Here is a 57,671-nt window from a genome sequence, read left to right on the forward strand (position 1 = left end):
TACACCAATCGAGATCTTCTTACTTAATCTACGTCACTAAATTCGTTCAAGTTATTTCTTGCAATCTGCCATACTGTAAATTCTGTTTTTTAAATCATTTTTGGTTTTTCAATCACCGGCATCACGGGTGCTGGCGCCACCGTCGGCACTGCCCGGTTTGTATAATGATGTCGCTTCTCAACAAAACGGAAGACACGTTCTAACACGAAGCTTAATACCACAAAGACAATCATGGCACTGATATAAGCCTCAACGGTATGAAAAGTTGCCGTCCCCAATGCTTTAGCTTTACCAACCACATCTAACACGCCAATCGTAAAGGCCAGTGAGGTGTCTTGTAACAGTGAAATCACCATCGTCGCAAAGCTTGGGATCGCAATCACTGTTGCCTGTGGGAAAATAATTTTCATATACATTTGTCTTTTGGTGTAACCAGCTGTCATCGCTGCTTCCTTTTGCGTTTTTGGGACACTCAACAAAGCGGCACGGATAATTTCTGATAAGAAAGCAGCCATATTCAAGCCGTAAGTCAAAAACAAATAAATCAATGGGTTCACATTATCCGTGTTAATGCTGATATAGCTTAAAAATAGGGGTAAGCCATAATACACTAAGAACATTTGAATCAAAATTGGGGTGCCGCGGACAAATGAAGTAAAAACAACCGCAATTTGTTTTAAAATCTGGGTATTTTCGAGTCGCACATAGGCAATCCCCGCCCCAACAATCACACCAATGATTGTGGAGACAACAGTTAACAACAACGTTGTCGGCAACGCTGATAGCACATCAGCTAAAAACTCCCCGATGAATTGTGGTTGAAAATAATTATGCATAAAACGCCTCCTTTGACACTAATGCTGCCTCATCGCTCACGCCGTTTCCTTACGATCTTGATTTATAAAGCCATTAACCGGTTAAATGTTTTTATAATTAGATATATTAAACGTGGATTAAAAATATCATACCTTCTTAGGATAATATAAACAAGTTTTTTGTTATTTTTGTTAACATTGCACAAAAACATCTGGTACACAATGTTGCAGAACACAAAAAAAAACGCTAACTTATCGTTAGCGTTTTGTTATTTTTCCTGTTGGATGTGTCCATCCTCAATCGTGTAAATATGATCAGCAAATTGCTTTAAACGTAAATCATGCGTGACAACCACCACAGCTTTTTGTTGTTCGGCTGCAATTTGTTGGAAGAGAGCCCCGACTTTCTGTACCCGATCACTATCCAATGCCGCAGTTGGTTCGTCGGCTAAAATGAACGCCGGATCGGCATATAAAGCGCGCGCAATGGCGACACGTTGGGCTTGCCCACCAGATAATTCACCAGGATATTTATCTAATAGCGCATCAATGCCGAGAACCTTTAAATACTGCTGAAATTGTGCCGATGTTAGATTACCGTATTTCTTAACATGGTTAACCAGATCAAATTGTTGTTGCACGGTTAGAAATGGTACCAGGCTATGCGATTGCAAAACAAAGCCGACTTGATTCAAACGGAACGTATCGGAAGCTTGCTGATTTTGAATATCAATGGTTTGATCATTGACTTGTACAATGCCTGATGTCGGCGATTGTAAACCTCCAATAATGGTCAGCAACGTACTTTTACCCGAACCTGATGGCCCAAGAATTAAGGTTAGTTCGCCTTGTTTCGCTTCAAAACTAACATCATCCAACGCCAAAACACGGTTACTCTCTTGACCATATACCTTAGATACATGGCTTACTTTTAATGTCTGCATCATGTTATCCCCCAATGCCTTGTTGTGGTTCGATTTTGATAATCAATCGAATTGGGATGAAAGCGGCCAACATGCCAGCTGCAATTAAGCCCAAGCCAACACCCATAATTAAGGTCATATCAAAGTACATTGGTACCACACTAGGAATGACCAAGCTACTTAGAAAACAACCGGCTAAACCAATGGCGACTGCTAATGCCATAATGATGGCAGTCTCACTTAACGTGTTCAAAACAAGATAACGACTCGGAATACCTTGTGTCCGCAAGACGGCAAAATTAGGCAATTTTTGCATCGTTAAGATGTATAAAAAGATTGCCACGACAACGATTGAAATAACGACTAAGAAAGCAATCATAAATTCAAACGTTTTATTCTGTGCGCTATACCCCGGCATATGATTGAACAATTGTTGCGGTGTCACCACGCGAATGCCTTGCATGCCCGTAATCTGGTTATCCGCCATTAACCCGCTAGCATAATAACTGTTCGCCAGCCCTTTAATGGCTGACCAATGCTGTAAATCACCGTAAACCACCGGCGCCATATTATACGCGGCATTTGTCACAAAACCAACCACTGTGAGTTTCTGAGCCAATAAACCAATGGTGAGCTGATCACCAATTTTCAAGCCACTTTGTTGCCATTTATTAGACACCACAACTTCTTGCGCTGTCTTTGGTCGGTGTCCGGCTGTTAGGGTCAGACGTTGCCAGTAGCGATCTTGTGGCAACCAACCCACATAGGTCGCTGCGACACGTTGATTGTTATACTTGACAATCGCTTGTGCTACCCCGACTGGCGCACTGTCGTGCGTTTGCCGTTCTGCTAATTGTGTGACCTGTGCTTTGGATAACAAGGATTGGGCCAAATTCCCGTCTGCATCATTACTCATCGCAACACTTTTTACGCGCCACGTTGATACAGCAGCAGTATTTTCATGGGATAGTCCTAGTGCCAACGCGCTCAGAATAAAAATCAAAAAACTAATTAACGCGATGACTGCAATCACCAAACCGTAGCGTAACTTTTCTTTACGCATTTCTTGTAGTGCTAAAAACATGTTTAGTCTCTTTTCTGCCAATTGGCTAATGTCGTTAACGTCTTTAAAATGTCATCTTGCGCATCGGGATGTAAGAAGAAATCAGCGACCAAACCATGAACCGACTGTGTCACCAACCACTCATTTATTGTTTGGTCATCAGCATCTGGCTTGAGATGGCGTAGTCTTTTGCGCTGTTGATTTGGTAGCCGTTGTGCAATAATTGCCGCATTAACGGTATAGTGGTACTTTAAAAAATCATAGTCCTCACGCGTTCTCACATGATTCAAAAAAGCAATCGTCTGCGCAATTTGTTCCCCAGAACCTTGCAGTTGTTGATGAATATCGGCAAAAACGAGATCGGCTGCCCATTGATAGGCATCATAAATGTCATCAAAGTAAGTGTAGAAAGCACCACGAGAAATGCCGGCCTGTTTGACGATATTGGCCACTTTGGCATCTAACAAGGGCCGTTGGGAAAATTCTAAAAATACTGCTTGTCGTAACTTTTCTTGTTTAATTGGACTTAAGTTAGCCAGTGTGGGTTTAATCATAACTGGATCCTTTCTAAAATGACACAGTGTCAATATAATGACATTGTGTCATTATATGATAAAAAAGTCAATAAAAAAATACCTTTCGGTATTTTAATGTTTTAATCTGGCATTTTCGCCATGACATAATAATTGCCTTCAGGATCTGCAAAGTTAAAGGTGTCGTTCATTTTTTCGCGCCCCTCACCGAGTTTTTCATACAAGGCATCAAAATCCTCTGTAAAGAACATCAAAGATGGCACCGGTCCAAGCACTTCTGGTGAATACTTGGCAATAAAGGCCTTGGGGAAAAGACCAAGCTCTAGTTGCTCGCTCACCTTCAAGTTAATATTAAGGTAGTCATCCGGCAATGGATTCTCTGCCACAACTTCGGCCTGTAGTGTCGTGACAAAAAAATCACGGATAACCTTAACATCTTCAACATACAACATGACGCGTGTATTTTTGATACGCATATCTTATCTCCTTTTAACAGCGTGCTAACGCTGACTGCCACTTAAGCGTATTTCACTCATTATATCACAGTTCAATTTGGCGTTTAAAACGCCAATTAACTGGCACGATTTATTTTTGCGGTAAAATTTTAAGCAAAAAGGTATTAGCTTGCGTTCGTAATAACGTTTTGCGGAAAGCTATTGCCGTAGTGGCCCACCAAAAGAGGCCTAAGAAAACAGCAGCGATGGTATCGGTTGGGAAATGATCCCGTAAGTAGACACGAGACAACGCCACTAAGAAAATCCAAATGACCCCCAATACACTAGCGACCATAAACTTCTTAGTCTCTTTGGTTATAAATGAGAGCACTAACAACACGAGCAAAACGGCTGATAAGGTATGCACACTGGGAAATGACAGGCCGGTATCTGGTACGACTTGATGGGTTAGACGTTGACGTGCCGTGATAGTTTTAATAATTTCAGCTAAAAAGTCGCCACCAATCACGGTTACTAAGACCCAGACACTCTCAAAACGTTGTTGTTTGCGCCAAAAGTAACAGCCAATACGGCCATCACGACTAATACAATGGCAGGATTGCCAATAGTTGATACCAACTTCATCACACTGGTTAATAAAAACGGGCTTTGCAGCTGACCAATTGCCTGTTGCAAACTGTGATCGAGACCGTTAAATGGTTGCATGATGACATAACCTGTCATACCAAGCAAACCGACTAAAGCCGTTACGGCTACTGATTTTCGTGCTAAGATTGGATTCATTTTTTCCTCTTTCTATTGTTTCAAACTGACTAATCAAACCATTAGCCGATATTCAGCTGATCTTCTGGTCTGACCAACGTCGACTCTTTAACCACTTGCCCTTCTTTCATGAGCAAGTAAACAAACAGTCCAACAAAGCCAACCAACCAGATCAAACTCATGCCAGCACTTCCTAACATACCATGCTGCCAGTGATAACCAAAATAGTCAGCGAAGCTGGCGCCAATTGGTCGGGTCAGCACATAAGCTGCCCAAAATGTGAACGTGTCAAAGCGACCAAAATACTGACGGTTAGCAATAATGGCCAAAAAGACCAACCCGAGATAAACCCCAGTATCTAAGAAACCAAGACGCAGCGATTCTGCTAACCAATCACCGACTGCCGTCCCTAAAGTAAAACTCAACGTGACCGTTGCCCAATAAAACAGCTCACGATGATTGGTTGTAATGGTGTGCACAGACAGATTATGCGCATTGCGATACCACAACACAAAGGTAACTATTAAGGCTAAACCATAAATCACAAACGCAGCGACATACGATATGCCAATGCCATGGGTCGCATCCGCAATGAAAGTACCAAAAATTGCTAAGCTTAACAAAGTTAACCAATAAGTCCAAACACGGTAGCGCGGTTGCCTAAATTTTAAAAATAGAAATACCCCAAAGCTCAGTAAGCCAATGGCCAAATCCGCAACTGGTCCTAATGTCTGATTGAAAAAATCCGACCAAGATTCCCCTAACCCAGTGGTAATTAGTTTTGTGGCACAAAATGCTAGCCCTATGGCCGGCACCTTTGTCGCCAAATATGTCCGTTCTGTCATCAAAATAAAAAACCTGCCTTCATAAACTAACCTTAGTTTATGAAGGCAGGTTTTAATTTCATACTATGGTACCATTCTGATGGTTTTCTGATAATTTGTCAGGAAGTTTGTGGTGCTAGGAATGTCAAAGTGACAATCGTCCCGACTGGTTGATTATCGGATAAGGCAATACTGATGTTTTGACGCGCCGATAATTGTTGCGCCAAGGCCAGTCCCAACCCATTGCCTGGTGTTTCCGAACGCGAGTCATCCCCACGATAAAAACGATCAAAGACTCGCGTTTTATCCGCTGCCGAAATCCCTTGCCCAACGTCTTTAATGATGACTTGGTTCAACGCACTCGTCACGACGATTGGCGAATCGGCTGCAGAATATTTAGCGGCATTATCCAAAATGATCCGCACTAATTGTGCAAATTCGTTCACCCGTAAGTGAACCGAAAAGTCAGTTAACGTTGTGATCACGTGACGCTTGGTGTCGATTTCAAAAAACGTCACAATATCTTGCAACACAGGCACAATTTGAACAACTGTTGGTGGATTCACGTGATCATCAGTAGCCCGCGACATGTCGAGTAACGTATCCACCAAATTTTGCATCCGCCGCGATTCTTTATCTAACATGGCAATCGCCGTTGGGATAATTTCTGGATGTGTTGCCCCACGCCGTTTGATCAGGTCAATATTGCAACGAAAGCCCGCTAACGGCGTTTTCAATTCATGCGAAGCGTTGCTAATAAAGGCACGCTCTTTTTCAATTTGTGCTTGCAGTTGTTGTAACCAATCTTGTAAATGTTGATTCAACGTAACAATTTCTTCCGCCCCGTCAATATCAGGCAACGTCAACTGCTTAGTTCCGGCTTGATCTAATTGTTTCACTGCACGCGTTAAAGTCAATAACGGCGCATTCAAATCTTGCGCCAGTTGCCGCACAATAAATATCGCTAAGACAAAAATCACAGTTAGCGTCACAAATAAGGCGGTACTGACGGTCAGGACCATCCCAATCACTTCAGCTAAACCAATATAAATTTGATAGGTCATGTTACCAATATGGCCCGTTTGATAGTAATAAAAATAACGTTCGCGTGCTTTATAGACCATCCCAAACCATAAATGCCGCCCTTTAATTCGTTTGAGAAAAGCCTCACTCCCAGTAGAATAATACGTGGCCTGCTGGGACTTAATCACGACAAATGTATCACGAGTATCAATCGTCGAATTCCGACGCCAGTTCGCCCAGTCAAAACGAGAATCAATATCAGCACCACGTAAACTGGTCACAATGCGCTGGGCATCGGCCGTACGCGATTCGAGTAATTGATAACTGACTGTACTCAGCACCACCACTGTCGTGGCGATATAAATTAACGCAAATAATTTAACATAGGCTCGGGTCATCAAGACAACCGCTGTATTTTGACGTCGTCTCATACGCTTAATCTCCGACACGCATAACATAGCCTAAGCCACGTGCCGTTTCAATCAAGGACGGTTGCCCATCACGCGCAATTTTTTGACGTAAATGGCGAATATTAACATCAACTGTGTTATATTGCCCGCAAAATCAATGCCCCAAACATGATCAAGAATGGCATCACGTGACACCACCTGACCTTCATGCTGCATCAAAAAAGCCAACAAATCAAACTCACGCTGTGTGAGGGCAATCAGCTGATCACCTCGTTGCACCCGATGTGTCGTCGTATTTAAGGTTAAATCGGCCACTTCAAAAACAGTTTGCACCGGCGTAACTTGGCGGCGTAACACTACCCGCAACCGTGCTAATAATTCTTCAGTTTCAAAGGGTTTCGTCAAATAGTCATCTGCCCCATTATCAAGCCCCATGACCTTATCATCTAACTCACTTTTAGCCGTCATCAGAATCACTGGCAACGTCTGATTAGTTTGCCGAACATGACGTAAAACAGCCATCCCACTCTTTTTTGGCAACATCCAATCCAGTAATACAGCATCTACAGTTTCTGATGCCAATAAGGCAAGTCCTTGTTGGCCGTCAAAGGCCTGCAAAACCGTGTAACCTTCAAACGTCAATTCATTTTTAAGATAAAATTGCAGACTCATTTCGTCTTCAATGATTAAAACAGTCGCCATGCATCCTCCAAAGCGTTACAAAACGATTAGCCGTTATGACCTTACGCTTCGTCGTCAATATGTGCTAAATAGTCGCCATAGCCCGCCGCAGCCATCTCTGCTTTCGGAATAAAACGCAACGCTGCTGAATTAATGCAGTAGCGTTGCCCACCCGTTTCGGCTGGGCCATCAGGAAAAACATGTCCCAGGTGTGAATCTGCGTGCCGCGACTTCACTTCAACGCGTGACATGCCATAACTATCATCTGCTTGTTCAACGATATGATCCGTAATGGCAGCCGTAAATGACGGCCAACCACAGCCAGCATCATACTTCTCTTTTGAAGTGAATAGGGGTTCCCCACTGACAACATCAACATACAGGCCTGGCTCATAAAAATCATCATACTTGCCCGAAAACGGCCGTTCCGTTGCAGCGTTTTGCGTCACGTTATATGCTTCAGCATCTAATTTTGCTAAAATTTCTGACTTATCCATGGTGTCTCCTTTGCCGATTCGTACCATTTATACCAAAACAAGTATCTCTTGATATCTGTGGGCCCAACAACTCACATTTTGTAAGTCTATTGTACCTTATTTTGGCTTCACCGCGGCATAAAAACAATCAGATCCCAACGAGATCAATCGCAACCAGACCACGAACGGCATTTGTCATATAAAAAGCATCAAAATTAACTAACTCACTCACCGGAATCTCCGCATATATGACGTGATGCGTTTTGGCAAATTCTGCTAAATACGTCCCCGGCAAAGCTTGAGTACTTGGTGTCACATAAGTATCACCGCGTTTCGCTAGGAAATTCCCAATTGACAACTCGGTCACGACACCATCTGTATGGAACAACACATCTTGGTAGCCCTGTGTTTTTGCGCGCACTACTTCCGGATGAAACGCCTTTTGAAACATCGGCCCGGATAACTTGTATTGGGTCAGGACGGACGGGGCAATCGCTTCATCCGCTAACTTCGCGCGATACGGTCCCACTAAAGGCGGTAACGGCCGTGTGGTAGCGGATAATGTGTCGCCATCGGTACTAACCCGTAGTACCCCATCCGGACTTTGAGCAGCTAAAGCTTGTAGCTGTTGTGACAAGTCCGGTTGGTGATACTGTCGCGCAAGTCGCGTGACATGGGCCGATAAATTTAATAACTGACCATCTTTGACTTGTCCAGTGGTAAAAATTGGGGTCGGTAGCGTCTCAATCCCAAAAACAGTTAAAAATGGTTGCGCCTTGACCAGGATTTCATCAAATTCAGCGGCAGCATCACTTTCATAAGTGACGCCACCACCCACACCTAATCGGTAAGTCTGGCCATCAAAGGCCAATGTTCGAATCGCAATATTCATATCTAAATCTAGCCGACGATTCAACCAACCCTGCATCCCCGTATAAATACCACGTGGTCGTTTTTCAAGGCTGGCAATGACCGCTTGGGCACTTTTTTTCGGTGTCCCAGTAATGGACCCACCAGGAAACATCGCCGTCATAAACTCCGTAAAGGTCAGATCAGCTTTGACACGACTTTGAATAGTCGTCACAAGTTGATGAACATGCGCAAAGGTTTCCACGGCAGCAAATTTTTTCACGACCAAATGGCCAGGTTCACTAATGCGGGCCACATCATTACGCAATAAATCGGTTACCATCAATAGTTCTGCATGGTCTTTAGTATTATTTGCGAGTTTGGCCAGATTTTGCGCATCTTCTTCAGGCGTTTGACCGCGTGCAATCGTCCCTTTAATCGGTTTGGTGATTAACTCACGGTCATGAATGGCGACAAAGCGCTCGACCGAACTTGAAATTTGGGTCATTTCCCAATCAGGATAGTGTAAGAAACTGGCAAAAGGCGCTGGATTTTGCGTCACCAATGCTTGAAAAACACTGATCGGTTCAGCATCAGATAAAATATCAAATTGTTGGGTCAAATTACCGACATACAGATCACCAGCGGCCATATGCGCCCGCATTTTTTCAACACTGGCCATATATTCCTGACGCGTCTGGTCCATAAAAATCGCTGCGGGTTGCCGCACGGCTGGGACTTTTTTCGGTTTTGGTAATGGTGAAGTTGCCGACACCCAGTAAGTTTGATCAGTTTGATCAGTTTGTTCAAATTGCGCCACATATAGTTCCTGTGTTGCGTGGTCAAACAACATGAGCTCGTCATACAAACTAAACCGTGCTGGGTCTTCTTCGTAACTCACAAAACCTAAGATTTCAGGTTGGATCGGCCAGTTCGACAGTTCTGGTCGTTTGGTTGTGCGCAGCGCATCCACCGCTTCAGAAAAGGATAATGTCGTTTTTTCCTGATTAACTCGGACAACACCATCGCGTTGCGTGACCGTTGCAAACGGCGCATGGGCCAAAATACTGAAGTGTTCCGACGTCTCAGGCTGACTCGTATAAAGCAAAACGATTTCTTCATCTTGCCGATAATGCGCCAAGAAAATATCCCAAATATTGGCATTATCGCGCTTAAATTTTTTCAAAATCCTGTACCTGCTCTAAAAAATTGTTTAAAATATCGTAACCATGTGCCGTCATCCAGCTTTCCGGATGAAACTGCACCGACCAGATGGGCAATGTTTGATGATGCATGGCTTGAATAACGCCATCTTCACTACGCGCATCAACACAAAAAACCGCCGGTAATGCGGTTACAATTAGCGAGTGATACCGCGCGACTTGAAAATTTGGGGGTAACCCTGCCATGAGACCTTGGCCAATATGCGTCAAGGTTGACGTCACCCCGTGTTGTGGCCGATCTCCGCGAATCACTTGACCACCAAAAACATCCGCAATGACCTGATGCCCCAAACACACACCAAGGATTGGTAAGCGTCCTGCATAAGTCGTCACCACGTGGCGAGAAAATGCCGCTTCCTTTGGTGTTTTTGGCCCTGGTGAAATCACAATCGCCTGATAGTCAGTTTGCACAGCAGCCGGTGATTGCTTAACCTGTTCGGCTAAGGCATCTGCTTCAGTCACGACTGTCACATTTTGCCCCAATTCCTGAAAATAGGTTACTAACAGGTAAGTAAATGAATCATAATTGTCAATCAATAGAATACGCATGGTCACCTCATCACTTTTATTATACTAAAAAAACGCCTACAAAGCGGCGTTTTCTCGAGCTGATTTAATTTTTTGAACACGTGGTGATTGCGCAAAACGATCAATCATGGCTTGTAATTCTGGTAACGTCACATTGGCACCAAATACTTCACTGCCAGGTTCGAGCATGATCCCATTTGCCAATGGTCCAACATAGAGACTATCAAAACCTAAATCATCGATAAAGCTACGGACTGTCGCAATGGCGGCGTCATCATCACCAGCCAGTGCCAATGCCTTACGCTTTGGTGTCCCTGCTGGCGCTGACTCGTCAAACAAATCATGATAACCCATATGATTAAAAGCTTTTATCACTTGGCTATTGGATAAAAAGCGTTGGACTAATTCACTTGACGATTGCAAAGGATTGGTTAAATCAGTACGAATCCCATCAACTTCCCACCAATAATTCATCGCATCTAACACGAGTTTCCCATCTAAACCAGAGCGATCAATTGTTTCATACTTACTTAATGGCAAGGCTAGGATGACCAAATCGGCCTTAGCCTCCGCCTCTGCTGCTGTGACGGCTTTTGCGCCAGGTGCTAACACTTCAACTGTTAAAGCGATTTTTTCAACTGATCCAGAGCCAGCAATCAACACCTTGTACCCAGCTTTTAAGGCTAATTGCGCCAGTACGATCCCAACTTTTCCAGCCCCCAAAATACCGACTGTTTTAATCGCCATGGTTAATCCTCCGCTAATAATTCTCGTACACGTGGGATGACTTCAGTGGCGTACAATTCAATCATCCGTTCACGGGCTGCTGCTGGTTGCTCACCAGCACCATAAACCAAATCAAAACGGCCAACCCCAAGCGTCTTAATCGCTTTAGCCATGCGTTGGGCGACAACTTCTGGTGTACCGACATACATTGAACCAGATTGAATTTCGTGTTCAAAGTGTTCGCGAGACATTGGTGCCCAACCACGCGTCACCCCAATTTTATCAAAGGCGAGCTTAATATTTTCCCAAGCCATCTCAACAGCAGCTTCTTGCGTATCAGCAATGAAACCGTGAGAGTGCATTCCCAACGGGTGCGTTGGCATATCAAACTGCTTAGCCGCCCGTTCGTAAAGTTCAACATACGGCTTGAAACGAATCGGATCGCCACCAATAATGGCTAAAATCACTGGGAAACCAAAATGCGCTGCGCGGACAATCGATTCTGGTGAACCACCGACACCAACCCAGGTGTCCAAATGACCACTTTCCGTTTTTGGAAAGACATCGGCTTGTTTCAAGCTCTGGGTAAATTCACCTTGCCAATCAAATGGCTTTTCTTCGAGCAACTTTGAAAACATAGCGATTTTTTCTTCAAATAAAGCGTCGTAATCACCAAGATCGTAACCAAACAATGGGAATGATTCTGTGAACGAACCACGCCCTAAAATAATCTGGGCGCGACCGTTAGAAACGGCATCCAATGTTGAAAAACGTTCAAAGACACGGACTGGATCATCAGAACTCAAGACCGTCACACCAGAACCAAGGGTAATTTGCTTTGTTTGTGTCGCAATCGCGGCCAAAACTGTTTCAGGACTAGAAATGGCAAATTCTTCACGGTGGTGCTCACCTAGCGCAATGACATCAACGCCCAATTTATCCGCCAACACCGCTTCTTTGACAACTTGACGCAAAGCTTGCGCATACGTCATCAACTGCCCATCACTGTTTTTTGGGACATCCCCAAATGTATCTAATCCTAAAATTACTTTTTCTGGCGCCATGTTCTGCTCCTTGTTTTCACTTATTTTTTATAAGTAAATTTTATGTTGAAATGTGACATTTGTCAACCAATATGTTTAACAACAAAAAAGCAAGCGGTTAACCGCTTGCTCAAATGTTTTTGAACTTATTTCAAATGATGTAGCTGATGTCTTGTGCACCATGCTGTTTATTGCCGCGCAATGGGCACAATTTGGTCATAAAGACTGAGCACTTCGAGTAAACTGAGTGCGACTTCAGCGCCTTTATTGCCGGCTTTGGCGCCAGCACGATGTTGGGCTTGTTCTAATGTGTCCGTCGTGACCACACCAAAGACAATTGGGATTGACAACGTCTGACCGAGCGCTGCCACCCCATTCGCCGCAGCATTAATCACTAAGTCATAGTGCGCGGTATCGCCTTTAATCACAGCGCCCAGCGTCACAATCCCATCAAAGGCTTGCGTTTCGGCGACTTGCTTGGCCACCATTGGAATTTCAAATGCCCCTGGCACCCAAAATACACTGATATTTTCTGCTGCGACACCGTGCATGACTAGCGTCGTTTGCGCACCTTTTAAGAGTTGCTCAGTAATTAAATCATTAAATCGACTGACAACAATTGCAATTCGTCGCTGTTCATGTTGCGTGAAATGGCCTGAATAGATCATCATGGTCTCCTTTTAGAGTTGGTGCTGGAATTTTTCTTTTTTAGTTTGTAAATAGGTTTCGTTATAGGGGTTTTTGCCAACTAACAACGGCACACGCGCGACAACGTCAATCCCACACGCTTTTAAAGCGGTCACTTTATCTGGATTGTTGGTGATTAACCGAATCGTCGTCAAACCCGCCGCCCGCAGTATCTCAGCTGCTTGGTTATAATTTCGTTCATCAGGTTGATGATTGAGGTGTAGGTTAGCATCATAGGTATCGAATTGGTGCTCTTGTAAGACATAACTACGTAATTTTTCATGCAAACCAATTCCCCGCCCTTCTTGTCTCAGATACAAAACGGCCCCACCATCTTGGGCGACCATGGCCAATCCAGCTTGTAATTGCGGGCCACAATCACAACGATAGGACCCAAACGCATCCCCAGTTAAACATTCAGAATGTACCCGGACTAATGGCGGTTCTGATACTGATTGTTGACTGCGAAGTAGGAGCGCTGGTTCCGCTTGACCGGTTTGATATTCCGTTAACGTCAAATCACCGTACCGCGTTGGCAAATGAACGGTTACGCCTTCCTGAATACTTAACGTCGCTTCAAATTCACGATAGGCCACCAAGTCAGCCATACTTAATTGTTGTAAGCCATGCGTTGCGGCTAGATTGGCCAAACTTACTTCTCTGGCCATTGGCCATCATCAGCTAAAATTTCAATAATATAGGCGACTGGTGGCACACCGGCAATCTTGGCCAGTTCAACCGCCCCTTCCGTATGCCCTTGTCGTTGCAAGACGCCACCATCCTCAGCAACCAATGGGAAAATATGACCAGGTGTTTCAAACTGTTGGGCCCCAGCACTCAAATTCGCGAGTTGTTGAATTGTATGGGCCCGTTCAAAGGCTGACACCCCTGTTGTGCTATCAATATGATCGACGCTCACCGTAAATTTTGTCCCAAATTTTTCTGAATTCTGTTGCGTCATTTGCGCTAATCCGAGCGCAGCAGCCCGTTCAGCGGTCATCGGCACGGCCAGTACCCCACGGGCAATAGTGAGTGCTTGATTAATTTTTTCAGGCGTCACAAATGAGGCTAACCCGACTAAATCACCCTCATGTTCACGGTTTTGGTCATCCGTTAAAATGATCAGCTCGCCTTGCTTTAAGGCTGCCACCGCCTGCCGGACACGGGCTTGTACTGTATCACTCATGTGTCGCTCCCATCAAATATTTTGCTAAAATGTCAGTTTCAAGATTAACCTTGTCCCCGACGCGTAAGTCACTTAACGTTGTGTGGGTCAAGGTATGTGGAATTAACCCGATTGTGAAAGTATCTGTTGCACAAGTGACCACGGTCAAACTGACGCCTGACACGGTAATGGCGCCTTTTGGCACAATTTGTTGTCGTAATGTCGATTGCTCAGGTTTAAATGTCAATAACACAGTGTCCTCAATTTGAGCAACTTGCGTCACTTGTGCCATGCCGTCCACATGTCCTGACACAATATGCCCGTCAAACCGATCAGTTGCCAACATGGCTTTTTCCAGATTAACAGCTTGCCCAATCTGATACTGTTGCACAATGGTCGTGGCATAAGTTGGTTGCATAATGTCAAAGGTTGCTACGTCAGCCGTTTTCGTCACAATCGTTAAACAAACGCCATCAATCATGATACTATCCCCAATCTTACTGGTCTCAAAAAAATGATTAGGCGCGGTCACCTGGAGGTGCAATGTTTGTGATAATTGCTGCTGAATGCTGGTTACACGACCAATGGTTTGCGTGATGCCTGTAAACATGTGGCGACCTCCTGATTAATATAACGTTTCCGTTGCGTATGACCGATGCGTTGAATATCATCTGGCAACTGTGGCAACACAATCCCGCTAACGCCATCAGCTAAAAGACTATCTGCCGTGTAAATGAGACATTCATGCCAGAGTTGGGCTTGTAAGAAGCTCCTCATCAGAGTAGGACCGCCTTCGACCATCACAGATTGCATACCCTTGCGGCCAAGATCAGCAATGATCCCAGGTAGTCCCGCCGACATCAATACAACATTTTCCTGTTGGGCAAATCGCGCATTTTCTGTATACACCAACCAATCTTTTAAGCGGGCCGCAGGTTCATGCGCCAAGCGACCACGCCGATCAATCACCACCCGTTGCGGTTGTTGATGCGTCAACACCACATCACGTACGGTTAAGCGTGGCTGATCAATACGCCACGTCTCAGAGCCAACAATGATGGCACTATGTCGCGCACGCTGGCGATGCACATCTAAATCCGCCACGGCATCCGTGATTTTACTACGTTGCCCACGCACTGCACTCACATAACCATTGTGTGATTGAGCTAATTTAAGTTGAATATAGGGTTGGTGCTGTTCGTGATACTGATAAAACGCTGGATTAAGTTGACGACTATCATCAGTATCAAGCACGACCACTGAAATACCGGCAGCGCGTAATTTTTGGACACCTAAGCCATGTGTGGCTGGGTTAGGATCCAAGTCACCAATCACCACTCGTGCCAGCCCCCAGTCACGGATCGTTTCAGCACAGGCGGCTACTTTACCACGGACTGCACATGGTTCCAGCGTGACATACAGCGTTGCCCCCTGTGCATCACGGGCAGCGCCTAAGTGATGAAACGCATTCATTTCCGCATGCGCCCCACCAAACCGTTCATGCCAACCAACTGCCAAGACTTGATCGGCCTTCACGATTACCGCGCCAACCCGCGGGTTTTCAAAAGTTTGTTCTGGCTGTGCCTTGGCAGCCGCTATAGCTGCCAGACGAAGCCCTGTTAAATCATCCATCTTTACCTCCTGTATTTTCAGGACAAAAAAACCGATATGCTAATAACAGCACATCGGGTTTACAGTAATTTGATCGATTCAAAAAAGCCCAAGATAGCAATCAGCACTATCTTGTTCTATCTCTTCTCCCATCCAGACTTTAACTGTCGGTCACAGATTCTCACTGTGTCAACCGCATGAACAATCACGCGGGTCACGGACTTTGGGACACGTTGTCCCATCACCGTCGGTCGGGAATTTCACCCTGCCCCGAAGATTAATTATTTAACCCTTTCAGAGTAGCACCCAAAACCATTCCTGTCAATGAAAAAAGCACGTGTGCGCACACGTGTTTTTTTATGCGGCTTTAAACGCCACGAAAACGTTGAATTTTGAAAAAATCTAATAAGAACGTTAAAATTGGTAACCCAATCACAAGACCCCAAACACCAAAGAGCTTTTCCATGATAATCAAATTCAATAAGATCACCAAGATGGGCATATGCGTCCGATGTGACATAAAATGTGGGTGCAAGAAGTAAGATTCCAAAAAGTGAATCACTGCCACCGCAATGAGGATGACAATCACCGTATGCCAATTACCGATAATAAAGGCGGTAATCGTTAACGGTACTAACGACACCAACACACCGACAACTGGAATCAAACCTAAAATGAAAATCATGATGGTAAAGCCTAGTAAATATGGGAACTGTAAAAAGGCTAACACCGCCACCATTACGGCGGTATTAATCACACAAATCAACAGTTGAACTTCAAATAAACGGCCCAAAATGATAATAAAGCGGTGCAAAATAATATAAAATTCACCAAAAAACTTTTTGTATGGACTGTGCAAAAAATGGAGCGACCAATTTCTTAACTGCGGATAAGTAATACAGAAAATAAAACTAAATAGTAACGCTAAAATCAATTCATAGATAATATGACCCAATTGATTGATTTGCGACAGCGCCTTCGTTAAGATTTGTTCGGTACTAAATGAATTTGTATATTGATGAAAATTTTTATAAACTTCTTTTAAAATCCCATGGGATCGCCAACTGGGATCCGTTGCGAGGACAATCATGCTTTTGACTTGATGAATGAGCGTATTGGCCCCATGATCAATCGCCCAAATCAGGAAGCCAACAAAAACGATATAAACTAAACTAATGGCAATCCCACGGGAAAGCTTGAAAATGCGTTGGACACGCTTACCAGCATTTAAGGCTAAATACGAAAAAATTGTCGTCAATAACAGCAAAGACATAAACTGTCTGAGCAAGAAAATGAGGACCACAATGGCCAGTAAAACAAAATAGCGATAAAATCGTCTATTCTTAACGGTTGCAAAAACGTTCATAGGGGCCTCTTTTCTTCAGTGACAGGTGCATTAATTATTGGGCAATTTTTCGTTGCTTGCAGTATTGAATTCTGGATATTGGTCATCCGCAGAGCCAACTTGTGCCAACTGGTATGACGTGACATCACTACCAAATTCTTCACCAGTTGTTGCCGGTGATAACCCAAGGGCTGAGCGCACCGTATCCGTTACGGCTTGCCGTTGTGCCGTCGTTACCCGTTGATAAGACACACCTTGATACATTTGGCCTTCACCTTGGACAGTATAAGAGTTAATGTGCTTCGTTGCAGCCATGTAGTTTGATCCCAATGCTAACATATCCCCTAATTTAAGATTTGAGGCAATGTTTTTCGTTGTGGCATTAATGAAATCTGTGTTCAAAATCGTTGTCGGATTCGTTTTGACTTTGTTCATGATCGCTTCAAGTAAAATCCGTTGACGTTGGGTACGACCGTAGTCACCCTTTGGATCTTGATAACGCATCCGTGAGAATGCTAAAGCGGCTTTGCCATCCATCTTCTTATAATGCTTAAAATGTTCACCGTCGGCGGCATAATAATAATCACTCTTTCCTTCGGTAAAACGATAAAGGTCATTACCTGTTTCGTGTGCCGTTTCTTGACTAAAGTCGAAAGTCAAAGGTGATACTGCTTGAATCCCACCAAGTCGATCCACTACATCGCCAAGCCCACTCATATTCACCATGGCAAAATAATTAATTGGGATATTAAACATTTTTTGAATCGTCGTAATGGTCGTGCTCACGCCATCACCCAAAGTCGCTTCTTCATCAGCCGTTTCTCTGAAAGCGTACGCCGCATTGAGTTTTTGTGGGAAACTTTCTTCAAACCCGTCAATGGATGTCATAATATCTCGTGGCAACGAAATCATGGTCGTAGTCTCTTTTTCAGGATTAACCGTCACTAACATCAGTGAGTCTGTCAAACCCGAACGATCACGATTTGCGCCAAAACCACCCGTCGTTCCCGTATCGGTTCCCAACACCAAAAAAGAAATCGGCTTCTTATCTTTAATTAATTGACTCGACATTTTTTCAGATTTAAGGCCTGTTGCCGAGTATGAATGGTCAATTGATTGTTTCAACTTGCTCGCATAGAAGGTACCTAAACCGATACCGACCAATGCCAGTACACTCAAAACCAATAACGCAATACGCCAACCCTTTTTACGCTTTGGTTGATGCAGGTCAGCCCTGTGACGATCAAGGCGCGAAGCTGACCCGTCAAGTGGCAATTCTGTCTTGTTGTTGTCAGACATATTGTCATTCCTTTAATGATATTATTTTTTTGCTACATTACCTAATTTAACACAAAAAATAGTAAAAGAAAAATAAATTTATCAGATTAAAATACCGGGAAAATCGACTGATTCCCAATCGATTTTCCCGGTAATGATACCACTACTCGTTGTCCTTCAAAATGTTTTTCACTTCAATCTGGGTTAACTTCTGACGATTGGCAGTCGCAATAAAGAGCGGTACGATTTCTTCTACCACATCACTAAACTCCAACCCATAAAAGTTACTTGAACTCACCGTATGTGATTGTAACCAAACACGACCACCGATTAGGAAGCGATCCCAAGCGTGAATGTTGGGTAAATTCAAGAGATCAGCGTAGTATTGGGTAGCCACAACATACTTAAAATCACCAACATTCCCATGTTTATTCATGGCATATTTAGGAAATTGTGGCTTTAATACATTTTGTTTAATCAACTCATTGGCCACCTGTTTTAGATAAACCGGAATCTGCGGTTCCACTTTAAAACCAAGATTAAATGTCACATGGACGATATTATCCGTTCCCAACATATCAACCGCATAACTCTTACCATAAGGATCACTTGATTCCTTAACCGTCACAAACCAATAAATCGTCGCGCGTTTTGGCCGTGAGCCAAGAATTGAATAGATCATTGACCGCTTTAGCATATAATTTTGATGCATATGCGCAATGTAGACCAAATTCGTCGCAAAAATTGGTTCGTCGTCATCCTTTGACAGGTTGATGAGTTGCTTACGATAATCCTTCAATGACACATAATCATCTTGCTTTGAAATGGCTTCCCGTCGCTTATTACCATAATACCAGACCACCATCACCAGCAAAATAGCGAGCATAATAATCAAGGTTACATAGCCACCGTGGATAAACTTCGCCAGACTGGCAATTAAGAAAACAAATTCAATGAAACCAAATAGTATTAAGAAACCATACGCCAAAACTTTTTGGCCTTGTAATTTAATAAATTCAAACAATAAGACTGTCGTCATTAACATCGTGACTGTAATGGCCAGCCCATAGGCGGCTTCCATATTATGTGATGTTTGAAAACTCCAAACCACAATCAGCCCCACCGCACAAAGCAACCAATTTACCATGCCAATATACATTTGCCCACGAACATTACTTGGATAAAAAATACGTAGACGTGGCATAACCTTCAAGTTAATCGCTTCACTGACTAAGGTATAAGCGCCCGAAATCAAAGCTTGTGAGGCAATGATAGAGGCCAGTGTTGCTAGGATAACACCAACAAAGCGCCAGTGACCCGGCAAAATTTCAAAGAATGGATTGGCGGATTGGGCCAAAAGATCAGGGCGTTGACTATTTGACATAATCCAAGCACCTTGCCCCATATAATTCAACACCAGCATACTATAGACAAACGGCCAACTGATATAGATATTCCGCTTACCCACGTGTCCCATATCCGAGTATAGCGCTTCCGCACCCGTTGTCGCCAAGAAGACACTCCCGAGAATAAAAATCCCCGTCTTGTTTTCCGGATTAAAGAGAATTTGAATCGCATATACTGGTGACAAGGCTTTCAAGATCGACAGATCAGAGAAAATATTAATGAGACCAAATACCCCAATAAACAAAAACCAAACGAGCATCACCGGACCAAAAATATTCCCAATTTTTTTGGTCCCCGCTTTTTGGAACGTAAAAATCACAAGTAATAGTACGCTGACAACACCGATCACCACGGTCTGATTATCTGGGAATAAAAAGGTCCCAATTTGTTGATCTTTTAACCCTTCAATGGCAGTCGTTACCGTTACCGCAGGCGTTAGCGTCCCGTCCGCTAGGAGCGCTGCCCCACCAATCAACGCAGGAATCAACAACCACTTTTTATTCGTTTCACGTACCCGACTATATAACGCAAAAATACCACCTTCACCGTGATTATCTGCTCGCAGTGCAATCAGGACGTATTTGACAGTTGTAATCAACATCAGTGTCCAAAAAACCAACGACACGGAACCCAGCACAAATTCTTGAATTTGTGCCACACTACGCGCACTGTTGAGAATCGAATTCATCGTATAGAGGGGTGATGTCCCAATATCGCCATAAACAATTCCCAACGCAACTAATGCACCAGCTGAAACCCATTTTGGGGCCTTAACAATAGACATTTTGTTCTACCTCATTTGTTGTATTAATTCTGTATGGCGATAATTATCTCACAAACCAAGCAAAATGCCCACATTTTTTTACGCTCAAACAGCACATAAAAAGCATCTTTCGATTTTAAAAGATGCTTGCAATCACTATTAGGCCAATAGTTTTTCGATTTCAGGGATCATCGCTTCTGGTGATGTTGCGGGTGAAAAGCGCTTCACGACATGCCCTTCTTGATCAACCAAAAACTTCGTAAAATTCCACTTAATACGTTGACCCAAGACGTTTTTGGCATGATCTTTAAGATACGCAAAGAGCGGTGCTGTCTGTTGCCCATTCACTGCAATCAATTGATGCATCGGAAAAGACACGCCATAGGTTAAACGACAAGCGGCCGCAGCTTCCTCAGCTGATCCCAATTCTTGCTTAAATTGGTTCGATGGAAAGCCCAACACTACCAAACCTTGCGACTGATAGGTTTGATAAAGGGCTTCCAATGCTTCAAATTGCGGCGCATAGCCACACTTTGTTGCCGTATTGACAATAATCATTGGCTGACCAGCAAAGTCCCCGAGTGAATACGTCTCACCGTCTTCTTTTACGGCATTAAATTGATAAATATTATCAGTCATCGGTTCCTCCAATGCTGCACAACGGCCTAGTCTTCGTCTGCTAAGTTCACTAAAATTTTTGCCTGGGACTTATCGGTTGTCAATGACTCAAAGCCATCGGTGACAATGTTATCCAACGCAATCATATCAGTAATCACTGGCGCCACATCGATTAACCCTTGGCTCACCAAATCAACGGTTTGTTGGAAAGTCTCTTTTGAATAAGCAATCGTTGTCGTCAACTTAACCCCAGCGTTCATTAATTGCATCGGATCAAAACTAATTGGTTTAGCAAAGATTGACACAATCACCATGGTACCGCGTGGGCGTGTGGCACCCATTTCCAAAGCTTTTTCGAGTCGAACTGCTGATAAATCAACAGCCACAATTTTAGTCGCCCCTGCTGCCTTAGCCGCTGCGGCAACCAAAACACCAATTGGTCCGGCCCCAAAGATGACCACTTTTTCACCAAAGCGCAGACCACCTTCTTTAACGGCTTGTACGGCTACGGCAGTTGGTTCAATCGTCGCGCAGCTAAGGTAAGCGGAAAGTCCTGTGGTAAATGGTACAAGTTAGCTTCTGGGACATTCACATGGGTAGTAAAGCCCCCATCTGTACTCAAACCAATAAAACTATACCCATCATACACATCAACATCATCTGCGACTTCACCCTTAGTGACAGTTGGATTAACTGACACATGATCCCCAACTCTAAAGCCAGTCACATCAGCGCCAACCTGTTCAACCACCCCAGAAAATTCATGTCCCATGGTTAGCGGTGCCTGACCACCTGTCAAACCATCTGGTTGTTCAACCGGAATAAAGACAGGCCCCTCCAAATATTCATGTAAATCACTGCCGCAAATACCCGCATAGGCAACACGAATCACAACTTCATTTGCCTTTAACGGTTTTAACGTCACGTCCTCAACACGTACATCCTTTACACCATGCCATACAGCTGCTTTCATGTTCCTGGTCCTTTGCTTGCGTTAACTTATGTTCAGCATCTTTGGCCCCATTATAGCACTTACTGAAAGCGATAACACAAATTTAATATTACGATTCATACAACAATTATTGGCCAACAAAAAAAGTCGTGACCTCACGGCCGCGACTTTTTCAAATTTAAAATTATGACACAAACTTATCAGCAAATGTGACAAATTGTTGCGCGGCATCAGCCAAGAAGGCCTTTGTATCCGCATTTGTAATTTGACCTGATTCGTCAGCCAATGTGCCAACATTACCGATGTAAAGTTCTGGTTGTTGCAAAGTTGGCATGTCTAAGAAGACCAATGTTTGGCGCAACACGTGATGTGCCAATACGCCAGCAATCCCAGAGATTGATTGTGAGGCAACCAAAGCTGGCTTCCCAGCCCAAACATTTTGACCCCAAGGACGTGAAGCGACGTCCAACGCGTTTTTCAATGCTGCTGGAATACTACGGTTGTGTTCTGGTGTCACAAAAATGAAGGCATCTTGTGCCAAAACGTCATTTCGGAAACGTGTGTAAGCTTCTGGTGAAGCCGCGTCGAAATCTTGGTTATATAATGGTAAATCCGCAATATTAAGGTAAGTAACCTCTGCATCAGCTGGCAAACCAGCAACAAGTGCATCCGAAACACCCTTTGAATATGAATTTTCCCGAATTGAACCAACAATAACACCATACTTAGTCATATGAATTCTCCTATCTTCTTACTATTTATAAGTATAAAGGAAAAACCAATAATTGCAAGTTTTATCTCTAAAGGTGGCTATCAACGGTAACATTTTAACGTAAGAAACGAATTAAGATACCACCAAGAATCAAGACAATGGCGCCACCCATCCGGTTACCCATCTGGGCAAACGCAATCATTTCCATGCGATTGGCAGCTGACAAAACGGCCACGTTTCCAGTACCACCCATACTATTGTCAGCCATGCCCGCTGCAATTGCCGCTTCAACAGGATACAAGCCAAATAATTGCCCGATTAACGCACTCGCTAATCCCATCACCACCACACTAGTCAAAACTAACAACACAAACTGCCAAGTCAATGAATGCGCTAACACGTTCAAATCAATCAAGGCTAACCCAATACCGGCCAGCACGGCATGCGTTAAATTCCCCATGATCACTTGATTAAACATCACAACTGAATCTTCTAATGGCTTGGGTACCCAATTAAAGGCTTTAAAAATAATCACTAAAATAATAACAAACGCGTAGGTATGCACTTTTGGTACGAAATCATTCAAGATTGTGCCGACCAAGAAAAATGAAAAGGCAAGCATCATCCCCACACCGATGCGTGTTGCATCAAGATTGGTCACAGGCTGTGATTTTTCAGCTGCTGTAATCGGAATTAGCACGCCATGCCCATCATATTTGGTATTGGCACCGACTTTGGCAATCAAGGCTGCCCCAATGACTGCCATGACATTGCCTAACGTCACGGCTGGAATTAATTCAGAAAACATGACCCCAGCATTCGTCCCTAATCCTTGCGCATAAATATGTGATAGTGGAACGGCACCAGCACCAATACCACCAGCCATCATCGGCATCGACACAAACATTACCGCATGACCAAAACCAACGCCAAGCAGCCAGCCGACGATACCAACAGCAAAGAAACCAAGTACCATTGCTGCTAGCGATACTGGAATAAACCGCACAGCTGCCTTTAACAACAAATGACGATTCATACCCAGGATTGAGCCGACAATTAACGCGGCAATATAAAAATCCAGTAAGCCGTTTTCATTCATAAAGGTTTTGGTTGCCGTGACCACATCAGCTGGTATCCAACCCAGTGCCGCTAACGCTGCGGCTGCAAAAATGGTAAAGACCGACCCACCACCCAAGTAAGATTTAACGATCGGTAAGTGATTACCAATATAGTAGAAAAAGTGACCCAGCAAGACTAACATCAACGTTAAGCCCAACATATTAAGCGGCAACTTATGCAACGCAATGGTCAACGCTAAAATGACCATCATGGTGAGGTAAAGCGGTAAATTAACGCCACTAACCTGTGTTGCCCGTATTTTTTGCATCATAATTTTATTATCTATCCCGCTTAATATTCTGCCGACCACTTCGCATCTTTAACAGCCTGTTTTGCGTCAGCAATTGGTTCACGATTCAAACCTTGATCCAAGACACTTTGAGCGGTCACTTCAGCAATTTTTTGTGAAAACGCCGTCAAATGAGAAACCGGTGGCAATACTGCAGCCCCTGCTTCTTGCGCATCAACTAAGCCACCAAGCGCATGAATCGCCGCCGAAATAGTTTCCTGCGTTAACAATTTTGCCGTTGATGCAATCAACCCAAAGCCTAAACCAGGATAAATCAAAGCATTATTCCCTTGTCCGATTTTGTAAGTCACCTCTTTATAAGTCACATCAGCAGCCGGAATACCCGTTGCAATCAAAGCCTGACCATCGGTCCATTGAATGATATCTTCAGCAGTTGCTTCGGCCAGTTTGGTTGGATTTGACAAGGGGAAAATAATTGGACGTGGTGTATGTGCGGCCATTTCCTTCACAATCTCTTCGGTAAAGGTTCCCGGTTGTGTTGACGTCCCAATCAAAACTGTTGGATGAATCGTTTTCACAACATCCGCCAAGTTTGTCAACGTATCAGCATTGTTAAATTCGGCACGTGAACGGGTGAATGGTTTTTGGGTGGCCGTTAAGTCTGGTGTATCTTCAAATAACAACCCTTGCTTATCGACCAAGTAGAACTGTTGGCGGGCTTCGTCAGCAGTCAAGCCAGCACGCTGCAATTCCGTGAATATTTGATTGACTATTCCCATGCCAGCTGTCCCAGCGCCAAAGGTAACGAAGGTTTGATCAACGAGTTTTCCCTTAGAAATGTTCAAAGCCCCGAAGATACCAGCTAAAACGATCATCCCAGTCCCTTGGATATCATCATTAAAGGTTGCGATTTTATCTTTGTATTTATCTAAGATGACTTGGGCATTTCCCCGACCAAAATCTTCCCAATGCAACAATGATTCAGGGAACAAAGCTTGTTCAGCAGTCACAAATTGATCAATGAACGCCAGATAGTCCTTACCAGCAACCCGTGGGTGCCGGTTACCCAGGTAACGTGGGTTGTCGAGCAAAGTTTGATTATTGGTTCCTGCATCAATACTGATTGCCAAAACACTGGCTGGGTCAATACCAGCCGCTGCGGTATAAACCATCAACTTACCAACCGCGATATCAACCCCGTTGACACCCCAATCACCCATGCCAAGAATGCCTTCAGCATCAGTCACGACAACCAACTTAATATCACGACCAGCTGCGGCATTTAGCAAGGATTGCTGAATGTCTTCTGGTCGGTCAACTGACAAAAAGGCAGCATTTTGTGGATTAGTAAAAATGTCATTATATTGTTCAATGGCATCAGCTACGACTGGATCATAGACAATTGGCATAAATTCAGCGACATGTTGGTCCATCAAATGATAAAACAGCGTGACATTTTCATTAAATAAGTTCATCAAGAAAATACGCTTTTCAAGTGGCGCATCTTTTGATTGAAATTGCTGATAGGCTTGTGCGGCTTGCTCATCGATTGTTTGTACTTGACTTGGCAAAGTCCCAATCAGACCAAGCGTGCGACGTTCTTCTTGTGTAAAAGCCGTCCCTTTGTTCAGAAATGGATTACGCAGTACCTCATATCCTGTGGTTGTCATGTTTAAATCCTCCAAATGTTTGTTTATCATTTAACAACTGCCTTGACTATACAGGTCGCCATCGTTTATAGTCAAACAAGCACGTCGTCATAAATAAAATTTATGATGTTAATCAAAACATTGATATTTAGGGGTTTAAACATGCAAATTAACGATTTAAAATATTATGATGCGTTATATCATGAAAAAAGTTTTACAAAAGTGGCTAAAAAATTCAAAGTAAGTCAGCCATCCATTAGCAGTGCCATCAAACGGCTTGAATCATACTTTCAAGCCAAGTTAGTGATTCGCGGACATGCGACCGCAGATCTTAAATTTACGCCAGCCGGCGAACAACTCTACCAACATGCGGCCTCTATTTTAAATGAACTCGATAGCGCCCACCAAGAAATTACCCATTTGCAATCACGCACGACAACAATTGGACTGCCCCCGATTCTCAAACATGCTTATTTTGCCAAAATCGTGTTAGCCACCAAGGCTTTTGATCGCCAATATAATATTGACCATATGCATATTTATGAAGCTGGCTCTAACGGATTAACCCAATCGTTGATTAATGGCGATATTGATTTAGCCTTACTTGGTTCTTTAGGTCAAGCCACTAATGACAAACTCCAAGTTTTTCCATTTGCCACAGCCCCGTTCTATATTTATATGGCCAAAACGAATCCGTTAGCCCAACAGCAAACTGGTATTTATTTTAAAGATTTAAAAAACCAACTATTTGTCTCATTTGATGCGAGTTTTATTCACGTCCAAGCGATGAAGCAACTGGCCAAAAACGCTGGCATTCGCCCCAAAACGTTCTTAAAAACCAATGATGTCTCCTTTCTCATGAGCTTAGTAGCCGAAAACATCGGGGTCGCCTTACTAACCAATATCGTAACCCCAACCGATCCAAATATTGTCGCCATCCCCTTACTTGATGACAATCAACCAACTTTTAGTGCCAATGTGGCCTTTCGGAAAAATCATAATTTAACGACTGAGGAAACTTTACTCATCCGGATTTTATCCCAACAAACCTAAGCCAAATCCCATCGTGATTAGCAACCCGTAGCCCTGACAAATCAGGTATAATGAGTGAATATCGAACTCTAGAAAGCAAAAAAATGATCACAGTAGTCAAAAGAATTTATACCGATAAAACGTTTTTGGTCACGTTGGGCTTAGCCATCGTTGCCCTTATTTTCGGCCAAGTGTCGCCGAAAGATATTGATAGTCACACCATTGTGGCACTGCTGGCGTTGCTTGTTATTGTCACCATTTACGGCCAACTCCATGTCTTGACTTACATCGCTAACACCATTGTGGCGAAATGTCGCACAACTCGAGATATCATTGGGGTAATGCTCCTCTTTTCATTTGTTGGCTCGATGTTTTTTACCAATGATGTGGCCATTTTAACGCTCGTGCCTATCTTTTTTAAGATCAGTCAACAACTCAATCTCAAAAAAATTGTGCCGATTAGTTTATTAACGATCTATGCCAATTTAGGCAGTGCGTTGACGCCGTTTGGTAACCCACAAAACCTCTATTTAGTCTCGTATTATCATCTCAGCTTACCGCACTTTATGACCTTATCACTACCAATCGGTGTGCTTGGTTTTCTAAGCTTAGTTGTCGTCACCTTGTTCTTTCCGGCACGACCAATTCCAGCCATGACGACAACAGTCCCACCCATTGATCGGCGCAAAGTCAGCTGGCTGTTAGTCGCTACGGTGATCGTATTACTTGGTATCTTGTCGGTCTTACCCATTTGGCTAGCCGTCGTGGTCAGTTTATTAGCCGCTGGTCTGTTAGATCGCCAAGTTCTCGTCAAAGTAGACTACGGCATTTTGTTCATGTTCATCAATTTTTTCATCATTGTCGGGGCCATTAGTCGCTTACCAGCCATTCACCACCTCTTATCATTCACAACCGACACAACGCTCAAAACATTTTTTGCTGGCGTCATCAGTAGCCAAGTGATTAGTAATGTGCCAGCTGCGGTATTACTCTCTAAGTTCACAACACACGTGACTGGTTTGTATCTAGGCGTCACCGTTGGTGGTTTAGGAACGCTCATTGCCTCACTGGCCAATTTACTCGCTTTACGTCAATATCAACTATTTGACCGTGATCACTCAAGTTATCATTTTTTCAAAACATTTACTTGGCTCAACGTCGTCTATTTAGTTATTTTTATGGTCATTGGCAGCTCAATTTGCCTCTGGCTCACCTAAAAAAGCAACCAAATGCGATTTGGTTGCTTTTTTGTTAAGCGGTTTGTGACTTTTTTAACCACATATATTGGCCATAAAACGAATTAATTAACATCATGATTTGCAACGCGAGCATCGACGTTGCCCCAGCAGATGGATCTGCTTGCAAGGCTCTGGTCCAGATAATCACGTTAATGACGTCTAATACAATCCAAGCAATCCACTGCGAGCGATACCCATAGGTCATCAAGACTTGCCCAATGATGCCAAGCGGTAATAGTGTCGCATCAAGGTAAATTTGGGCACCGTGCAGCGAATGACTAATGCCTAAAACAATCCCATAAATCACAAAGGTCATGATGAGATACAATACGGCATTTTTGGCTGATAGTTTTTTGGCTTGCACCGTATTGTCGCGCCCTTTATTTTGATGCCAAACCGAGATACCGACAAACTGCATCACAAAATAAAAAGATTGCGACGCAATATCACCGATTAGATGATTATTTAAAGCAACAATTAACCACACCGCACAACCAAGGACACCCCAGCTGTAATTTGTTAAGCGTCCCTGATCCACTAAAATCAGATTCATGACCGTCGCGATACCAGTTATTAAGCTAATCCAACCAATAAAACCAAAGTTTTGACCTAAAATAAACACGACAACCGTTGCGCTTAGCATTAACCCCATCATGATGCGTGAGGTTTTGGTTAATGCTGTCAGATCACGTATATTCTCGCGTAAACTGAAGGTGTACCGGAGTTGTTTTGGCAACGCCTGGAGACCAAATTTAATGTTGGTCCAACGGGCAGCAGCCGAGTTTGTTAAGGCATTCATTGACATGTTAAGTTCTCCTATTGTTTTTGAGTAGCCGTGTCGGGAAGCAACGCTACGTTGTGTCTGGGCAAGTATTCTCGGTTATTGGCCGGTCTATGGGGCATGCATTATCATCCGCTAAACTCCTTCTAGTTATTTGTGATATATCACACATTATTGCTTGCCTTATTATAGCGCATCAGCCTCACTAATAAAAGTTAAATTGAATTTTATTATGATGGCCTCATTACATCACAAAAAAACCAATCATTCAACATGATTGGTTGCTCGTTTATTTTAAAATATTGTGCACGGTGGTTTGTAGTGCTGGCACAACGTCCTGTAAAAACCACGGATTCTTTTTCAACCAAATATTATTCCGTGGTGACGGATGGACAATCGGGAAATAGCGTGGCAAATAATGCACATAATTTTTAACGGTTGCTGTGATAGTATCCTTTGGTGACAAGTCGAGATAATAGCGTTGGGCATAAGCACCAATTAAAATCATCAGTTCAACATCAGGCATTTGCGCCAAAAGACGTGGATGCCATTTCTCAGCTATTCCGGCACGCGGTGGCTTATCCCCCGACTTGCCCTTACCTGGGAAATAAAAATCCATCGGAATGACACCGAACAAACCAGAATCATAAAAGGTCGTTTCATCAACGCCTAACCACTCACGCAAGCGGTCCCCAGAGGCATCATGCCACATAATGCCACTATCTTGCACTTTTCGGCTCGGTGCTTGGCCAATAATGACAATTTTGGCCGTTGCTGGTGCCGAAAAAATAGGTTGCCAACCCTTTTGGGTAAAAGCCGCATTTTCCGGATCCGCCATAATTTCTTCTAAAATTGACATACTACTTGTTATCCCCCCTAGAAATAAGTTCAGTATAACATCAATTTTTGACTCTGTCACATCTGCCTTTAATGCCCTAATGTCCAGCCCCCATCAATCGGCAAAACCGCACCATTAATGTAATCAGCCTGTGGACTGGTTAAATATAACGTCAAATCAGCGACTTCTTGCGCGGCAGCCCAACGACGGGCAGGCGTTTGGGCTACGACTTGTTTGGCCATCGCTCCCTCACCAGCAAAATCAGCCGCGTTCATCGGCGTCGCAATCGCCCCTGGGGCAATGGCATTAACATGTAACCCTTGCGGTGCATAATCAAAGGCGAGCTGCTTGGTATAACCAATAATGGCATGCTTACTCGTGGTATAAGCGGCCCCGCCACCACCAGCCGAAAAACCTGCAATCGAGGCCATATTAACGATATGGCCATAGCCACGCGCCAGCATCGCCGGTAATACGGCATTACTTAAAATAAACATTGGCGTTAGATTCGTGTCGAGTACGCGCTGCCATTCTGCCAAATTAGTGGCCAACGACGGCTGATAGTCATCGAGCACACCAGCCGTGTTGAGTAAAATATCAAAATCAACACGATTAGTCAGGTCAGTCGCTAGCGCGGTTAAGGCATCATGGTCCCGTAAATCAATTTGATAAGTTTGTAAACGCGGATGCACCAGCGAAATAGGTTGAAAGTCCAACGCATAGACGTTCGCCCCTGCAGCCAAATAAGTCTCAAGTTGCGAAAAACCGATGCCTGAAGCGGCACCGGTTACTAAAATATGCTTGTTTTGATAATCTTGTTCAATCATTATTTACTCAAATCCACAATTTTACTCAACGCGTAAATGACAACACCACCAATAATCAGTGAGGCCAATTCACCTGGTACTAAACTCACATAATACGCCAGCCATTGCGCCATCAGACCACCTTTAGCCCCTGACGGGAAGGCACCACTAGCACCAATATTAAAGGCAAAAGTAAATTCGGCCGCCAAAATCGCCATCCCCAACGTCGATACGACAACGGTACTGATAATAATTTTGATTAAGGCACTAGTAACACGTCGTGCCAAAAGATACGTCACCCCAGTCATAATCACGGTCCCCAGTGTCCCAAATACCCAGTCAATCCAACCAAGTGGTGAGACCAAGTTTGCAATAAAGACCCCAATCCCTAATGCCACCACATAGCGCTTGTTCCAAGCGGCCAAATGATTAAGCCCTTCCGAAGCGCGTAATTGGACTGGTCCAAAAGCAATCGGTTGAATCACGAACGTAATTGCTGCGTAAATCGCTGCTACTACCGCAATTAGGGTGATGTTATGCGCCTGACGGCCGTTAGTTGTTGTTAAATTTTTTTGCATGATGGCAATCTCCTAGTTTTTTTAAGCGGGATGGTTGATGAACCGCTAATTACCAGCATAACATAGGGCGCAAAAAAAAGCCACGCAACGCGTGGCTTTTAAGATTAGATGTTACCGTCATCCATAAAGTCCTTCAATTGCTTTGAACGACTTGGGTGGCGCAACTTACGCAAAGCTTTTGCTTCGATTTGACGAATTCGTTCACGGGTAACCCCAAAGACACGACCGACTTCTTCAAGTGTCCGGGTACGACCGTCTTCCAAACCAAAACGCAAACGCAAGACATTTTCTTCACGATCAGTTAACGTTTCCAAAACTGATTCTAATTGGTCACGCAACATTTCATAAGCAGCTGAGTCAGCTGGTGAAATGGCTTCATTGTCTTCAATGAAGTCGCCCAAATGTGAATCATCCTCTTCACCGATTGGTGTTTCCAATGACACGGGTTCTTGGGCAATCTTCAAGATTTCACGGACCTTATCTGGTGTCAAATCCATTTCAGCCCCAATTTCTTCAGGCAAAGGTTCACGACCCAAATCTTGCAACAATTGACGTTGGATACGAATCAACTTGTTAATGGTTTCCACCATGTGAACTGGAATACGGATAGTACGGGCTTGGTCGGCGATGGCACGTGTAATGGCTTGACGAATCCACCAAGTGGCATAAGTTGAGAACTTAAAGCCCTTCGTGTAATCAAACTTGTCAACAGCCTTCATCAAGCCCATGTTACCTTCTTGAATCAAATCCAAGAATTGCATCCCACGACCAACATAACGCTTGGCAATTGAGACCACCAAACGCAAGTTAGCTTCCGCCAATTCTTGCTTGGCTTCCACATCACCAGCTTCAATACGCTTGGCAATGTTAATTTCTTCATCACCCTTTAGCAAGTTTACGCGGCCGATCTCTTTCAAATACATCCGCACAGGATCATTGATTTTAATCCCAGCTGGTGTATCTTCAGCTTGATCAAGTTCTTCTTTAGAAGGCTTGTTTTGCTTTGCTTGCAAGACTTCTGGTGCTGGTTCACCCTTTTCATCCACGATGGCCACACCAGCATCTTCAACTTTTTCCATCAAGCGTTCAATATTTTCACCATCCAAATGGAACGGTTCTGCCAAACGTTCTGACAAAGTGGCATACGTCACTTCTTTGGCTGGCTTATATTCAGCAATCAACGCTTTGACGGCTTTGTCATATTCTGGGCTCTTAATAATCCCTGACTTCTTAGCCGCTTTTGGCTTTGATGCACGACCGGCAGCAGCAGCTTCCTCTGGTGTTTTACCTTGTGCCAAAGCGAGTAACTCCGCTTTCTTGGCACGGCTATTATATGAAATGTTTTGTGAATCAAGATAATCTTTGATATCTGAGATTTTGCTTGAAGATAAATTAGTTGCCATGTCTTACTTCTCCTAATATACGGGTTAAACGCTATCACCGGATCTTTGGCCTAAGCCACTTACCCTGAATGTTGTTTCTTGAGGTTGATCAATTCTGTCATCAGTTGCAACAACTTGGTGTCATCATGTTGTTGCTTCGCGACGTTGATCAATTGTTGTAATTCTTGTACGCGTGCTTCAATCGGCGCCTCTTCCATAATAATTTGCAAATAATCACGAATCGCCTCATGCTCAATGGTGAGGCCACCATAAGCCCGATCAATAGCCATAATTTTTTGATTTAAAGCTGGTTTCTGGATAAAATCCATAAACTGCGCTAAATCAAATGGTTCTGGATGTTGCCCTTGATAAATGGCCGCCAACATCATCAATAATTGATAATCTGGATGCACAAACGCAAACCCCGTGGTCGCTTTGACCTGGGCCAATACCTGTGGTGACTTAATCATGGCCATAAGCAAGGCGCGTTCCGCCTGCTCAACTTTAGTTAAGCGTTGCCCAACCCGCGGTTCGCTATCAGCTGGTGCTGCGGGTGGTGGTGTCATTTGATCCGTGTAGGCTTTTGGCGTACGTTTTGAATAATTTTGCGTAGCAGCTGGTCTGGCCCGACTTTGGGCCAACGTTTGTTGCAATTGTGCCTGCAACGCTTGTTTTGAAGTGCCAAACTCATTGGCGATTTTGGTCAGTTGTAAATCTTGTTCAACTGGCGTGGCTTGTTGCAAGGTTTGCATCACCTCTTGCAAAAAAGCCAGATACTGCACTTGGTTGCTGAGATTTTTCCCAGTCCGAGCAGCGTTGACCAAGAATTCAACCGGTGTTTGAATATTTTGTTCCAAGGCTTGTTGCAAGGCAGCTGTGCCACGCTGAATCCGCAGGTCATCCGGATCCAATTGATCTGGTAAATGTACGATCCCAATCTCAACTTGTTGCGCATGCGTGCGAATTAACGTAATCGCGCGTTTGGCTGCCTTTTGGCCTGCTTCATCCCCATCGTAAACGAGTAAAATACGCTGGGCAACCCGTGCCAATTGCTGAACATGTTCCGGGGTTAAAGCCGTTCCCATCGTGGCAACACCCATGGTTTTGCCCGCCATGTCTGCCGAAATGACATCCATAAAGCCTTCAAAAACCAGCGCTGTATTGGTTTGTCGCATCTGATTTTTAGCACGATCAAAATTATAAAGAATTTTGCCTTTTGTGAAAAATGGACTTTCTGGGCTGTTCATATATTTGATGGTGTTATCTGACGCGAGTGCACGCCCAGAAAAACCAACCACTTGGCCACGTGCCGTCTTGATTGGCCACACAATCCGTCCCGCAAAACGATCACGCATCACGCCTTGATCATTTGTAATAAACAATTCTGATGCTTGCAGGATATCTGGTGCGATATTTTGATCCTTGGCATATTGCAATAACACATTGTCATCCGGCGCAAAGCCAATCCCAAATTGCTTGATGACCGCATCAGATAACTGCCGCTTATCGTGTAAATAAGCTAAAGCTGTTTCGCCTGATGTGGTATTTAATAAAATATGCTGATACAACCGTTGTGCCGCGGAATGCAAATCATAAATCGCTTGCGTGCGACTATCAATGGGATGCGCGGCTTGCACTGTTAATTGTTGATCAACTGGCATATCCGCTTTTTCCGCCAAAGATAGGACCGCTTCAGGATAGCTCAGTCCCTCTTTTTCCATGATAAAAGAAAAAACAGAGCCTGAACGGCCACAAGAAAAACAGTTAAAGACTTGCTTATTTTCTTCGACGAAGAGTGATGGATGGCGATCATCATGGAAAGGACACGATCCGTTCCATTGGCGACCACGTTTGACCAATTGTGTATATTCCCCGATCACATCAACGATATTCACTTTTTTACGCACTTCATCAATGAAGGCATCTGGGATTCGACTTGCCATGGCCGCCTTTCAATAATAAAAGTCGCAGTCCACAGTCTGCGACACGATTGAACTGTACAAAAAATTATACGTTTTTACACGCCACTTGTCAAGGTATTTGTTTCGGTGCAATCGTTGATATGACGGCATTTTTATTTTTACGTTGCCAGATTATGTAAACTAAAAAGGACGTGAGCTCGTTAACGCTCAACCAAAAATTGACAACCTTTTAACTTTTGTCTGGTTTAGATGTCCTGTATTGTGGTTTCGAGCAGTGATGACTAGTCTTTTTGCAATTTATTTTGAGGCATCTTGGCATTTTCTCATGTTCGCTCTCTGGTCAATACAGAAAATAAGCCACGACATCGACAATAAAATCCATCTTTTGATGTATTAAAATAAGATAAGTTTTTTATGATTTAAAAACTCCAATTTGTTAATGTTTCATTACTTTTCTAGTTGTGATACTATTTAATCAAGGATCTTGATATGTCAGAAAAAAATTCAACCACATTTTTTGCGACTGTTGTGTCACAAAATCATGATTTATATACCGTTGCTAAGCATCATGCGTTGGACAACGACGTTTTGTTAGCAAAGATTTCTGGTCAGTTCGCTTACAATGTTAGCACCTCGTTAGCCTATCCTGTTGTGGGCGACATTGTGGCAATAACACATTCACCTTTTGATAAAATAGCCATTATCCATCGCGTTTGTCCGCGCAAAAGTTTACTGTCACGCGTCACTTCTGGCAGCAGTCATACTGTTCAGCCAATTGCGGCCAATATCGACATTGTTTTTGTCACCACCTCACTTGATCAAAATTTCAATTTAAGTCGCATCGAACGTTACCTCTCTGTCGCTTGGGAAAGCGGTGCCCAACCGGCCATCATTTTGACAAAAGCTGATTTAGTTGTTGATTTAGAAACCAAAATGGCAGCCCTTAAACAAATTGCCAAATCGTTACCTATCTTCGTGACAGACAGTCATGAGTTTGCTTCATTAAAACATTTTTTATTGGCGCAACCACAAACTGTTGTGTTTATTGGCTCATCTGGTGTCGGAAAATCAACGTTGATCAACAATCTTCTTGGTTATGAAGCCATGCAGACGAAACAAGTTCGCATGCGTGACCATAAAGGTAAACACGCCACTACCCATCGACAATTATTTCGATTAGAAAATGGTAGTCAGATAATCGATACGCCAGGTATGCGAGAGTTACAAATTGATGTTGGCAATACCGAAGAAACTTTTGAAGATATTGCACTTTTGTCGCAAAACTGTCGCTATAAAAATTGCCAACATCATGGTGAACCGGATTGCGCCATTTTTTCAGCCATAGCAAGCGGTCGCTTATCTCAAAAATGCTTCGACAATTATCAAAAAATATTACGAGAAAATAAGTACACGCAAATGTCAGCATCAGAAATTGCTGAAGATAAGTTCAATCGCTATTTTGGTAGTAAATCTGAAGCAAAGCGCGTCAGAAATCTTAAAAAAAATCGCCAAAAAGGCTATGAACAGTTTTGACTTTATCGTGACTGCAATCATGGTGACGTTAAACCCTGATTGCAAAGCCACATCCTACACCATTGATGCACAAAAAAGGTCAGATAAACGAGTATCTGACCTTTTTTGCGCACCACTCTTTAACACACTGCGGGTTGCGCTTAAAAACTATATTTATTACCAATAGCTGCTGCAACAACTTGTGACGTTAGGCCTTCGGCTTCAAGGAATTCGCGGAATGGCACAAGTTCTTGTGCTTCATACCGTTCTTTATAAGCCGTGATGACATCTTCGCTATACAACTTTGGATCAAGCTTTAACGTTTCAACTGGGATTGGTCGATCTTTCGTGATTTTGGCATCAATCACAACAACGCGACCTTGGTTGTAGTAGTCAACAGCTTCTTTCACGACCCGATCAACATCTTCAATCCGGCGCACAGTTAAGCCAACTGCCCCTTGCGCTTCCGCAATCTTCGCATAATCAACGTCGGTAAAGTCAACACCGAAGTTATACGTATTGGTATCTTCATACTTATTTTTAATGAACCCATATTCCGTATTGGTAAACACGACGTTAATCACTGGCAAATCATAACGCACGTTAGTCACCACGTCTGGATAAGTCATTGAGAAGGCGCCATCACCCATTAAGTTCCAGACTTGTCGGTCAGGATAAGTGTTTTTAGCACCAATACCACCCGGCAACCCGATACCCATCGTGGCAAATAATGGTGACGTCCGCCACATGTTTTTAGGCGTCATATGCAGGTGACGCACTGACATTTGGGTGACATTTCCAACATCAGTTGAGAAAATCGCATCTTCGTCGGCATACTTATTAATTGCTTGATAGACTTGATAAGCTTGCAAATCACCTTCAGTCTTTTGTTCCAAGCGATTCATATACTGACGCCAGTTTTGAATATTTTTAACATTGGCTTGCCACCATGGTGACTCAGGTACTGCGGTTACCTTGTCCAAAATTGCCGTAATGGCATCGCCAGCATCACCTAAGATCGCCACATCATTGCGGTGACGCTTACCTAGCATGGCAGGATTGCTGTCAATTTGGATAAACTTCTTAACATTGCGGAAAGTCCCTTCAACTTCTGAGAATGGGAAGTTTGTGCCCACAAACAAGACCGTATCAGCTTCCAAAACAGCTTCGTTGGCTGGTTTCCAACCAACACGGAACGTTGAGCCGGTAAAGCCTTCAAAATCCCACTCAAATGTTTCAAAGTTCTTCCCTGTCGTAATAATCGGTGCTTTAAGCTTACGGGATAATTCTTGGACGGCTGGGCCATGTCCCATTGTCCCAATTCCAGCATAGATGATTGGTCGCTTCGCTTGGTTCAACAGTTCTACTGCTGCATCAATATCAGCTTCGTCCACTGGGGCTGAGCGGTATTCTTTATAAGTCAAACCTGATGAATAAAGCGGTGAAGAGTAAAGTGCGTCAGCATCAATTTCCGTAAAGCCAAAATCAGCCGGGACTTCTAACACAGCAACACCACGTTTAGCAATGGCCGTGCGGATCGCATCATCAACCAAATGCGGCAATTGTTCCGCAGTGGCAACACGACGGTTATAAACAGCAATGCTTTCGTACATTGGGTTTTGGTTTAATTCCTGAAATGAATCCATGTTCAATTCACGAACAGGCTTTGAGCCCAAGATGGCTAACACTGGAATATTATCCATCGCAGCGTCATAAAGCCCATTAATTAAATGTGTGGCCCCAGGACCACCTGATCCCACTGTCACACCCAATTTGCCACCGAATTTCCATTGCATCACAGCGGCCATTGCGCCAACTTCTTCATGTTTTACCTGAAGAAACTTAATGTCATTATCAGGATGCCCCATGGCATTCATCAAACCACTCAAAGTACCAGATGGAATCCCATACATTGTATGGACACCCCACCCTGACATTACTTTTAGTGCCGCAAGACCCGCTGAAATTTTATTACCTGACATGTTACTACTCTCCTTCAAAATATGATCGCTTTTTGTAAGCGCTTTCATTTCACATACTTATTATAGGTCATGGCCGATATAATAGCAAGCCCCAAACCCATTACCTTCGTGATATCTAGCGTGATTAAATCAGCACTACTAGTCATTACATGAAAAGATTATCACAAAATAACTCGCGCGCTATTGTAATGTAACTTTTTCACTGACACGTCAAATTCACTTTCCTATCCCAGTGAATTTCATGACAGCTATCATGACTACTTTCAAAATAGCCTACAACTCCTCATATCCCTCGATATAATGTAAAAAACGGCGGCCATTGCTGGCAGCCGTTTTTACTGATTTTGGTTGTGTGCCATGACCTATCTTTGATCATGATCACACAATATTATTTTTGATTATCTGTTGTTACGGTTTCTTTTGGTGTTGTCCCATCAGCTAAGGTTTTATCCGTTGGCTTCTCCCAAGAGACAAAATCACAATCTGGATAGCGTGAGCAGCCATAGAATGTCCGTTGTTTCTTCGTTTTACGTTCAACCACTTGGCCTTTATGACACTTTGGACATGTTAAGCCAATTTCTTTAATAATGGTTTGTGTATGTCGGCAATCAGGGAAACGTGCACAAGCAAAGAATTTACCATACCGGCCCATTTTAACAATCATCGGTGATCCGCAAACCTCACAGTCCATCCCAGCTAGTTCATCATGCATAATGACTTTTTCTAAGGTTGCGGCAGCGTTATCAACTTCTTTTGAAAATGGCTTAAAGAATGCATCAATCACGGGTACCCACTGCTTATCACCCGTTTCAACTTCATCTAACTCGTGTTCAATACGAGCAGTAAACTGTGTATCCGTGACATCGGGAAAATTATCCACGACAATTTTTTGTACGATTTCCCCTAATTCCGTTGGCACAAACTTACGCGCATCAATTCTGACATAATTTCGACGTTGAATGGTATCTAGCGTTGGCGCATAAGTTGATGGTCGCCCAACCCCGTTTTCTTCTAACGCTTTAATCAGCGCTGCTTCTGTATACCGTGCTGGTGGTAAAGTGAAATGCTGTTCCGGATTAATGTCGGCTAACCGAATCTGATCGCCAACAGCTAATGCTGGTAGCGCATTATCTTTTTCTTTTGCGGCTGGATACGCCTTGGTAAACCCTTGAAATTTAGTTTTAGACCCATTGGCCCGGAACGTCACGCCGTTTTGCTTAATCGTGACGGCCATCGTGTCCAAGATTTCAGGTGTCATTTGGCTGGCCACAAACCGTGACCAGATTAAACTATACAACTTAAACTGATCAGGGGTTAATTTATCTTTGATACTGGCGGGTGTGCGCATGACGTCCGTTGGTCGGATCGCTTCATGGGCATCTTGCGCACCTTCTGGCAAATCACCTTTTAACGGTTGGTGGCGTGAATACTCCGGCCCCCAAGTTTCATGAATATATTGTGCCGCTGCGTTGCGTGCTACGGTTGAGATACGCGTTGAATCCGTACGCATATAGGTAATCAAACCGACTTGACCAATGCCACGCCCTAAGTTAATCCCTTCATACAACTGTTGGGCGGTCATCATTGTTTTTCGCGTCCGGAAATTAAGCTGCGTGTTAGCTGTCTGTTGCATCGTTGACGTGGTAAACGGTAGCTGCGGGTTGCGCTTCCGTTCTTTGGCTTCTACGGCAACAACCTCAAAATCCGCTTCACGATCAAGACGTTGCATGACTTCTTGCACATGCGCCTGATCCGGCAATTTTGTTTTTTGATCATCTACGCCATAAAACGTGGCTTTGAATTTAGCCCGTGATTTTTTGAATTCAGAATCTAATGTCCAGTATTCTTCTGGTTCAAAGGCTTGAATTTCTTGTTCGCGGGCAATGATTAATCCCAACGCAACAGACTGTACGCGACCAGCTGACAAACCACGCTTAACCGTTTTCCAAAGAATTGGTGAAATGGAATAACCCACTAAGCGATCAAGGATACGTCGCGCTTGTTGCGCATCAACGAGGTCCTGATTAATTGTCCGTGGTGTTTTAAAAGCGTTTTTGACCGTATCTTTGGTAATTTCATTAAACACAACGCGATTCGGTTGGTCCTGATCCAAATCAAGCAGATGTTGTAAGTGCCAAGCAATGGCTTCCCCTTCACGATCCGGATCGCTTGCCAAATAAACTTTTTTAGCCGCTTTTGCTTCCTTACGCAGTCCCTTGATCACATCCCCTTTACCACGAATCGTAATGTACTTCGGATCGTAATCATTATCAACATCAACACCTAAAGTGGACTTCGGCAAATCACGCACATGCCCAAGACTGGCAATAACTTTATACGTACTCCCTAAGTATTTTTCAATTGTTTTAGCCTTTGATGGACTTTCCACAATCACTAAATTTTTCTTGGCTTTAGTCGTCGTCTTGCGCTTTGCCGGCTTTTTGGTTGCTGTTTTTTTTGTTGTTTTTGTCGCTTTTTTTGCTGTATCTACCATTTGATATACCTACCAATCACTTCTTATTATATAGCATATCAGATTGTATCTAGGTTTTGGACACTTTCGAGAATACCGGTTGGTTTTGCGACTAATTTTGCACCCAATTGAATCAATTCATGAGTGCCTTGTGCGGTTGCTGAAAAAATTGTCCCCAGCACTGCTAGGACATCACGATTTTCCTGTAAGGCAAAATTAGCCGTGATTAAACTACCTGAATGTTGTTTCGCTTCAACAACTAATGTCGCTGATGACAGCCCAGCAATGATACGGTTACGCGCGGGAAAATGGGATTTTTGCGGTCTGGTGCCAGGTGGATATTCGCTTAAGACCAATCCTTGTTCGCCAATTTGGGTTTGCAAGTGATGGTGCGCTTTGGGATAAGCCACATCGATACCTGTACCAATGACGGCAATCGGTACGCCACGTTGTGCCAACGTCATTTGATACGCCATCACATCAATGCCTTTTGCTAAACCCGACACAATCGCGACGTCTTGCCGCACGACATCAGGTAATAACGACCGCAACACGGCTAGACCATATGGCGTAGCTGTTCGCGTCCCCACAACGGATAGACTGGGTAACCTTAAAGCTTCTAGATGACCTTGATAAAACAAGACCAGTGGCGCGTCATAAATTTCTCGTAGACGACCTGGATAACACGCATCAAAATACGTCATATAAGGTGTCGACCACTGTTGCGCGCGTTCAACTGCACTACTATATGTCCGCCGGATCAAATGATGGCTGCGTTGATCGCCAAAAGATAAAATAAGATCTAACGGCCAAGGGTAAATGGTTGGTACCTGCACCGCTGTGACGGCTGTTACCACAGCACGTGCTGCTTTAGCCCCCATACCAGCTGTCAAATGGATGGCAAGTAACTGTTGATTTAAGTTCATGTTAAACTCCTTAAATCATCATACGTTTTCGGCCACTCGTGCTCAAAAAAAAAACGACCTGTTACCAGATCGTTTTTAGCCTGTGACAATCTCACTCAAATATTCCCAGCGCAACATCTTTTCTTCTAACGCGGCTTCGAGTTGATCTTGTTCCTTTTGTAATTCGCCTAATTTCACATAATCCGTGCCAAATTTAGCCATTTCATCAGGAATAGCTTGAAGACGCGTTTCCAATTCGGTAATGTCGTCTTCAATCGTTTCCCATTCCTTCTTTTCATGATAAGTGAGTTTCTTTTTTGCTGGCGCAGTTGGTGTTGTTGGTTTTGGTTGGACCACTTTCGCAGCTTGAGCCGTTTTTTCTGCTGCTTGTTGGGCCAAATATTGACTAAACAAACCATCATACCGTGTCACCACGCCATCACCTTGAAACATATACAGTTGGTTCGCCACTTTATCAAGGAAATACCGATCGTGTGATACCGTCATCACGGCACCCGCAAAATCATTCAGGAAATCTTCCAAAACTGTCAATGTACTAATATCTAAATCATTTGTTGGTTCATCCAGTAACAACACATTGGGTTGCTGGAGCAATAGTTTCAAGAGATACAGACGGCGCTTTTCCCCACCGGACAATTTACGAATCAACGTGCCATGCATAAACGGTGGAAATAGGAATTGTTCCAGCAGTTCAGACACACTAACTTGATTGCCATTTTTATCCGTAACCGAACTGGCCACATCAGATAGATAAGCAATTACCCGCTTATCCTCAGGAATCGTTTCCGTTACTTGCGTATAATACGCCATCTTAACGGTCTCGCCTAACTCAATCACGCCACTGGTTAACGGTAGTTGCCCGGCAATGGCATTCAAAAAAGTGGTCTTCCCTGCGCCATTTTCACCCGTAATCCCAATCCGATCGCCCGCCGCAACACGCAAATTAAAGTCATCCAAAATCCGTTTGTCGCCAAACTGTAACTGCGCATGCTCAATGACGATAACTTTTTTCCCTAGTCGTTGTTGTCCTAAATTCACGGCAACATCGTCATCTACCTTCAGCGTTCCCATTTGTGATTCTAGTTCAGCAAAGGCGTTTTCACGGGCTGTTTGCTTCGTTGTGCGTGCCCGTGCTGATTTACGCATCCAGGCCAGTTCTTGCTTATAGAGCTGCTGTTGCTTGTGTTCGGCAATTCTTGACTGGGCGATCCGCTCAGCCTTGCCGGTCATATAATCCTGATAATTCCCTTTATATTCGTATAATTCACCAAATGATAATTCGAAAATACGCGATGCCACGGCATCTAAGAAATACCGATCATGGGTCACAATCAAGACAGCGCCTTTATAATTGGCCAAAAACTTTTCCAACCAAGCAATCGAATCAAAGTCAAGATGGTTGGTTGGCTCATCAAGAATCAACAAGTCCGGGGCTTCAATTAACACTTGGGCCAACCCCACACGCTTGCGCTGACCACCGGAAAGTTCGCTGACCTTTCGGTGTAAATCTGGCATGTGCAATTGCGTCAAAATCGCCTTAATATGCGCTTCAGTTGTCCAAGCGTCATCACGATCCATTGCATTTTGGGCCGCCTCAAACTGTTGGGCTGCCTTCTCATCAGTCGGATGTTCACCAAAATGTTGCAACGCATATTCGTATTGCCGAATCGTTTGAAAAATGGGTTGATCCCCCGACAAAATTGCATCCATCACGCGAGCATCTGGATCCAAGTCCGGATTCTGTGTCAAATACCCAATGGTATAGTCATTTTGCGTGATGATTTGACCGGCATCAGCTGGATTGACGCCAGCAATGGCATTCAAAAGCGAGGTTTTCCCCGACCCATTGACACCAATTAAGCCAATCCGATCACCTTCTGTGATTAAAAAAGAGATATCGTTAAATAACACTTTTTCGCCGTAAGTACTTTTTAAGTTTTCTACTCTAAATTGTTTCATACTTCTATTATACCCAACCTTTGGCCTTTTTATCGGCTTATTTTTTTGATATACTTGGACTAACATTTTGCGAACTTTGACGAATTTGAGGAGACGAAACATGCAATTAACTGCCGCCATTCAAAATTTTAATTTTGACCACATTTTACTGAATGCTGCTGGGGTAATGTGCCAGACAAAAGAAGAGCTCGACACAGTTCTGGCTTCCAATTACACTGGCGCCGTGGTGACAAAGTCGGCAACACCCGCCTTGCGTGAAGGTAACCCCACGCCACGTTACTACGAAATGGCACAAAATCTTGGCACGATTAATTCAATGGGCTTGCCCAATGCTGGGTTTGACTACTACATGGATTACGTCTCACAAAAGGAAACCGATAAGCCTATTTTCTTCTCAATTGCTGGTCTTTCCAAGCAAGATAATTTAGACATGTTGCGTCGACTGGAAGCTTCAGATTTTGGCAGCTTGATTGAATTGAATCTCTCATGTCCAAATGTCCCAGGCAAGCCCCAAACAGCTTACGACTTTGAAGCAACCGAAGCTATTTTAACCGAAGCATTCGCCTTCTTCACTAAGCCTTTGGGCGTTAAATTACCCCCATATTTTGATATTGTGCATTTTGACATGATTGCCGCTATCTTAAACAAATTCCCGCTCGCGTTTGTCAACACGATTAACTCAATTGGTAATGGCTTGGTCATTGATCCTGAAACTGATACTGTTGTGATTAAGCCAAAAGCTGGCTTTGGTGGTTTGGGTGGCACAATTGTGAAAGCCACGGCCTTAGCTAATGTTCGGGCTTTGCGTGATCGCTTGCGTGATGATATCAAAATTATTGGTACTGGTGGTGTCACAACTGGCCGTGATGTTTATGACCATGTGTTATGTGGGGCCGATTTGGTTGAAGTCGGCTCACAATTGGCGGTTGAAGGCATTGGCGTCTTTGAACGGCTGGAAACTGAATTAGCCGCCATTTTAGCAGAAAAAGGCTTCACCTCATTGGATCAAGTCCGCGGTCAACTCAAAACAATCGATTAATAAAAAGCAATCCACATGGATTGCTTTTTTTAGTGCTTAAGTATCAAAATAGCGGTGCCCGGCCACTGTGACCTGATGTTGAATCGTGGTCTGGAAAACAGCGGATAATAACGTATCCAACGCAGTTGGCAACAACCGTTGCTGCGCACTGCCACCAAACCAAAAACGTACTAATTGCGCTACGATTAGCCCCACAAAAAAAATCGTCCCTAATACAGCACTCACCGCACCAATATAACCGGCTGCAACGAGCTGCCAGGGCCAACTTAATCGTGATTCAGGATAGCCCAGACGCGCAATATGGCCCTGCGACAAAGCAAATAATGCTAATTGTGCCGATCGTAATTGTATGAAGATTAACCCCAGCAAGCCAATCACGGTTAACAACCAAGTGTCGGTCACGGTCACATTGGCCAATGATTTTCCCAGCAAACCTTGTTGGTTAGTCAGTAAACTGGTGCCAGCATTGAAAAACAATGCCAAAGCGAGGCCACCCAGTGGCAACAATAAGGGTTGGTGGCCCATTTTTAAGACACTGCGGCGCAACACGACTAACCACCCCATCGCCAGCACGGCCCCAATGGCCACGCGATAGGTCAGCGCGGGCGCCCAAACCACCGTCAATAAGGCTAGGCCTAACTCACTGCCACTCGCCAAACCTAGCATACTGGCATCAATATAGTGATGTCGTAAAGTTGTTTGGAAAATCAAGGCACTAACTGCTAGCATTGCGCCACCGCCAGCCATTGTTGAATATCGCGATAGGCCGTCACGACTTGTAAATTCGCCGTCATACCAAAATCAGGGGCCGAAACATCATGAATTTGACCTGTTTGCGTCGCTTTTAAATGCGCATAAGGCGCTTGCTGAAATATTTGACCAAAAATCTGCTTGACCTGGGTTGGCATCGCATGAGCCAGTCGTATCACAACAGCTGGATTTTCTTGGGCAATCGCTTGTGGATTTGGTGTGGTCAAAGATTGATTCACATCACCGCCAACGACTTCACCGCCGGCGCGTTTAACCAAATCACCGAGATAACTGTGCGCATTTGCCACCAAGAAGCCACCGCCAGGCATCCCCACCAAAATTAAAACCTTCACGCGTTTTTTAAGCGTTTTTGGTGGTAATTTAAGTGATCTCAGTAACTTTTGGGCTGCTGCAACTTGATGATAAGTCATGCCAAGTTGTAAAATATTGCGCGTCAGCTGCTGGTAAGTTGTAAAATCAAGTGTCGTCATTTTAATCTGGCTGGCTTTTAGTTTTGTAGCATAATCCGCCGTTAAAGCCGCATCAACATACACGACACTGGGATGAACACGGAGAATTTGTTCAAAATTAACACTCACATGGTTGCCGACTTTTGGCAACTGCACATAACGCGCTGGTAGCGGCTCTTGACTGGTCGGCACAGCTGCTAGCGGTACTCCTAACCGATCAAAAATCGCCACTTGTGCCATTGTTGTCGCAACCGGTCGGTTTGCTGGTTGCGCTTGCCGTTGTGCCACCGCGTAGCCAACACCACCGATTAGGAGCACTATCAAAATCACGCCACTAACAAACACCTGTTTTTTAGCCATGTTAACCCACTTTCTGTCGTTTTTTGGTCCAAATCATATGACCAACGATACCCAGCCCACCCAACAAGACCCCTGCTAAGGCTGCCGGCCATAGCGGCGCTTGTTGATGCGTTGGTGTTGCTGCTTTGGTAACACTGGCAGCCTGCGAGGTTGCCATTTGGGTTGACGACGACGCAGCCGCCGGCGTTGGTTGATCGACGGCTGGTTGGACATTACTGCTACTGTTATCTGACGGCACCACTTGCTGCGACGATGCGGCTGCGGGTGTGTTAGATGGGTTATGCGTCTGGCTAGCTGATGCTGGCGCTGTTGGCTGAGCCTGCCCAGTTGTAGCGGCAGCCGTTTTTGGTTGCGCAACTGCTGGCAAATTTTTGGCGTCAAACTGCAAATTAAAATCATAAGTATGGTGATAATTTAAACTCGCAACGTCAACTTTCATCGTGCCACTTAAAAGCGCATTGGGATTTTTGACCAGAAAGCTAAACGTATAATAGTCGGTATTACCTTGTGTGCTCTGGGTGACCGTTGGTTTTTGTTGATTAATCGTCAAAATAGTCACTGGAAACCGGCCCAACTCGTGCTGCGTTGCAATGACAAGTTGCGCCCGATACTGGTCGCCAGCTGGCACTAAGTCACCAGGCGTCACAAAATAAGCACTGGCATACGAGACGTCATGCGTCCCGTACTTCAAAACCTGGTAAGGCACTGCTTGGGCCTGCACACTAGTCATGTTAGCAGTCCCAACAATGGCGCCAACTAGACACCCAAAAATAATTTTTTTAAACACACCCAACCTCCACCAAACGTTATTTCTTTCTCACCGTTGCCGTTTTCATCACGGCAACCCCTAAAAAGGCAATAGATCCATTATATCGTTTTGACAAGTCAAAAAGTTTTATAATGTGATAAATTTATCAAATGATAAGACGTGTGACCCATTGGCCCCGTAGCAACACGAGCATTTTATTACAATTGACGTATTTCCAATAAAACTGGTCAAACACCTCATTATATGCCCTTTGATAAACGTGAAATACCTTGCTGGCTGGGGATTGTCGGCTATTTTTCATGCGCTTGTAGTCCAGATATTATCACCCTTTGTATAAAATTGTGAAATGAGAAGCAATGCGATACAATAATGCCTTAGTCCCTTTGACAGTAGAATAGGAAAGAAAGATAGGATAATAGCTCATGAGTCGAAAACACGTGACGGTTTTCTTGGCAACTGCCGCACTTGCAACAGTCGTTGTAACGTCACCCCAGAAAATTGCTGCCGCTGACGTTTCAGGTAGTGCACCAACCCTTGCGCAACCTGAACCAGATTTAGCAACTTGGTTGCCCGATAAAAATTTGCAAACCAATTTGCAACAGCTACTCGGACCAGATGTCCCACTGACACAAGCCAATTTGGCCAAATTAACAACGGCTAATTTAACGTATAGCGATGTAACCAATTTAAAAGGGCTGGAATTCGCCAAAAATCTACAACAATTAGATTTGACCGGCAATTCCATCAGCGACCTAACACCACTGCAGCACTTAACGCAATTAACCGACCTGAGCTTACGGCTAAATAAAGCTGATCAACTCCCCGATTTAGCAAAATTAGGGCAAGTGCCCATCCAACAGCTAAACCTGGTTGGGGATGCTTATGGTGCAGCCCCACAGCAACTGGCCGGTTTATCGCAACTGACACAACTACAATCGCTTAAGTTAGTCAACAGCAAGCTCACCACGCTACCACCACTGGCGCCAACTGCTCCCCTCACTACGCTTGATTTATCCGGAAACAAACTCACAGATGTGAACGGACTCGCAAACTTTCCGTTGCTGACGACATTAAGCCTTGGCAGTAACCAAATCGCAGATTGGCGCCCTGTTGCAAATCTCAGCCACCTCACCAGCCTCACAACTGGGAATAATCCACAAACAAACATTAGTGTGTTACAGCGTTTAACCCAACTCAAAAAACTAAATCTCTCACAATTAGGCATGACTAACCAAGATTTGAAACTCGTGACGAACATGACAAGCCTGCAAGATTTGGCGATTGATTTCAACGGCACCATTTCTGATTTGTCACCGTTGGCTGGTTTAAAACAATTAACCGATCTTGATTTCAGTAAAGATGCCGTTAGCGATTTATCACCGCTAGCTGGGCTGACTCAGTTGGCGAATTTATCTTTATCCAATAACCAAGTCACGGATTTGGCGCCCTTGGCAAATCTCACCCAACTCGAAAATTTAACTATTTTACGTAACCAAGTACGGGATTTGAGTCCACTAAAAATGCTCAATAAGCTGACCTACCTCAACGCTAAATTCCAATTTGTCACCATGCCAACGTTGCCCATCCCCAGTGATGCCGCTCAATTTAACACGCGTCTCTCGGCTAAAGCCATTGATGGTACCGTGATCCCGCTAACGTATCAAAGCGGGCTAAATGCCACTGTCAATCTTGACCAAATTAACTATTCAGGTCTGACTGCCGATGGGCAAACTAGCTTCTCATGGGACAATGCAGCTGGGGCTAACAAACTCAGTAGTCGATTTAGCGGGTCCCTCATCCAACCAATTAAATTGGTGCAGACTGTCGTCACTCCCACCCCAACACCTGATGTTGTACCAGAACCAGTGACATTGTCCGTTATGAAAGGCGACAATCAGAACTTAACCTCCGTGGCAAGCAATTACATTTTACCAACAGCGACGTTAACCCGACACGCGGATGGCTCAGGTAGCTTGACTTTCACCGCGAATGTCCCCGCTAACTACGGTAAAGACAGTATTGCCTTTACGCAGGCCACTCAAGTTTCTGCTGACCTGGTTGGAAGTGCCTATATTCTCACCTATACGTTGCCACTTTCAGCAGCCGAATTAGCCCAACCCGCTATTTTGGAAGATATGCAAGTAGCCATTGATTTGCCTGGTTTTGACTATCATCATGCTTATCAAGTCTATTTCAAATTATCACAAGATCCCAATGCTGCGCCGACATCACCTGCGCCAATCTTTGAGATCCCGCAGACAACACCTGATCTGCAACTAGAACCTGATCAGGTGTTTGATCAGGCGGCTACACCCCTATTGGCTCACAACCAACCAAGCGCATTGCAACCACTGTTACCAGTATTATCAGCGCAACCTCAGGCCACCAAAAGCCTGATGGCACAACTTGTAACCACTGCAAAACAGCCGCTGTCACCAGTAGCGGCTGCAACTGTGCCAACATCACCCAAATCGACCCCGGCGCCGGCTACGCCCGCTAAAAAAGCGCCTGTGTCTCATGCAACTAAGCCGCAAAAAGTTGCGACGACACACCCCAACCCCGCCCCGAAAAAAATAACCCAACACCACGGTGCTCAAATTGCCATTTTCACGGTTTCACTACTTAGTGTCCTTGGGCTTTATAGCTTCCGTGTCTTGCGAAAATAAGCCATTAAAAAAAGCCGCTGTTTTGATTTAAAACAGCGGCTTTTTTGGCCAACAAAAAACGCGGCACAGCATTGTGTCGCGTTTAAATTGTATTAACGCAATGATTCAACGTCGCGGGCAATCATCAATTCTTCGTTTGTTGGAATCAACAAACCAGTTACTGATGAATCAGGTGTTGTCAAAACAGTTTCCTTACCACGCACATTGTTGGCTTCGGCATCCAACTTCACACCGGCAAATGACAAGGCTTCAAGGACCTTCGCACGTGTCACGGCATCGTTTTCACCAATACCAGCAGTAAAGATGACGGCATCAACACGACCAAGTTCCGCAAAGTATTGACCAGCGTAACGAATGACACGGTCATAGAACATATCAAGTGCCAACTTAGCGTGTGGGTGTGTTTCTTGGACTTCTTCCAAATCACGCATGTCGTTTGAAATTGTTGAAATACCCAACAAACCTGACTTCTTGTTCAAGATTGACAACATTTCTTCGTTTGTCAAACCTTCACGTTCTTGAATATAGTAAATCAATGATGGGTCAACATCACCTGAACGTGTCGCCATTGTCAAACCAGCCAATGGTGTGAAGCCCATTGATGTGTCGTATGACTTACCGTTCTTAATCGCTGTAACTGATGCACCAGCACCCAAGTGGAATGAAATTGCGTTGAATTGATCCAATGGAATACCAAGCTTTTCAGCCGCACGTTCTGTCACGTAACGGTGTGACGTACCATGGGCACCATACTTACGCGCACCGTAGCGAGCATAATATTCGTAAGGAATGCTGTAAAGATAGTTCTTTTCTGGCATTGTTTGGTGGAATGATGTATCAAACACCGCCACTGACAAAGCATCTGGCAACAACTTTTGGAAGGCACGGATACCCATGGCGTTGGCTGGGTTGTGCAATGGGGCATAATCACCCAAACGATCAATCTTAGCAAGCACTTCGTCAGTAACAACAACAGAGTGGTTAAACCATTCACCACCGGCTACGACACGGTGACCAACACCAGTGATTTCGTTAAAGTCCTTCACGATGCCAAGATCTGTCATCTTTTGCAATAGCACGTCAATTGCTTGTTCATGATCCTTAATGGCCATTTCATGTTCAAACTTCTTGCCGCCGTTTTTAGTTAATGTGATATGCCCTTCTTCGGCACCGATCAAACGCTTTGGTTCGATATTATTACCGTACTTGATTGAAATTTCAGCATTATCTGAACCAATACGTTCAATAATACCTTGCATCAATACCTTTTCCTCAGGCATTTCCAACAATTGGAATTTAAGTGATGAGCTACCAGCGTTAACCGCCATTACTTTTGACATCGTGTTTACCTTTTAACCTTTAAATGTATTCATAACAGTTCCTGTTATGTCATAATTCAATTGTAACATTTTTTACGGGTAAAGGTCACGTTGATCTAGCGCGAAATATGTTACAATATTTATACATGAATAACAATCGCTTGAGTAGGTAAAACATGATAAAAAAATGGTTATTAAGCAATCTCATCGGCGTGAGTATTAGCGTCTTCGTCTTAATGACAACTTTTGGATTAGTTTACTCGCTCGCCAATAAAGACAAAATCTCAACCGGGCCAGACAACGTGCAATTGCGTTCGGGGCCTGGCTTACAGTACCGATCACTGGCGACCTTAAAACGTGGCTCCGACTTAATTGTCTTAAAAGATGATCAAGGTTGGTATCAAGTACGGCGCGCTGATAATGAAAAAGTTGGTTGGGTGGCGAGTTGGGTGGCTAAATCGCATACCTTACGGCACGCCACACCGATAAGTGAAGCCACGATTGTTTTAGATCCTGGGCATGGTGGTAACCCAAACAAGCGTTATAATGGTTTGTCTGGTGACAATGGCTCATCATCAGCCGATGGTAAGTATCACGAAAAGACGTATACCTTACGTACAGCACGTCAAGTACGTGATGCGTTGGCCCCAACGGGTGCGCGTGTCTTAATGACGCGTGATTCCGATGTGCTAGTCCCCTTATTGGACATTCCAAAGCTCGCGACCAAGTACCATGCTGATGCGCAAATCTCCTTTCACTTCGATCACGCTGGGGATGAGAATAGCGCAACTGATGCCACCGGTATTACCCAATACTATTATCAAGAAAATGGCCAAGCCCTGACCTCAGCACTGCATAACGCTTTAAATAGCTTACCCATGACTGATCGCGGGATGGACACCGCCAAATATGTGGTCTTAAATCGTGCTTCGCAGCCAGCCACATTACTTGAATTAGGTTACATCAACAATCCCTCGGATTTCAAAAAGATTCAATCAACACGTTACCAAAAACAAATTGCCAATGCGATTACCAAGGGACTCACAACGTATTTTGACAATGAAGCAGGAAAGAAATAATGGCATTTTTTAAAAAGACAAAACAAGCATTAAGCGCAAATATTGCGAACCAAACAACAGAACAAGTCGAAGAACATTTAGACGGGATGATTGTCCAGCCCTTTGCTTACCGGAAATTATTAATTATTTACCGGATTGAACAATATCCAAGTACGAATAATCACATTGATAACAAAATTTTGACCTTTGAAACCAAAGAACCTTTGTCAGAACGCCGTTATCATGAAATTATTAACCGGTTAAAAAATGACGAGAGTGATCGCATTTCAATCGTCAATATTTTACCCCTCGTCGACTAAAACGTCACACAAAAACCACGCTAACCTATTTCAGCGTGGTTTTTTTATGTGTTTAAATTAACGTGTCAACACTTGGTCGATAACTTGATCATGGGGTTCTAATGGCAACGTCTCAAGTAATTGCGGGGTTAAGGCCAGCGCAATGGTTTGGCCCGTATAAGTCGACAAAAACCGATCGTAATAACCAGCGCCAAAACCTAAACGCCCCCCTTGTTTCGTGTAAGCTAAGCCAGGGACAATCACCAGATCAATGTTTTCTGGTGGATACACTGTGTCTTCCTCTGGTTCTTGAATGTTTAACGCGCCTGCCGTAAATGCCGTTTGCGGCGTAATCGCAACAAACTGCATCTGTTTCGCCACAATCTTTGGTACCACAACTTGTTTCCCATTGGCCCAAGCATGGGCAATAATTGGCTGTGTGTTCAGTTCCATAGGTGTACTGAGTACCACGGCAATGGTTTTTGCTGCGGCCCATTGCGCCGTATTAAATAGTTTAGCCCGTAACGCAGTCTCTTCAGTTAAACGGTCCGGTCCTTGATATGCTTGCAGTTTTTGCTTTTGTACTTGTCGCAAATCACGTTTTGTATGCATCTTCTTATCGCCTCCAATAAAAAAAGTCGGCCTAGGCCGACTTGCCATTATTCAAATAAGTGTGTCATGGCCAAAATTTCGGCTTCTTTTTTCACTTCTTTTAATACCTTTGGATCATCATAATTGTGAATGGCTGTCACAATTAATTCAGCCACACGGCGGGCATCAGCTTCCTTGAAACCACGCGTTGTGATAGCAGGTGTCCCAATACGAATACCAGAAGTGATGAATGGGCTGAGTGTTTCATTTGGTAAGGCTTCTTTATTGGTTGTGATTGACACAGAATCCAATAATTCTTGCGTTTGCTTACCATTCAAGCCAGTCTTCGTCAGATCTAAGTTAAACAAATGATTATCCGTACCACCGGCCACCACGCGAATATCTTCAGTTTCTGAGAATACTTCTGCCATGGCTTGGGCGTTCTTGATAATTTGTGCGGCATAAGTCTTGAATTCAGGTTGCAACGCTTCCCCAAAGGCAATCGCCTTTCCTGCAATCACGTGTTCCAATGGCCCACCTTGTGAACCAGGGAAGATTGCTGAGTTCAATTGCTTAGCATACTTTTCTTGTGACAAAATGACACCACCACGTGGACCACGCAATGTCTTGTGCGTTGTTGACGTCACAACATCCGCAATGCCAACTGGATTTGGATGCAAACCAGCAGCTACAAGGCCGGCAATGTGCGCCATATCAACCATCAAGTAAGCACCAACTTCATCCGCAATCGCGCGGAACTTGTCAAAGTCAATAATACGTGAATAAGCTGACGCCCCAGCAACAATCATTTGTGGTTGCACTTCACGTGCTTGTTGCGCAATGGCTTCATAATCTAATTGTTCTGTTTCAGGATCCAAACCATAAGTAAATGATTCGTACATTTTACCGGAGAATGATACTTTCGCACCATGTGTCAAATGTCCACCGGCATCCAAATCCATCCCCAAAATACGGTCCCCAGGCTTTAAGAACGCCATGTAAGCCGCAGCATTTGCTTGTGAACCAGAATGGGGTTGCACATTGGCATATTCAGCGCCAAAGAGCGCCTTCAAACGATCGATCGCAAGTTGTTCAATCACATCGACATACTCTGTACCACCGTAGTAACGCTTGTAGGGATAACCCTCAGCATACTTGTTCGTTAATACAGAACCTTGTGCTGCTCGGACACCTTTTGAGGCAAAGTTTTCCGATGCAATCAATTCAATCGTGCGGTTTTGGCGGGCACCTTCTTGTTGAATGGCGCTCCACACTTCAGGGTCACGTTCTTTAAATGACATGATGTTCTCCTAATACGTTAATGACTTAATTATAACGTATTGAACCATTTTTTTCTTTCTAATTATCCGTATAATAACGAATTATTTATCATATTTCATTAAAATGTTCGTTTTATAACAATTCTTGGCGGAACGTCTTTTCAATTTGCGCGGGTGTAATCACCTGACGGTGCAAAATTGGTTGTGCAAACAAGGTGTCGACTGCTGTTGGAATGGTTGTTTGCGTGAGTTGGGCTAATTGGGCCAAACCTTGATAACCTGTTTCAGCTTGCGCACCTAATGCCGTCAACACCGTATCCGCAAACTTATACGGACTCGCCGTCGCTGCTAGCAAAGTTGGGCCACTAATCGCTTGTTCTGACAAGACAAAACGGCCAACAGCCGTATGTGGATCAATGGTGTACTGCGTCTGATCAAATACGGCTTGAATTGTCTTTGTCACCTGTTCTTGCGTGGCAAAGCCAGCCATAAATTGACTGAGTTGACGACGCGTTTCAGGCGTGACCTCATAGGCGCCCTTATCAGCGAGGTCTTGCATATAACGTTTCACTTCAGCTGTATTCCGGCCGCTGGCAAAATACAGCAAGCGTTCCAGGTTACTTGACACCAAAATATCCATTGCCGGCGCGTTGGTAACTTGAAATGCACGTTGCCGATCATAACGGCCCGTCTGGAAAAAGTCAGTTAACACATGATTTTCATTGGACGCCACAACAAATTGTCGTACTGGTAACCCAATTTGGCTGGCATAATAAGCAGCCAACACATTCCCAAAATTACCGGTTGGGACAACAATTGTGACCGGTTCACCGGCTTGCACTTGACCTTGGTTAACTAATTGTGCATAGGCATGAATATAATAAACAATTTGTGGGACCAAGCGCCCAATATTAATTGAGTTAGCCGATGAAAAACGTTGATGATGAGCAGCTAAATCAGCTACTAAGTCTTTTTCAGACAACAACGATTTTACCGCTTTTTGGGCATCATCAAAATTACCCGTAATGGCAATCACATGAGCATTCTTGGCCGCTTCAGTTTGCATTTGTTGTCGCTGCATCTCACTCACACCCACTTCAGGGTAAAAGACGACAATCTCTGTTTGTGGGACATCACCAAAGCCGCGCATCGCTGCCGTGCCCGTGTCGCCAGACGTGGCCGTTAAAATAACCATCGTGTCCGTAATCTGCTGCTTTTTAGCAGCGGCGGTCATCAAATGCGGCAACGCTTGTAAAGCCACATCTTTAAAGGCCAGTGTTGGGCCGTTAAACAGCTCCATATACGTGAGTTGATCTTCTTGGTGATACGTGACAACGTCACGCTGCGCCCACTGGTTCCCATAAGCTTTCGTAATAATATGATCGATTTCAGCCACACTAAAATCATCAAAAAAACCATCAAAAATTTGTGTCGCAATTTCTTGATACGTCTGACTTTTTAATTTTTCCCAATCCAATATCAAGGCTGGCCACACTTCAGGGACATAGAGTCCACCATCTGGCGCAATACCGTTTAAAATGGCTTGGCTGGCGGTCACCTTTGGTGCTTCACCACGTGTTGAAACATAATTAAGCATACATGATTTCCTTTAATATTGAGTCATTATGTTAGATTATAACAAATAACTTCTAATTCTTGAAGAAAAATGATAGAATTGTCATAATAATGAACGAAACAAAGGATGATTTTATGGAAATTGGAATTGGCCTCTTTGGCTTAGGCACAGTCGGCAGTGGCGTGGTGAAAATCCTCCAAGACAATGCCGAACAAATTACAAAACGTACCGGTGCTCACCTTGTCGTGAAGCAAGCCGTCGTGCGTAATTTAGCAAAACAACGGACTGGTTTTCGCCAGAATTTTCCAATCACCGATGACCCCAATGACATTTTGGCAAATCCAGCCATTCAAATTGTTGTGGAGGTCATGGGTTCAATTGATCAAGCCTACACGATTATCAAACAAGCCCTGACTGCAAAAAAGCATGTCGTCACAGCCAACAAAGACTTGATTGCCAGTCGCGGTCAAGAACTCGTCGCCATTGCAGAAGCCAATGGCGTTGATTTATTTTTTGAAGCAGCGGTTGCCGGCGGTATCCCAATCCTGCGTACCCTGTCAACGAGTTTTACGGCGGACGAAATTTCTCGTGTTGCCGGTATTATTAATGGGACTAGTAACTTCATCTTAACGCAGATGGCCACTAATCAATTATCTTATCACGCAGCGTTGAAGCTAGCCCAAGAAAAAGGTTTTGCAGAATCTGATCCAACCAATGATGTCGACGGTTTTGATGCCGCCTACAAACTCATCATTTTGGCAAATTTTGCCTTTGGGATACAACCCGTGATGTCTGATTTAACCATTCAGGGTATTACAGGCTTAACTGATGCTGATATTGCGGATGCTAATAGTTTTGGCTATGCCCTTAAATTATTAGGGGTTGCACAACGCGTTGGGGAAACAAAAGATGCCATTAGTATCGAAGTGTCCCCACAATTAGTCCCTTTCACCCATCCGCTCGCCACAGTGAATAATGAAAATAATGCGGTCTTAGTCAATGGTGAGTCTGTTGGTGAAGTCATGCTCTATGGCCCTGGGGCTGGTGAAATGCCAACCGCTAATTCGGTGTTAAGTGACTTAACCAATGTGGCAACCGACCTCGCCTTAAACACACCTGGCCGTCCCTTTAACTCCTTTAACCAAAACATTGATTTGGCCAAGCCATCACAGCGTATTGCACGCCGGTTTATTGTGATTGAAGTAGATGATACACCAGGTGCGATGTATTCGGTGACTGGTATGTTTGCTGCGGCTAAAATTAGCTTTACCGATCTCAAACAAACCCCTGCTGCTAACGGTACCGCGCGCTTAGTCGCCCTAACCCATCCTGCTAGTGATGCCCAAATCAATCTCATTCGAACGACCATTCGCAATGCCGATGGTATCAATCTCGCTGCGGAGTATAAGTTATTCTCATGATTACAATTAAAGTACCAGCTACTAGCGCAAATATCGGTCCTGGTTTTGACTCACTAGGAATTGCCTTACAAACCTATTTAACCTTAGAAATTCACGAAGAAACCGCTGAATGGGTAGTAGAACACCCAATGGGTGTTGCCATTCCCCATGATGCCACGCACTTCATTGTGGCGACTGCTCGCCAATTAGCCCCAGATCTGACACCCCATCGTTTGGTGGTCAAATCAGACATTCCATTAGCACGTGGCCTGGGCTCATCTTCATCGGCCTTACTGGCTGGTTTGGCGATGGCCAATGAATTGGCCAACTTACAGTTAACAGCTGATGACCTCTTAACGTATGCGACAAAACTAGAGGGACATCCAGATAATGTCGCGCCAGCATTATTTGGCGGCGGGGTCGCTGCCTACTTTGACGGCCAACACGTTTATCATGCCCCGATTCATTTCCCTGAGGATTTGCAATTCGTCACCTACATTCCTGACACGCAATTACTGACGGCCGCAGCGCGAGCTGCGTTGCCCGCCCAACTGGATTTTAAAACCAGTGTGGCAGCTGGTGCGATTGGCAATACCTTGATTGCAGCTCTCAATGCCAATGATTTTGAGACAGCCAAACACTTGATTGAAGCCGATAAATTCCACGAATCTGCGCGTCAACATTTGGTCCCGCATTTGGCACAAATTCGAACAATTGCCCATGACCTCGGGATTGTGGGCACTTACTTGTCCGGCGCAGGCCCAACAGTCATCAC

General features: G+C 44.1%; 50 protein-coding genes, 3 pseudogenes and 2 riboswitches (1 of these 55 running past the window's edge). Of the genes and pseudogenes, 9 read left to right on the plus strand and 44 right to left on the minus strand.

Annotated features, from left to right (window positions below; translation table 11 throughout):
- Nucleotides 1-89 precede the first annotated feature (89 nt).
- The 27 genes and pseudogenes from IE039_RS03700 to IE039_RS03830 all read right to left on the minus strand — a co-directional run bounded on the left by IE039_RS03700 (nt 90) and on the right by IE039_RS03830 (nt 25,911).
- Entirely contained in the window at nt 90-836 is a 747-nt protein-coding gene (locus tag IE039_RS03700) for an amino acid ABC transporter permease (protein WP_010003621.1), read from the minus strand.
- A 248-nt stretch (nt 837-1,084) separates the two neighbouring features.
- A complete protein-coding gene (locus IE039_RS03705; protein WP_010003623.1) occupies nt 1,085-1,759 on the minus strand; it encodes an ABC transporter ATP-binding protein in 675 nt (224 codons plus the stop codon).
- A gap of 4 nt (nt 1,760-1,763) precedes the next feature.
- A complete protein-coding gene (locus IE039_RS03710; RefSeq protein ID WP_010003624.1) occupies nt 1,764-2,822 on the minus strand; it encodes an FtsX-like permease family protein in 1,059 nt (352 codons plus the stop codon).
- Between the two features lie 2 nt (nt 2,823-2,824).
- Nucleotides 2,825-3,355 carry a TetR/AcrR family transcriptional regulator gene (locus IE039_RS03715; protein ID WP_010003625.1) on the minus strand — a complete coding sequence of 177 codons (531 nt, stop codon included), beginning with the start codon at nt 3,353-3,355 and terminating at the stop codon, nt 2,825-2,827.
- Nucleotides 3,356-3,456: 101 nt separating this feature from the next.
- Complete coding sequence (locus IE039_RS03720) at nt 3,457-3,810, minus strand: VOC family protein (RefSeq protein WP_010003626.1); 354 nt, start codon at nt 3,808-3,810, stop codon at nt 3,457-3,459.
- A gap of 109 nt (nt 3,811-3,919) precedes the next feature.
- Nucleotides 3,920-4,297: a phosphatase PAP2 family protein gene (locus IE039_RS03725; protein ID WP_010003627.1), complete on the minus strand. Its 378-nt coding sequence runs from the start codon at nt 4,295-4,297 to the stop codon at nt 3,920-3,922.
- A 5-nt stretch (nt 4,298-4,302) separates the two neighbouring features.
- Nucleotides 4,303-4,572, minus strand: coding sequence for a hypothetical protein (locus IE039_RS03730; RefSeq protein WP_010003628.1), 270 nt, complete (start codon nt 4,570-4,572; stop codon nt 4,303-4,305).
- A 41-nt stretch (nt 4,573-4,613) separates the two neighbouring features.
- Nucleotides 4,614-5,396 (minus strand): COG4705 family protein, encoded by a 783-nt coding sequence (locus tag IE039_RS03735; protein WP_010003630.1) that lies wholly within the window; start codon nt 5,394-5,396, stop codon nt 4,614-4,616.
- A gap of 98 nt (nt 5,397-5,494) precedes the next feature.
- The gene (locus IE039_RS03740) at nt 5,495-6,829 is read right to left on the minus strand and encodes a sensor histidine kinase (protein ID WP_189428749.1); all 1,335 of its coding nucleotides are present in this window, start codon (nt 6,827-6,829) and stop codon (nt 5,495-5,497) included.
- Nucleotides 6,830-6,833: 4 nt separating this feature from the next.
- Nucleotides 6,834-7,510, minus strand: a pseudogene (locus IE039_RS03745) (response regulator transcription factor).
- 41 nt (nt 7,511-7,551) lie between these two features.
- The gene (gene msrB / locus IE039_RS03750) at nt 7,552-7,986 is read right to left on the minus strand and encodes a peptide-methionine (R)-S-oxide reductase MsrB (RefSeq protein WP_010003633.1); all 435 of its coding nucleotides are present in this window, start codon (nt 7,984-7,986) and stop codon (nt 7,552-7,554) included.
- A 127-nt stretch (nt 7,987-8,113) separates the two neighbouring features.
- Entirely contained in the window at nt 8,114-10,000 is a 1,887-nt protein-coding gene (pabB, locus tag IE039_RS03755; protein ID WP_189428750.1) for an aminodeoxychorismate synthase component I, read from the minus strand.
- On the minus strand, nt 9,987-10,586 hold the full coding sequence (locus IE039_RS03760; protein WP_048701643.1) for an anthranilate synthase component II: 600 nt from the start codon (nt 10,584-10,586) through the stop codon (nt 9,987-9,989). The genes pabB and IE039_RS03760 overlap by 14 nt, the downstream gene beginning before the upstream one ends.
- Nucleotides 10,587-10,622: 36 nt before the next feature.
- Nucleotides 10,623-11,312: an NADPH-dependent F420 reductase gene (locus IE039_RS03765; RefSeq protein WP_010003131.1), complete on the minus strand. Its 690-nt coding sequence runs from the start codon at nt 11,310-11,312 to the stop codon at nt 10,623-10,625.
- A gap of 2 nt (nt 11,313-11,314) precedes the next feature.
- A complete protein-coding gene (locus IE039_RS03770; protein ID WP_010003133.1) occupies nt 11,315-12,355 on the minus strand; it encodes an LLM class flavin-dependent oxidoreductase in 1,041 nt (346 codons plus the stop codon).
- Nucleotides 12,356-12,522: 167 nt separating this feature from the next.
- Nucleotides 12,523-13,002, minus strand: a complete 480-nt coding sequence (gene ribH, locus IE039_RS03775; protein ID WP_146977351.1) for a 6,7-dimethyl-8-ribityllumazine synthase — start codon at nt 13,000-13,002, stop codon at nt 12,523-12,525.
- A 12-nt stretch (nt 13,003-13,014) separates the two neighbouring features.
- Nucleotides 13,015-14,207 (minus strand): annotated as a pseudogene (gene ribA / locus IE039_RS03780) (GTP cyclohydrolase II).
- Nucleotides 14,200-14,796 carry a riboflavin synthase gene (locus IE039_RS03785; protein WP_010004941.1) on the minus strand — a complete coding sequence of 199 codons (597 nt, stop codon included), beginning with the start codon at nt 14,794-14,796 and terminating at the stop codon, nt 14,200-14,202. The pseudogene ribA and the gene IE039_RS03785 overlap by 8 nt, the downstream one beginning before the upstream one ends.
- Nucleotides 14,760-15,818 carry a bifunctional diaminohydroxyphosphoribosylaminopyrimidine deaminase/5-amino-6-(5-phosphoribosylamino)uracil reductase RibD gene (ribD, locus tag IE039_RS03790; RefSeq protein WP_010004940.1) on the minus strand — a complete coding sequence of 353 codons (1,059 nt, stop codon included), beginning with the start codon at nt 15,816-15,818 and terminating at the stop codon, nt 14,760-14,762. The genes IE039_RS03785 and ribD overlap by 37 nt, the downstream gene beginning before the upstream one ends.
- Nucleotides 15,819-15,934: 116 nt before the next feature.
- Nucleotides 15,935-16,079, minus strand: a riboswitch (FMN riboswitch).
- Nucleotides 16,080-16,164: 85 nt separating this feature from the next.
- Nucleotides 16,165-17,163, minus strand: a complete 999-nt coding sequence (locus IE039_RS03795; RefSeq protein WP_010004939.1) for an AI-2E family transporter — start codon at nt 17,161-17,163, stop codon at nt 16,165-16,167.
- 30 nt (nt 17,164-17,193) lie between these two features.
- Nucleotides 17,194-18,441: an LCP family protein gene (locus IE039_RS03800; RefSeq protein ID WP_189428751.1), complete on the minus strand. Its 1,248-nt coding sequence runs from the start codon at nt 18,439-18,441 to the stop codon at nt 17,194-17,196.
- 142 nt (nt 18,442-18,583) lie between these two features.
- Nucleotides 18,584-20,611 (minus strand): KUP/HAK/KT family potassium transporter, encoded by a 2,028-nt coding sequence (locus IE039_RS03805; protein ID WP_189428752.1) that lies wholly within the window; start codon nt 20,609-20,611, stop codon nt 18,584-18,586.
- Between the two features lie 138 nt (nt 20,612-20,749).
- Entirely contained in the window at nt 20,750-21,229 is a 480-nt protein-coding gene (locus IE039_RS03810; protein WP_010004943.1) for a glutathione peroxidase, read from the minus strand.
- A 26-nt stretch (nt 21,230-21,255) separates the two neighbouring features.
- Nucleotides 21,256-22,181, minus strand: a pseudogene (locus tag IE039_RS03815) (2,3-butanediol dehydrogenase).
- Between the two features lie 163 nt (nt 22,182-22,344).
- Nucleotides 22,345-22,893: an NADPH-dependent FMN reductase gene (locus IE039_RS03820; protein ID WP_189428753.1), complete on the minus strand. Its 549-nt coding sequence runs from the start codon at nt 22,891-22,893 to the stop codon at nt 22,345-22,347.
- A gap of 94 nt (nt 22,894-22,987) precedes the next feature.
- Nucleotides 22,988-24,259, minus strand: a complete 1,272-nt coding sequence (locus IE039_RS03825; protein ID WP_189428768.1) for a 2-hydroxycarboxylate transporter family protein — start codon at nt 24,257-24,259, stop codon at nt 22,988-22,990.
- A gap of 23 nt (nt 24,260-24,282) precedes the next feature.
- Entirely contained in the window at nt 24,283-25,911 is a 1,629-nt protein-coding gene (locus tag IE039_RS03830; protein WP_189428754.1) for a malolactic enzyme, read from the minus strand.
- 141 nt (nt 25,912-26,052) lie between these two features.
- On the opposite strand from IE039_RS03830, the gene IE039_RS03835 reads away from it, so the two are divergent.
- Both IE039_RS03835 and IE039_RS03840 read left to right on the plus strand, forming a co-directional pair.
- Nucleotides 26,053-26,943, plus strand: coding sequence for a LysR family transcriptional regulator (locus IE039_RS03835; RefSeq protein WP_010006009.1), 891 nt, complete (start codon nt 26,053-26,055; stop codon nt 26,941-26,943).
- A gap of 83 nt (nt 26,944-27,026) precedes the next feature.
- Nucleotides 27,027-28,139 carry an SLC13 family permease gene (locus IE039_RS03840; RefSeq protein ID WP_189428755.1) on the plus strand — a complete coding sequence of 371 codons (1,113 nt, stop codon included), beginning with the start codon at nt 27,027-27,029 and terminating at the stop codon, nt 28,137-28,139.
- 34 nt (nt 28,140-28,173) lie between these two features.
- Here IE039_RS03840 and pnuC read toward each other — a convergent pair whose 3' ends face one another.
- The 6 genes from pnuC to dnaG form a co-directional block, all read right to left on the minus strand.
- Complete coding sequence (gene pnuC, locus IE039_RS03845; protein ID WP_189428769.1) at nt 28,174-28,959, minus strand: nicotinamide riboside transporter PnuC; 786 nt, start codon at nt 28,957-28,959, stop codon at nt 28,174-28,176.
- 271 nt (nt 28,960-29,230) lie between these two features.
- Complete coding sequence (locus tag IE039_RS03850) at nt 29,231-29,800, minus strand: uracil-DNA glycosylase family protein (protein ID WP_010004498.1); 570 nt, start codon at nt 29,798-29,800, stop codon at nt 29,231-29,233.
- A gap of 68 nt (nt 29,801-29,868) precedes the next feature.
- Complete coding sequence (locus IE039_RS03855; protein ID WP_010004499.1) at nt 29,869-30,606, minus strand: 3-oxoacyl-ACP reductase; 738 nt, start codon at nt 30,604-30,606, stop codon at nt 29,869-29,871.
- Nucleotides 30,606-31,163 (minus strand): QueT transporter family protein, encoded by a 558-nt coding sequence (locus IE039_RS03860; protein WP_010004500.1) that lies wholly within the window; start codon nt 31,161-31,163, stop codon nt 30,606-30,608. Before IE039_RS03860 ends, IE039_RS03855 begins: the two co-directional genes overlap by 1 nt.
- A 6-nt stretch (nt 31,164-31,169) precedes the next feature.
- Nucleotides 31,170-31,215: riboswitch (PreQ1 riboswitch) on the minus strand.
- A gap of 52 nt (nt 31,216-31,267) precedes the next feature.
- Nucleotides 31,268-32,566, minus strand: a complete 1,299-nt coding sequence (gene rpoD, locus IE039_RS03865; RefSeq protein WP_010001570.1) for an RNA polymerase sigma factor RpoD — start codon at nt 32,564-32,566, stop codon at nt 31,268-31,270.
- 59 nt (nt 32,567-32,625) lie between these two features.
- Nucleotides 32,626-34,488: a DNA primase gene (dnaG, locus tag IE039_RS03870; protein ID WP_189428756.1), complete on the minus strand. Its 1,863-nt coding sequence runs from the start codon at nt 34,486-34,488 to the stop codon at nt 32,626-32,628.
- 567 nt (nt 34,489-35,055) lie between these two features.
- Here dnaG and rsgA point away from each other — a divergent pair.
- The gene (rsgA, locus tag IE039_RS03875) at nt 35,056-36,000 is read left to right on the plus strand and encodes a ribosome small subunit-dependent GTPase A (RefSeq protein ID WP_189428757.1); all 945 of its coding nucleotides are present in this window, start codon (nt 35,056-35,058) and stop codon (nt 35,998-36,000) included.
- A gap of 140 nt (nt 36,001-36,140) precedes the next feature.
- On the opposite strand, the gene spxB is transcribed toward rsgA, so the two are convergent.
- The 4 genes from spxB to IE039_RS03895 all read right to left on the minus strand — a co-directional run bounded on the left by spxB (nt 36,141) and on the right by IE039_RS03895 (nt 43,319).
- Complete coding sequence (gene spxB / locus IE039_RS03880; protein WP_189428758.1) at nt 36,141-37,961, minus strand: pyruvate oxidase; 1,821 nt, start codon at nt 37,959-37,961, stop codon at nt 36,141-36,143.
- Between the two features lie 388 nt (nt 37,962-38,349).
- Complete coding sequence (gene topA / locus IE039_RS03885; RefSeq protein ID WP_189428759.1) at nt 38,350-40,455, minus strand: type I DNA topoisomerase; 2,106 nt, start codon at nt 40,453-40,455, stop codon at nt 38,350-38,352.
- Between the two features lie 38 nt (nt 40,456-40,493).
- Nucleotides 40,494-41,360 (minus strand): DNA-processing protein DprA, encoded by an 867-nt coding sequence (dprA, locus tag IE039_RS03890; protein ID WP_189428760.1) that lies wholly within the window; start codon nt 41,358-41,360, stop codon nt 40,494-40,496.
- A gap of 75 nt (nt 41,361-41,435) precedes the next feature.
- Complete coding sequence (locus tag IE039_RS03895; RefSeq protein ID WP_189428761.1) at nt 41,436-43,319, minus strand: ABC-F family ATP-binding cassette domain-containing protein; 1,884 nt, start codon at nt 43,317-43,319, stop codon at nt 41,436-41,438.
- A 100-nt stretch (nt 43,320-43,419) separates the two neighbouring features.
- On the opposite strand from IE039_RS03895, the gene IE039_RS03900 reads away from it, so the two are divergent.
- Nucleotides 43,420-44,358, plus strand: coding sequence for a dihydroorotate oxidase (locus IE039_RS03900; RefSeq protein WP_048701686.1), 939 nt, complete (start codon nt 43,420-43,422; stop codon nt 44,356-44,358).
- A gap of 36 nt (nt 44,359-44,394) precedes the next feature.
- Here the strand turns inward: IE039_RS03900 and IE039_RS03905 are convergent, their stop codons facing one another.
- The 3 genes from IE039_RS03905 to IE039_RS03915 are packed head-to-tail and all read right to left on the minus strand — an operon-like array spanning nt 44,395 to nt 46,725.
- Nucleotides 44,395-45,087, minus strand: coding sequence for an iron chelate uptake ABC transporter family permease subunit (locus IE039_RS03905; protein WP_019041716.1), 693 nt, complete (start codon nt 45,085-45,087; stop codon nt 44,395-44,397).
- Nucleotides 45,081-45,938, minus strand: a complete 858-nt coding sequence (locus IE039_RS03910; protein WP_189428762.1) for an ABC transporter substrate-binding protein — start codon at nt 45,936-45,938, stop codon at nt 45,081-45,083. The genes IE039_RS03905 and IE039_RS03910 overlap by 7 nt, the downstream gene beginning before the upstream one ends.
- A 1-nt stretch (nt 45,939) precedes the next feature.
- Entirely contained in the window at nt 45,940-46,725 is a 786-nt protein-coding gene (locus tag IE039_RS03915) for an NEAT domain-containing protein (RefSeq protein ID WP_189428763.1), read from the minus strand.
- Between the two features lie 404 nt (nt 46,726-47,129).
- Here IE039_RS03915 and IE039_RS03920 point away from each other — a divergent pair, with 404 nt between their 5' ends.
- On the plus strand, nt 47,130-49,373 hold the full coding sequence (locus IE039_RS03920; RefSeq protein WP_189428764.1) for a leucine-rich repeat domain-containing protein: 2,244 nt from the start codon (nt 47,130-47,132) through the stop codon (nt 49,371-49,373).
- A 92-nt stretch (nt 49,374-49,465) separates the two neighbouring features.
- On the opposite strand, the gene IE039_RS03925 is transcribed toward IE039_RS03920, so the two are convergent.
- Entirely contained in the window at nt 49,466-50,713 is a 1,248-nt protein-coding gene (locus IE039_RS03925) for an acetate/propionate family kinase (protein ID WP_010006461.1), read from the minus strand.
- Nucleotides 50,714-50,868: 155 nt separating this feature from the next.
- Between IE039_RS03925 and IE039_RS03930 the strand changes: the two genes are divergently transcribed.
- Together IE039_RS03930 and IE039_RS03935 are read left to right on the plus strand one after the other, a co-directional pair.
- The gene (locus tag IE039_RS03930) at nt 50,869-51,771 is read left to right on the plus strand and encodes an N-acetylmuramoyl-L-alanine amidase family protein (RefSeq protein ID WP_048701702.1); all 903 of its coding nucleotides are present in this window, start codon (nt 50,869-50,871) and stop codon (nt 51,769-51,771) included.
- On the plus strand, nt 51,771-52,070 hold the full coding sequence (locus IE039_RS03935; protein ID WP_010004858.1) for a hypothetical protein: 300 nt from the start codon (nt 51,771-51,773) through the stop codon (nt 52,068-52,070). Before IE039_RS03930 ends, IE039_RS03935 begins: the two co-directional genes overlap by 1 nt.
- Before the next feature lie 57 nt (nt 52,071-52,127).
- On the opposite strand, the gene IE039_RS03940 is transcribed toward IE039_RS03935, so the two are convergent.
- The 3 genes from IE039_RS03940 to thrC all read right to left on the minus strand — a co-directional run bounded on the left by IE039_RS03940 (nt 52,128) and on the right by thrC (nt 55,517).
- Nucleotides 52,128-52,661, minus strand: coding sequence for a 5-formyltetrahydrofolate cyclo-ligase (locus IE039_RS03940; RefSeq protein WP_146976819.1), 534 nt, complete (start codon nt 52,659-52,661; stop codon nt 52,128-52,130).
- A 47-nt stretch (nt 52,662-52,708) separates the two neighbouring features.
- Complete coding sequence (gene glyA, locus IE039_RS03945; protein WP_010003658.1) at nt 52,709-53,941, minus strand: serine hydroxymethyltransferase; 1,233 nt, start codon at nt 53,939-53,941, stop codon at nt 52,709-52,711.
- A 112-nt stretch (nt 53,942-54,053) separates the two neighbouring features.
- The gene (gene thrC / locus IE039_RS03950; RefSeq protein WP_189428765.1) at nt 54,054-55,517 is read right to left on the minus strand and encodes a threonine synthase; all 1,464 of its coding nucleotides are present in this window, start codon (nt 55,515-55,517) and stop codon (nt 54,054-54,056) included.
- 113 nt (nt 55,518-55,630) lie between these two features.
- Between thrC and IE039_RS03955 the strand changes: the two genes are divergently transcribed.
- Both IE039_RS03955 and thrB read left to right on the plus strand, forming a co-directional pair.
- Nucleotides 55,631-56,917 carry a homoserine dehydrogenase gene (locus tag IE039_RS03955; RefSeq protein ID WP_189428770.1) on the plus strand — a complete coding sequence of 429 codons (1,287 nt, stop codon included), beginning with the start codon at nt 55,631-55,633 and terminating at the stop codon, nt 56,915-56,917.
- A protein-coding gene (gene thrB, locus IE039_RS03960; RefSeq protein ID WP_010005604.1) for a homoserine kinase crosses the window boundary here: on the plus strand, nt 56,914-57,671 show its 5' portion. 121 nt of this gene lie beyond the right edge of the window; the window shows 758 of its 879 coding nt (coding positions 1-758); it begins with the start codon at nt 56,914-56,916; its stop codon lies off the right edge, out of view. The genes IE039_RS03955 and thrB overlap by 4 nt, the downstream gene beginning before the upstream one ends.

This window comes from Leuconostoc lactis KCTC 3528 = DSM 20202, from assembly GCF_014651235.1.
GTDB classification, from domain to species: domain Bacteria; phylum Bacillota; class Bacilli; order Lactobacillales; family Lactobacillaceae; genus Leuconostoc; species Leuconostoc lactis.

Coding starts and splice junctions, on each gene's coding strand:
- IE039_RS03700 (WP_010003621.1), bottom strand. CDS start 836: ATGCATAATTATTTTCAACCACAATTCATCGGGGAGTTTTTAGCTGAT.
- IE039_RS03705 (WP_010003623.1), bottom strand. CDS start 1,759: ATGCAGACATTAAAAGTAAGCCATGTATCTAAGGTATATGGTCAAGAG.
- IE039_RS03710 (WP_010003624.1), bottom strand. CDS start 2,822: ATGTTTTTAGCACTACAAGAAATGCGTAAAGAAAAGTTACGCTACGGT.
- IE039_RS03715 (WP_010003625.1), bottom strand. CDS start 3,355: ATGATTAAACCCACACTGGCTAACTTAAGTCCAATTAAACAAGAAAAG.
- IE039_RS03720 (WP_010003626.1), bottom strand. CDS start 3,810: ATGCGTATCAAAAATACACGCGTCATGTTGTATGTTGAAGATGTTAAG.
- IE039_RS03730 (WP_010003628.1), bottom strand. CDS start 4,572: ATGAATCCAATCTTAGCACGAAAATCAGTAGCCGTAACGGCTTTAGTC.
- IE039_RS03735 (WP_010003630.1), bottom strand. CDS start 5,396: ATGACAGAACGGACATATTTGGCGACAAAGGTGCCGGCCATAGGGCTA.
- IE039_RS03740 (WP_189428749.1), bottom strand. CDS start 6,829: ATGAGACGACGTCAAAATACAGCGGTTGTCTTGATGACCCGAGCCTAT.
- msrB (WP_010003633.1), bottom strand. CDS start 7,986: ATGGATAAGTCAGAAATTTTAGCAAAATTAGATGCTGAAGCATATAAC.
- IE039_RS03760 (WP_048701643.1), bottom strand. CDS start 10,586: ATGCGTATTCTATTGATTGACAATTATGATTCATTTACTTACCTGTTA.
- IE039_RS03765 (WP_010003131.1), bottom strand. CDS start 11,312: ATGGCGATTAAAACAGTCGGTATTTTGGGGGCTGGAAAAGTTGGGATC.
- IE039_RS03770 (WP_010003133.1), bottom strand. CDS start 12,355: ATGGCGCCAGAAAAAGTAATTTTAGGATTAGATACATTTGGGGATGTC.
- ribH (WP_146977351.1), bottom strand. CDS start 13,002: ATGATCTATTCAGGCCATTTCACGCAACATGAACAGCGACGAATTGCA.
- IE039_RS03785 (WP_010004941.1), bottom strand. CDS start 14,796: ATGTTTACAGGCATCACGCAAACCATTGGTCGTGTAACCAGCATTCAG.
- ribD (WP_010004940.1), bottom strand. CDS start 15,818: ATGGATGATTTAACAGGGCTTCGTCTGGCAGCTATAGCGGCTGCCAAG.
- IE039_RS03795 (WP_010004939.1), bottom strand. CDS start 17,163: ATGAACGTTTTTGCAACCGTTAAGAATAGACGATTTTATCGCTATTTT.
- IE039_RS03800 (WP_189428751.1), bottom strand. CDS start 18,441: ATGTCTGACAACAACAAGACAGAATTGCCACTTGACGGGTCAGCTTCG.
- IE039_RS03805 (WP_189428752.1), bottom strand. CDS start 20,611: ATGTCTATTGTTAAGGCCCCAAAATGGGTTTCAGCTGGTGCATTAGTT.
- IE039_RS03810 (WP_010004943.1), bottom strand. CDS start 21,229: ATGACTGATAATATTTATCAATTTAATGCCGTAAAAGAAGACGGTGAG.
- IE039_RS03820 (WP_189428753.1), bottom strand. CDS start 22,893: ATGACTAAGTATGGTGTTATTGTTGGTTCAATTCGGGAAAATTCATAT.
- IE039_RS03825 (WP_189428768.1), bottom strand. CDS start 24,259: ATGCAAAAAATACGGGCAACACAGGTTAGTGGCGTTAATTTACCGCTT.
- IE039_RS03830 (WP_189428754.1), bottom strand. CDS start 25,911: ATGACAACCACAGGATATGAGGTACTGCGTAATCCATTTCTGAACAAA.
- IE039_RS03835 (WP_010006009.1), top strand. CDS start 26,053: ATGCAAATTAACGATTTAAAATATTATGATGCGTTATATCATGAAAAA.
- IE039_RS03840 (WP_189428755.1), top strand. CDS start 27,027: ATGATCACAGTAGTCAAAAGAATTTATACCGATAAAACGTTTTTGGTC.
- pnuC (WP_189428769.1), bottom strand. CDS start 28,959: ATGAATGCCTTAACAAACTCGGCTGCTGCCCGTTGGACCAACATTAAA.
- IE039_RS03850 (WP_010004498.1), bottom strand. CDS start 29,800: ATGTCAATTTTAGAAGAAATTATGGCGGATCCGGAAAATGCGGCTTTT.
- IE039_RS03855 (WP_010004499.1), bottom strand. CDS start 30,606: ATGATTGAACAAGATTATCAAAACAAGCATATTTTAGTAACCGGTGCC.
- IE039_RS03860 (WP_010004500.1), bottom strand. CDS start 31,163: ATGCAAAAAAATTTAACAACAACTAACGGCCGTCAGGCGCATAACATC.
- rpoD (WP_010001570.1), bottom strand. CDS start 32,566: ATGGCAACTAATTTATCTTCAAGCAAAATCTCAGATATCAAAGATTAT.
- dnaG (WP_189428756.1), bottom strand. CDS start 34,488: ATGGCAAGTCGAATCCCAGATGCCTTCATTGATGAAGTGCGTAAAAAA.
- spxB (WP_189428758.1), bottom strand. CDS start 37,961: ATGTCAGGTAATAAAATTTCAGCGGGTCTTGCGGCACTAAAAGTAATG.
- topA (WP_189428759.1), bottom strand. CDS start 40,455: ATGGTAGATACAGCAAAAAAAGCGACAAAAACAACAAAAAAAACAGCA.
- dprA (WP_189428760.1), bottom strand. CDS start 41,360: ATGAACTTAAATCAACAGTTACTTGCCATCCATTTGACAGCTGGTATG.
- IE039_RS03895 (WP_189428761.1), bottom strand. CDS start 43,319: ATGAAACAATTTAGAGTAGAAAACTTAAAAAGTACTTACGGCGAAAAA.
- IE039_RS03900 (WP_048701686.1), top strand. CDS start 43,420: ATGCAATTAACTGCCGCCATTCAAAATTTTAATTTTGACCACATTTTA.
- IE039_RS03905 (WP_019041716.1), bottom strand. CDS start 45,087: ATGCTAGCAGTTAGTGCCTTGATTTTCCAAACAACTTTACGACATCAC.
- IE039_RS03910 (WP_189428762.1), bottom strand. CDS start 45,938: ATGGCTAAAAAACAGGTGTTTGTTAGTGGCGTGATTTTGATAGTGCTC.
- IE039_RS03920 (WP_189428764.1), top strand. CDS start 47,130: ATGAGTCGAAAACACGTGACGGTTTTCTTGGCAACTGCCGCACTTGCA.
- IE039_RS03925 (WP_010006461.1), bottom strand. CDS start 50,713: ATGTCAAAAGTAATGGCGGTTAACGCTGGTAGCTCATCACTTAAATTC.
- IE039_RS03930 (WP_048701702.1), top strand. CDS start 50,869: ATGATAAAAAAATGGTTATTAAGCAATCTCATCGGCGTGAGTATTAGC.
- IE039_RS03935 (WP_010004858.1), top strand. CDS start 51,771: ATGGCATTTTTTAAAAAGACAAAACAAGCATTAAGCGCAAATATTGCG.
- IE039_RS03940 (WP_146976819.1), bottom strand. CDS start 52,661: ATGCATACAAAACGTGATTTGCGACAAGTACAAAAGCAAAAACTGCAA.
- glyA (WP_010003658.1), bottom strand. CDS start 53,941: ATGTCATTTAAAGAACGTGACCCTGAAGTGTGGAGCGCCATTCAACAA.
- thrC (WP_189428765.1), bottom strand. CDS start 55,517: ATGCTTAATTATGTTTCAACACGTGGTGAAGCACCAAAGGTGACCGCC.
- IE039_RS03955 (WP_189428770.1), top strand. CDS start 55,631: ATGGAAATTGGAATTGGCCTCTTTGGCTTAGGCACAGTCGGCAGTGGC.